The organism is Serratia sp. NPDC087055 (assembly GCF_044900985.1).
GTDB lineage: Bacteria > Pseudomonadota > Gammaproteobacteria > Enterobacterales > Enterobacteriaceae > Serratia.
Genome location: NZ_JBJDOG010000001.1, coordinates 461,374 through 518,412, shown reverse-complemented (window position 1 = coordinate 518,412; position 57,039 = coordinate 461,374). Strand labels below are relative to the sequence as shown.

Below are 57,039 nucleotides of genomic sequence, written 5' to 3'. Positions count from 1 at the left end.
TGATACGTTTTCACATAGCCGCTGGCGTATAATAAAACCCAAAAACCCCCACATTGCCTACAGCACAGGCAACGTAGTATTTTTAATATCAACATCGTTGTGATTAGTAATTACTAACACACCATCGTGTAAAATTATAACAATCAAATAAGAACATTTAATAGGATGGGCATTAAGAATTAGCAACGCTAATCAATATTATCAAGAGCGTTTTTGCATCATATGAATGCAATTATGCATTCAATTTAAAATACAATGAGTTAACTCAACATTCATGCGGAAATATAATTTCTGGTTAGCTTATAACGCCGTTTACAACAAAATCTGTTGGACAACGTTGAGGCATATCGGCCTCCCGGGGAAAACTGTGCTGTATTCGACAGTTTTCTTATCTATTTGAACCAAGTATTCGCGCTGCGCTTTACTTATGATGAAGGTTTAGCGCCGGAACATTGCCCCCAGATATTTCACATTTCGCAAGGAGAAACGCATGGCTACAGGCATTGGCGGTTGCACGCCTCAAGACGCCCTGGAACAGCTGCAACCGTTAACGGATAATCCGCCTGACATTGCCGCCAGTGAGTATCGACAGCGCATTCAGCAAGCACAGCACCTGATGCGTCAAAACGGTATCGACGCCTGCTACATCAATGCTGGCAGCAATTTGCTCTATTTTACCGGTACCCATTGGTCGCCCAGTGAACGCATGGTCGGCGCAGTGATCCCGGCCGAAGGGGATATCGCCTATATTGTGCCCTGGTTTGAAATAGGCACGTTCAAAGACGCGCAGGTTATTGAGGCCGAGATATTCAGCTGGCATGAAGAGGAAGATCCCTATCGGCTGTTCTTCACCCTTCTGGCCTCTCGTGGGTTGGCGGGCACCGGGCGCGGGCACAAAATAGCCATTTGCGAAACGGCGCCAGTGACGTTGTTCCTCGGTTTGCAGCAGCATGCGGGCGACATGACGTTGATCAGCGCACAGCCTGTCACCGGGCACTGCCGTAGCCGTAAATCAGCAACGGAAATCGCACTGATGCAGACGGCCAATAACATTACGTTGCGTGTCCAGCAGGCCGCGGCAAGTATATTGCGTCCGGGTATCACCGCCAGAGAGCTGGTCGGTTTCGTGGACAAAGCCCATCGCAAAATGGGTACATCAGGGTCTTACTTTTGTATTGCGCTATTTGGCTCGGACAGTGCATTCCCGCACGGTGTGAAAGAGCCAAAGCCATTACAACACAACGATGTCGTACTGCTGGATACCGGTTGCCGCTACAAGGATTATCTGTCTGACATTACCCGCACCTATGTGTACGGTGACGCCAGCGCACGACAACGTTTCGCCTGGCAGGCCGAACATGAAGCCCAGGCCGCGGCATTTGCGGTTATTGCACCGGGCGTGCCCTGCCATAAAGTGGATGATGCCGCGCGCGACGTGCTGGTCTCTCATGGCTTCGGGCCAGATTATCAGTTGCCAGGCTTGCCACACCGTACCGGGCACGGTATTGGGCTGGACATTCATGAGGCCCCCTATCTGATCCGTAAACAGACGCAGCCGCTCGATGTCGGCATGTGCGCCAGTATCGAACCCATGTTATGCCTGCCAGGCGAGTTCGGTATTCGCCTTGAGGACCATTTTTACGTCACTGAGGACGGGGCTCGCTGGTTTACAACGCCGGCAAAATCCATTGACGATCCTTTCGATATCGCACGTTGAACCCCCACCCGGGCGGTTATACCGCTCGGATTTACACATCGCGGCAAATAACCGGTAAACACCGGACGTGGTTCAGAAACCCCTCTTGCACCAATGGCCTCATTGCGCCACCACAGATGCCCACTGACAAACTGCGGTTAATCGGTTGGCGTTGGCGCGAAAATAGATTAGTTTTGAGTTCCGACTTTTTTATGCACCGGATGCTATGACTACCCATACGCAACAACCTCAGGCTGTTTTCAGCCCTGTTACACGCCATGCGATCTTCCTGGTCGCCACGCTGTCGACCGAACCTGCACACCTCGCGACAGTGCGTGGCTGGTGCGCCGATATCAGCGGCGTGATCCGTTCCGTCGGCAAAAGATCTCCGGCAGGAAACTTAACCTGCGTCTGCGGTTTTGGTTCCACGGCCTGGGACAGGCTATTCGGTCAGCCTCGTCCGTCACAACTTCATCCTTTTCGCGCAATAGGCTCCGGTGACCGTATTGCCGTCTCCACACCCGGCGATATTCTGTTGCATATCCGTGCCGATGAGATGGATCTGTGCTTTGAGCTCGCAACACAGCTGATGAACAAACTCGGTGGTGCCGTGACAGTCATTGAAGAAGTACACGGATTCCGCTACTTCGATCAACGGGCGATGATTGGCTTTGTCGATGGCACCGAAAACCCTGAGGGTCATGACGCTTTCGACTACACGGTGATTGGCAATGAAGACGCCGCGTTTTGCGGCGGCAGTTACGTGTTGGTGCAAAAGTATCTGCATGATATGAAAGGCTGGAATTCACTGACCGTTGAAACGCAAGAGAACATTATTGGTCGTCACAAGCAATCCAATATAGAACTGGACGAGGACGTCAAACCCTCGTCATCGCACAGTTCGTTGACGACGCTGGTGGATGAAAATGGCGATGAAGTCAAAATATTGCGTGACAATATGCCCTTCGGTAAACCCGGCATGGGCGAGTTTGGCACTTACTTTATTGGTTACGCACGTTCCCCTCAGCCCATCGAACAAATGTTGGAAAACATGTTCGTTGGCCGCCCGGCTGGCAACTATGATCGCCTGCTCGATTTCAGCCACGCGGTTACCGGCAGCCTGTTCTTTGTCCCCTCGGCGACCTTGTTAGAAGATTTGGCCGACCGCAACACCACCGAAAACGCGGCCCAGTAAATGCCCATGGCGCCACGGCCAAACCAGCGTGGCGTCTTTCTTCCTCATTTTGAGCGCCTTTAAGCGCTGAACTTGCCTAAACCCTTTCACCACGTCAATACCAGAGTGCGACCTGTGGCAAGCAAGGGTTCAGGCTAAGTATTTTGATTGTTCAACTGCGCTGAAAACAGGGTTCGGCGATGCGGACCAGGGGGTTACTTTTCCGTTATCCGCTGCCCCTGGGCATCAATGACAAGTTCGCCATCTTCTTTACTGAAGGGACCTTGTTGTGCATCCGGCAGGATATCCAATACCATTTCCGACGGGCGACACAGTCGGGTGCCGAGCGGCGTTACCACGATCGGCCGGTTGATCAATATCGGGTGCTTCAACATAACGTCGAGCAACTGATCATCGCGCCACTCCACATCCTCAAGATTCAGCGTGCCGTAGGGCTCGACATTTTTTCGCAACAAGGCACGTACAGAAATACCCATATCAGCAATCAATTCAATTAGTTGTTCGCGACTTGGCGGTGTCTCCAGATACAAAATGACAGCCGGTTCCACCCCACTGTTGCGGATCAACGCCAATGTATTGCGCGACGTGCCACAAGCCGGGTTATGGTAAATCTTGATGATACTCATGACGTTCTCTCTTGGATTAAGACTAAGGCAACAGGCGCAGCACCAGAGCGACCAACGCGACAAATAGCACCGGAAACGTCATCACGATGCCCACGCGGAAGTAATATCCCCAGGTGATAGCGATATTTTTTTGCGACAACACGTGCAACCACAGCAGCGTGGCTAAGCTGCCAATTGGGGTAATTTTCGGCCCCAGATCGCTGCCTATCACGTTGGCATAAATCATCGCCTGTTTAATCACTCCCGTAGCGCTGCTGCTGTCAATCGACAGTGCTCCCACCAACACCGTCGGCATGTTATTCATCATAGAGGACAAAAAGGCGCTCAGAACCCCCGTCCCCAGCGTTGCCGCCCATATCCCGCGTTCTGCCAGCGTATCAAGCACACTCGCCAACAGACCGGTTAATCCTGCGTTGCGCAGGCCATAAACCACCAGATACATGCCCAAAGAAAAAACCACAATCTGCCAAGGTGCACTGCGAAGAACTTTCCCGGTATCTATGACCCGCCCTCTTTTCGCGACAACCAACAGAATCAATGCGCCAATGGCAGCTACTGCGCTAACCGGCACACCGAGCGGTTCCAGTCCAAAAAAACCGACCAACAACAATACCAATACACCCCAGCCGGCTTTAAATGTCGGTAAATCGCGAATTGCCTCCCGTGGCCGCCGTAATCGCGACAGGTCATAGTTCACGGGAATATCATGACGGAAGAACAAATGCAGCATCACCAGTGTGGCAACGATAGCGACAATATTCACCGGGACCATTACGGCGGCATACTCAGTGAAACCCAGTTGGAAGTAGTCCGCGGAAACAATATTCACCAGATTGGACACCACCAGCGGTAGGCTTGCGGTATCGGCAATAAACCCCGCAGCCATCACGAAGGCCAATGTAGCTCCTGGGCTGAAACCCAATGCCAGCAACATAGCAATCACAATTGGCGTCATGATCAACGCCGCACCGTCATTGGCGAACAGTGCCGCCACCGCTGCCCCCAGCAGCACAATATAGGTGAATAACCAACGCCCTTTCCCCTTGCCCCAGCGCGCTACGTGCAGCGCCGCCCATTCGAAAAAACCAGAGGCATCCAGCAGCAAGCTGATCAAAATCACGGCGACAAACGTGGTAGTCGCATTCCAGACGATCTGCCAGACCAGAGGAATATCACTGAGATGCACCACGCCAGTCAGCAATGCCAGCCCCGCGCCAAGTGAAGCGCTCCAGCCGATGCCTAACCCTTTGGGTTGCCAGATCACCAAAATGATAGTCAGGATGAATATTACCCCGGCCAGCACCATCACAACTCCTTAGTGGCTTATGCCAAACACATATGAAATTTCATATATATAAAATTAAAAAATTTTACGTTATCAACACACCGCCTCATTCCCCGCCGCGCGTTGTGCCAGTTCAGTCACCTGCTGTTGCTGGCTAAGGTAAGCCTGTTCAATGACTGCTGCTGCCCATGCCGGCATATGCGGCGACAGCCGGTAATAGATCCATTTTCCTTCACGGCGATCAAGCAGCAAACCACTTTCACGCAACATGGCAAGATGACGGGAAATTTTGGGTTGTGATTCAGCCAGCGCCCCCGATAACTCACACACGCAGAGCTCCCCCATCTGGCGCAGTAAAAGCACCACTGTGAGACGCGTCTCTTCCGATAGATTTTTAAACAATTGCAGCGGTGTTATTGATGTCATAAATGGGGCTCCAGGGTCATTGATAGCATCATAATCCGCAGCGAAAGGATGTCAACAATACATATGAAAAATCATATGTGTTTGGCTAAAACAGGCGATTACTTCACCAGACACAAAGCCAGGTTAAGTTTTGGCTATCGATTCTATACGCCAAAGCGACTGTTCATTATGTGCTATTCCCCTACAATCAGCCTGTAACGAAAACACTTCATTCTCAACGGAGGCACGATGTACAACTTCTCTCGTTATCAGGCAAAAGAACTGGCGCTGGCGTATATGAGCGGCAAAAAACACGACTTATCGCCGCAGGAATTCCTGCAGCAACTGAAGACCAGCGAAAAATCATTTGATTATCTGCTGAAGCACGGCAGTGAGCAGCCGCGTGAAGTGCTGGTAAAAAGCTTCTGAATGCCAGGCCGTAACCCTAACAACCCGCTCCACGCCGGTGGCGAGCCATCAGGCCCGCGTATTCCCGGCTGAGCAGTGAATGGGTTATCACTGCCGTGGAACATCCCAATAGGGCTGATCTCCGCCCAGTTGTGCAAGTAAGAAGTCGACAAAAGCCGATACTTTGGCTGGCAGGTATTTACGCTGTGGATATACGGCATAGATGGCATGTGCTGGTAGCCGATAAGCAGGCATTAGCTCAATCAGCCGCCCCTGAGCAATATCATCCCCGACGATAAAGGTCGGCATCTGACAAATCCCCATGCCGGCGAGTAACGCCTCGCGCAAAGCTTCACTGTTATTTACCTGGTAATTACCGCGTGGTTGAAAGCGCACCCTTCCCGTTGGCCCCTCAAATTGCCATTCGCTGCCACCCCGGAAATAGCTGTAAAACAGGCAATTATGCCGTGACAGCTGCTCCAGATCTGTCGGTGTACCGTAGCAGGCCAGATAAGCGGGGGCGGCACATAATAGGCTGTGACAAGGGGCAATACGCCGGGCAATCAAGCTCGAATCAGCCAGTTGACCAATGCGAATAGCCAGATCAAAACCCCCATCGACCAGATCAACCACCTGATCATCCATCATCATAGTGATCTCCACGTCCGGGCAAGCCGCCAGAAAACGGGGGATCAGCGGCGCAACATGCAAACGGCCAAAAACCATAGGTACACTGATCCGCAAGCAACCCTGCGGTTGCCCTTGTAACCGGGTGACCGCATCCTCTCCCTCGCGTGCCACGGCACAGGCATTACGGGCATAGCCAAAATACTGCTCTCCCGCTTCAGTAAGGCTCAGGCTACGCGTAGTGCGTTGTAGCAATTGTACGCCAAGCGAGTTTTCCAACTGGGCGATTCGCTTGCTTACCGCTGATTTGGTGATACCCAGCCTCCGGGCAGCCGCTGAAAAACTCTCGCATTCTACTACTGCCACAAATACCGGGATCGCCGCAAAGTTATCTTGCATTCTTCGTCAACTTTTACTCAACAATGAGTTTCCATTTTAATGGATTATACCGAAAACAAAAACAATATAGCCTATCTGTCAGCCCAAAATAGGATCTGACACGATGATACGCGAGCGTTTCTCCAACCCTCTGCTAGCGCTGGCCGCTGGCGCATTACTGGCGCTGATGATAGGCATCAATAGCCTGTTGGCCAGCTTTAACTCCCCACTGTTTGCTTCATGGGTCGCGCACGGCGTTGGGGCGATCACGGCCTGGTTGCTCTTGCTCCTGCTGCGCTGGCGTACCCCGAGGTCGGCATCCTCATTGCCGCCTGCCAGTGTTCCCCGTTGGGCCTATCTGGGGGGGATTCCCGGTGCCCTGACGGTGGTGTTAGCTGCCATTACCGTCAATAGCCCTCTGGCACTTTCCGGCAGCCTTGCGCTCATGCTTACCGGCCAGGTTTTATTTGGCATGGTGTCCGACAGCTGCGGCTGGTTTGGCGTAATTAAACGCCGTCTCAGCGTCAACGACGTTATTGCCACGCTGCTGATCCTTTCCGGCTGCGCCCTCCTCATCTTCCTGAGATAATTGTCATGCTAACCTTGGTACTCCTCGCGCTCTTTAACGGCATTTGCATCAGCATCAGCCGTGCAATTAATGGCCGTCTGTCGCTAAGTCGTGGAGCTTTCCACGCCTCACTCTGCAATCACATTGTCGGCTTTGTGTTCCTCAGCCTGCTGCTGGCAGTCATCGGCGGATTCACTGCCAGCCCCTTCGGTCAGGCGCCTTGGGGAGCTTATCTGGGCGGGGTCATTGGGGCGTTGTTTGTCGCATTGAACAGCTACGTGCTACCCCGTCTGGGGACCCTTCGCGCCGCATTACTGATTATCAGCGGTCAAATGCTGACGGGGGTGGTAATAGATCGTCTGCGCGACAACGAGAGTTCAGCCAGTGTACAACTCCTTGCCATTAGCCTGATCATACTGGGTATTTATCTGGCACGAATGAAAAAACCCCTGACTACGTGGCTCTATGAACGTATGGCGTTATCCAGTAAATTTCGCATCTAAATGCGAATACCCTAAAAATTCGCATCTAAGTACGAATTATTGACATATTCGTATTTAGGTGCGAAGTTTAGTGACACCCTACCGCTTACGAGCCAATAACATGCCCGCACAAATCAGCGTGATCACTGGCGATCTGGTCAACTCCCGGCAGTTAGATACCACTCACTACATAACCGAGTTACATGCCCTGCTGACCCAGCTGCAACAGGCTAAGCTTATTCAAACGTTTGAGGTTTTCCGCGGGGATGCATTTCAAGCCGTGGCGGAACCGCAATCCGGTTTACTGCTGGCGGTTTATATCCGCATCGCACTCAAAGCAATGGATACCCGACACTGGGACGCTCGCATCGCCGTGGGTCTGGGCGCGGGGGAGGCAAAAAACGCCGGCTATGGCAGCGCTTTTGTGAATTCGGGCCAGGCGCTGGATAGCCTGACGAAAAATTGCCGGTTAGCTCTGAAAAATGATAATGACCAAACAAATGCCATTGTCAGCGATCTGTTACCAATGCTAGATCATGTGGTTAGCCGCCTTTCCCAGACCGAAGCGCGGATAGTCCGGGCGCGTATATTAGCTACAACCAATCAGGAAGTGGCAGAAAAGCTGCAAAAGGCCGCCTCGACGGTCTCCGCAACGCTTAAACGCGCGGCCTACGAGGAAATCATGCGGTTTATTCACGCGATTAACAGGATCACCTGAATATGGATTTGAGTTACGTACCTTTGCTGACCTGGTTGCTGATCGCCCACGTGCTTGCAGACTTTTCGCTGCAACCACGAAGTTGGGTTGAGGATAAAATTGTTCATCGCGGGCGTTCCCGATTCCTGCTGCTACACGCCTTACTGCACGGTGTCCTTGCCGCTTGGGTCGTGGCCGGGTTTGCGCTGCTGCACGGTGGGCTGTCCTCCCTCCAGATCCTCACCACGTTATTGGTTATCGCCATCAGTCACTGGCTCATTGATTTGCTAAAAGTCACGCTGTTGACGCCTCTCAGCCAGGCAGGTGGGTTTCTCCTCGACCAATGTCTGCATCTGGCAGTGATTGTTTTGCTGTGGCTGTTCTTGACCCCCAACGCCTCCAGTTTGTTCACCGCGCTCGGCGCGACCCTCATCAGTTGGCAGTCTGGCCTGGTTGTATTGGCGTATCTCTTAATTTATATGCCACTGGGTATTTTGATTGGCCAATTGCTGGCGCACTGGACACCACAAATGCCGCCTTCTGCCAAAGCCGATAATGACTCCCTGTTACGTGCGGGCAAACAAATCGGTTATCTGGAAAGAACGCTGATCCTGACTTTTGTTTTGATTGGGCAGATTCCGGCAATCGGCTTTTTGTTAGCGGCCAAATCCATTTTTCGCTTTGGCGATTTGCGGCAGAGTGATGACAAAATGCGCACTGAGTATGTGCTACTCGGTACGCTGTTTTCCTTTACGCTGACCATTATGCTTGGCCTGCTGGTGAAAAAGTTGTTGTAGGGGCGCAATGTTTTGCGCCCGAATGCATCGCGGCGAAAAACATCGCCGCGACAGAAACGCCCCTGAGGAATTACAACCACTCACCAAAGCGGCGAATATAGAAACGCTTCATCATCTGCGCCACCACACAGTAGCTGATCAAGGTCCCCGCCAACCACGGGAAGTATTCCCAAGGGAGTGGCTGCAACCCGAGCAATGCACCCAGTGGTGAGAATGGCAGATAGATACCCAGCGCCATCACCAAAATCGTGGTCAACAGAACGGGCAATGCTGCGGTGCTTTGAATAAAGGGTATCTTCTGGGTACGCAGCATATGCACCACCAGCGTTTGTGATAACAATCCTTCAATAAACCAGCCGGACTGGAACAGCGCCTGGTGTTCAACACTGTTGGCAGCGAAGACAAACCACATCAATGCATAAGTGGTGATGTCAAATATTGACGACGTTGGTCCAATCCACAGCATAAAGCGGCCAATGTTTTTAGCATCCCACTTGCGTGGTTTACGCAGGAACTCTTTGTCCATCTTGTCCCACGGCAGAGACAATTGAGAAATATCGTACATCAGGTTCTGGATTAACAGATGGATCGCCAGCATCGGCAGGAACGGGATAAATGCGCTGGCCACCAACACGGAAAACACGTTGCCGAAGTTGGAGCTGGCGGTCATGTTCAAGTACTTGATGATATTCCCGAAGGTTTCACGCCCCTTGATCACCCCCTCTTCCAACACCATCAGGTTTTTTTCCAGCAAAATGATGTCCGCCGACTCTTTGGCAATATCAGTACCGGTGTCTACCGAAATGCCCACGTCGGCATCACGCAATGCTGGTGCATCATTAATGCCGTCACCAAGAAAGCCGACGGTGTGGCCATTCGCCTGCAGCATCTTCAGCACCCGCGACTTCTGCAGCGGCGTCAGTTTGGTAAAGACAGTACGCTGCTCGACCTCTCGCGCTAAGGTCGCGTCATCCATTTCGGCAATTTGCGGACCGGAAAGCGGCTCACCCGGTTCCAGCCCGACATCACGACAGATTTTGCAGGTGATCACCGGGTTATCACCGGTCAGTACCTTCACGGCCACGCCGTTTTCCTGTAGTGCGGCTATCGCTTCCTGCGCACTTTCTTTTGGCGGATCGAGGAAGGTTAACAGCCCCTGGATAACCATATCGCGTTCATCGGCCACGCTCAGCGGCAAGGCGTTTTTCTGCTCACCCAGTTCCCGCGTTGCCAAGACCAGCACGCGGAACCCATCCTCGTTATATTGAGCGGCAAGCGCCTGCAATGCGTCACGTCGTGCCTGATCCAAGGGTAAAATCTGCTGCCCTTCACGCACATGGGTAGCGATTTCGAGCATCTCTTCCACTGCCCCTTTGCAAATCAGGCGCTGTTGGTGGTTTTCATCCTCGACTACAATCGACAAACGGCGACGCACGAAGTCAAACGGCAGCTCGTCAACCTTGCTAAAACGCCCCAGAGCCTCAATGCCCGGCTTGCCGCGGCCAAAACGGATCACCGCTTGATCCATCAGGTTTTTCATTCCACTCTGGTGAAAACTGTTCAGCCACGCCAGATGCAACACCTCATTGTCTCTGGCCCCGCTCACATCCAGATGATGTTCGAGGATGATGCGGTCCTGAGTCAGCGTGCCGGTTTTGTCGGTGCAGAGTACATCCATCGCGCCAAAGTTCTGAATGGCGTTCAGGCGTTTGACCACCACTTTGCGCCGTGACATCGCAATGGCACCTTTCGCCAGGTTAGAACTGACGATCATCGGCAGCATCTCAGGCGTCAGCCCAACGGCCACCGCCAGGGCAAACAGCGCCGCTTCGCTCCAGTCGCCTTTGGTGAAACCATTGATCAACAGCACAATCGGTACCATCACCAGCATAAAGCGGATCAGCAACCAACTGACGCTGTTCACCCCACGGTCAAACGCCGTTTGCGAACGGGAACCGACAATCGATTTGGCCAGTGAGCCAAAATAGGTGCGGCCGCCCGTCGCCACCACAACCGCCGTGGCCGTGCCGCTGGCGACGTTAGTGCCCATCAAGCAGATATTCGACAGTTCCAACAAGGCATGCTCACTGGAAACGTCATTCTCGCTCGATTTTTGGCTGACGTTGCCCATCGCATCGTATTTCTCGATCGGGATTGCCTCCCCGGTCAGGATCGCCTGGCTGATAAACAGATCGCGCGAGGCCAACAGGCGCACATCAGCCGGTATCATATCCCCGGCGGAAAGCGTAATAATATCGCCCGGTACCAGTTCACGGATCGGGAGTTCCAGCGTCAATGGCTGCGCGCTGTAACTGCTGCGGCGCAATACCGTTGCGGTGGTACGCACCATCGACTTCAACGTTTCCGCCGCCTTATTGGTGCGATATTCCTGCCAAAAACGTAGCAGTCCGCTAAGTGAAACCATCACCAATATGATGATCACGCCAGTGAGATCGGTTTCTTCACCGCGCCGGGCAGGCAGCCAGTAGTCGGTAAAGAAACTGATCGCAGCCAGCACCATCAGTACAAAGATAAATGGGTTATTGAACGCAGCGATGAGCTGTACCAACGCGTGCGGCGCTTTCTCGTGAGCAACCTGGTTAACACCGAACTGCTCGAGACGTTCAACCGCATCATCCTGGGTTAAGCCGTTGCGGTTGCATTTTAAATTAGCCAGCGTCTGCTCAACGCTGTTTTTCGCCTCGTGTGCGATGGCGTAAGGCGCCTTTATTTTATCGCGACGGCGAGCTGTTTCATTAATATAGGTCATAACGCTATTCTCTTATTTTACTCTGCGCACAGGAATACCCCGCCCGATTAACAGGTGAATAAACGCAGAGTGGAATTTATTTAGTTAGCGTAATTAACGCGGTTTATTACCGCGCCATAAACGCTGAGCAATTAACGTTTCGGGGTCACCGTCCATGACGCCTCCTTATCACTGTATGCAGTGAATATTTATCAATAATTAGACAGGTAATTCAGACGCGATACGCCAGCGCACGGCGCTAACACTTTTCTCGAGACTGACTCGACAGACAATGCCTTCAATTTCTTTTTGCACGGAAGGATTTGCCGTTATTTCTGCACACACCTCGAGTTGGCCAGGAATGGAAATATCGGCACTGCGCAATGATTGCAGCCTTAATGCCACGCCATTCAGCGCCTGCAATATCAAGGTGCGCACCAATATTTCATCTTGCTCGCCGCAGGTAACCTGAATGCGGTAGCACACCTCGAGATCGGTCGCCTGCTGCTGAGGCTGCAGATTAATGCGCTGGGCTGCCTCACGTAATAAGATGTTCGCGCACAGGATCACCAGCGTCGCCAACACGGCATTCCAATATTGCCCCAGGCCGCACAGCACACCAATCGCCGCTGAACACCACAGCGTCGCAGCAGTATTCAAGCCGCGGATATTCAGCCCTTCACGCATGATCACGCCCGCACCCAGGAAACCGATACCCGAGACAATCTGTGCAGCAACCCGCCCGGCACTGGACGGATCGGTGGACATGGAGCTGAGAATAAATACGGCGGCACCGGTCGCGACCAACGCATTGGTACGCAGGCCAGCCATACGCTGGCGCCATTGCCGTTCAGCGCCAATAATCGCGCCCAGGCTCATCGCCAGTAATAAATTTAAAACAAAAGGAGTCATAGCCATGACTTTCCCCTTAAATAACTGCAGGAGATAAAATCATGTGCTTTTTAGCACACACAAAATTGCGCCGATATTAAATCAGCGATTGAGCGTATCAGTGCCTGGAGGGAAAAGGCTGTGGCTGAAAGTTGCCATAATAACGTCCAAATCAATTCGCCCGATGCCAATAGGCAGCAGGAACAACTATAAGATTCGGGTTTGCACAGCTCGGAATAACGTGAGAGGGGTGCTGCCCGCCGTTTTCGGCAAGCAACAAATCAAAAGAGGATTGGTCAGCTTGCCTTGTTTATATCACTGCAACTAAAACTGTCCAATTGTGTTTCCTCATTGAAATTTTGGCTGAGTATAGTGACGCGGGGTGATGATGTAAAGACGAATTTATTAAACGAAAATTAAACTCAATAATTCTGCATATTTGATGCGTCACACAATTATAACGGATTCGCATTGGGCAAGCCGGTGATTACCGATAAACTCATCCCCTAACAGGACAATCAACCCTAAGGACATCCCGCTCGATGAGCATACTTCGACTTTCCATTAGCCTCGCCCTGCTTACCGCTTTTCCCGTTAAGGCACTCCTTTTGGAGCAAGGGGCAGTCCGGTTCGATATCGATCCGGCCACGTTAAAGATCACAGCAGACAAAACCCTGGTCAACCAGGCTCAGGCCGTGCAAACCGTGGCTGATCTGCAAAGCACCGCCACACAGGCAAGCTGGCAGTGGCCAAACAGCGCGATAAGCATCAGCGCCCGGTTGGACGGCAGCGATCTGCGGCTGAGCTTCAGCAGCAACCGAGCACAGACAATGACGTGGTTCACCCTGCCACCGCAGGCGAGCACCTTGCTGTTGCCCATTGGCGAAGGCAGCCGCATACCGCTGGACAATCCCGTTTGGCAACATTATCTGGTCAAAGAGATGACACCGCTGGATACCAACTGGGATCTTAAGCTGCCACTGTGGAGCCAACAGCAGCAGGGTAAGGTTTATAGTTGGCTATTGCTTACCCCCTTCAGCAATCAGGTCACCTTCGCCAGTACGAAAGACACCCTCACTATGCACGCCAGTCATCAGTTCAATCGGTTTAATCAACAACAAGCTTTTGACGTATTACTGCACGTGGGAGACACCCTGTTATCAGGTGCGCATCGCTACCGCGAGTATTTGCAGCAAAGCGATCAGTTCAGCACCTTGCGCGATAAAATTCGCACCGCGCCGGAAGGCGAAAAGTTGATTGGCGCGACACACATTTATTTATGGGGCGACAAACTGTTGGCGCCGGCTGACGTGAAAAACTGGCCGGGTATTTTGTCCTGGCTGGTCTCTCCAGCAGGGGAAACGCTGTGGAAAAAAATCGATGTCGATAGCCAGAAAACCGTGCGAGAACTAGCAGGAAAAACACCGGAAGGCTGGCAACAGCAAACCTTGGTTGATGCTCTAAACCAAGCGCTGCTGGCGCTGAAACCGCTAAACGCTACGCCAGACGAAACGGGGTTCCTGCAAGCACAATACCAACAAGCCGCTGACGTCAGGGCGTTGGCGCAACGTCAGCTCGGGGCCTATCTCGCACCGGCGGACAGTTGGGGCCAGGGGCTGGCGAAACCGCTGATCGACACACTGCACCAGGCCGGCCTTCCTCGACTGTGGCTGGGGACGGATAACTGGACTGCTGAATTCCTGCATCCGCAGGCGGTCGAAAGCGCAAAAAAATCGGGGTACCTGATTGCCAGTTATGACTCTTACGACACCGCCATTCCCCGCGGAGTCAACGACAGTTGGCTGACAGCTCAGCTGCCGGCAGCACTGCGTGAAGAGTGCGCCATCGTACGCGCTGACGGAAGCAAAAAACCCGGTTTCGGCAAACAGGGCTATTACCTGAATCCAGGCTGTGTGCTGCCCTACTCACAACAGCGCATGCGTGACCTGGTGCAACTGGCTGGTCTGAACAGCCTGTTTCTGGACGTTGACGGCACCGGAATGGTGTCCGACGACTATCAGCCCAATCATCCCACGGGCGCAGAACAAATGGCGCAGGCCCGCAATGCGCGGCTTGCCTGGTTCAGCAATACCCTTCGGTTGCCGCTCGGTTCCGAAGACGGTAATGCGGTAACCGCACGCCACATTATGTTTGCCCACGGCATGGAAACCTGGGGCTTTGGCTGGGGCGATAAGCAAATGAACCAGGACAAATCCTCTCCTTATTATCTCGGTGCGTGGTGGCCCAATGCCCAACCGGCCTTCTTCTTCAGCCCGGCCAAGGTGAAAGAACCCTACCGCACCGTGGAGTTCGATCCACGTTATCGCCTGCCAATGTACCAGGCCGTTTTTCACGACGCGGTGGTCAGCAGCCACCACTGGAATTATGACAATCTGAAATTCAGCGATGTTAAAACCACGCGTAGCCTGCTTAGCCAGCTGTACAACACGGCCCCGATGTTCCATCTCAGCCGCGCGACGCTGCAGACGCGCTTGCCGCAAATCAAACAAGCCGATGCCGCTTTCCGTCCGCTGCACCAAGCGTTGTGGGATAAGGCATTGACCGACTTCCGCTGGTTGGATAAAGCGGGTTGGGTGCAGCAAACCACTTTCAGCGATGGCTCAACGCTGACCGCCAACTTTGGCAAGCAGCCGTTCAACGGCATCGCCGCCCAAAGCCTGCGAGCCAAACTGGCGGACGGCCGTATCCTGGACTATACCCCGTAATTGAATGCCAGGGGCACTCGCGAGACATGACGAACTGTCCCGTTCTCACATTGAACGGGGTGTTCGACGTGTGACGCAGTCCCGGCCAGCAACCTGGAGTTGATGATGGATACCTTTACGCAAACGCTGCTCTCTGAGATCAGACAACATCTGGGGGGACACACCACCCCGGCGAGCCCGTTGACAGTCAGTGGTAAAGGCGCACTGAACAGCGCATTCCCCGTCAGCGAACTGGCAACTGCCTGCTGGAGTGCCGCGGGGTTAGCCTGTGCTGAACTGCGGCAACACAATCAGGCCGATACACCACACGTCTTTGTCGATCGTCGGTTGGCGTCATTATGGTTCGGCTGGACATTACGGCCGCTGGGGTGGGCATTGCCCGCAACCTGGGATGCTCTGGCCGGTGACTATGCCACCTGCGACGGTTGGATCCGTCTGCATACCAATGCACCGCATCACCGCCGCGCGGTAGAGCACGTGCTCGGTCCACATCAGGATAAAAATGCACTGGCACAAAAGGTGCTTACGTGGAAAAAAGGTGACCTGGAACAGGCCGTCATCGAAGCAGGCGGCTGCGCGGCAGAAATGCGTTCGGCTAAGGCCTGGCGGCAACACGTACAGGGCAAGAGCGTTGCGCTGGAGCCACTGATCCATCAAGCACAACAAGCGGAGGCCCCGCCGCCGAACTGGGGCCTCCCTACTGCCAGGCCACTGCACGGCGTACGGGTTTTGGACCTGACACGGATTATCGCCGGGCCCGTTGCCACCCGCTTTCTCGCCGGGTTGGGTGCAGACGTATTGCGTATCGATCCTTACGGGTGGGATGAACCCGGCGTGGAACATGACGTGATCCTCGGCAAGCGCTGTGCGAGGCTGAACCTGACCAATGCCCACGATCGCCACACCTTCGAGCATCTACTGAAAAACGCTGACATCATCGTACACGGCTACCGCGCCGGGGCGCTGGAAAAACTGGGTTATGGCGCTGAACAACGGCGTGCTCTGTCGCCTGGGTTGATTGACGTGTGTCTGAACGCCTATGGCTGGACGGGCCCATGGCGTGGAAGACGCGGGTTCGACAGCTTGGTACAAATGAGTTGTGGCCTGGCGGAATCAGGCATGATCTGGAAGCCTGCCGCCACGCCTGTCCCGCTGCCGGTGCAGGCGCTGGATCACGCAACAGGTTACCTGATGGCCGCAGCGGTACTGCACGGCATGCGTCAACGTCTACAACAGGGCACCGGCTATAGTGCTCGGCTGTCTCTGGCGCGGACAGCGCAACTGCTGCTCGATCATCCTTACCCACAGCCACACCCGCTGGAACCTTTGGCGCCCGTCGATACCTCGGATGAAAACCCTGAAACTGAACTCACTCACTGGGGCCCAGCGCAACGCCTCATCGCTCCGCTGCGGCTGAACGGCACAGCGCTGCGCTGGGCACTGCCCGCCACCACCTTGGGCAGTTCACAGCCGGAATGGCTACGGCGCTAATGCCCGGCTAGCTGATGCTGCAACCAGTGTAACAAGGCCTCAACCGCTGGCGTCAAGCCAGCGGTCTGCGGCCACACCAAATAGAAGTCCGTCTGATCCAGACGCTGTGCAGGTGCCAGAGCCACCAATCGGCCTTCTGCCAGCGCATCACTCACCAGCCGTTTTTTTACCAGTGCGATACCAAAGCCTTGTTCAGCTGCACGGATCAATAACCCCGCATCATTGAACAGCGCCAACGGGCGCTCGCTTGCCATTTGCTGATGCGCGACAAACCAACTGCGCCATGGAGTGACGTCATGCTCCAGCAGCGGCATACCTTGCGCTCCACTGTCGAAAGCTAGCTGCCACTGATGCGCCAGAGCGGGAGTGCCAACCGGTATCACTTCGCCCGAGGCAATGCGCTGCGCTTGCATATCTGCCCATTGGCCATTACCCAGCCGAATCGCCGCATCGAACCCTTTTCGCGACAGATCCTGCACTGCCAAGGATGCATCGATATCCAATGCAATATCGGCATAAGCCGCATGAAAAGACGGTAGACGCGGCATTAACCAGTAATGTGCAAAAGAAGGCAGCACGCTGATGCGAAGCGACTGGCTTTGCGCAAGGCGTCTGACCCGCCCTATCCCCTGTTGCAATGCCAGCAACGCCGGTTCGGCGACCGCCAGCAATTCACGGCCGGCAGCATTCAAACGCAGCCCCCTGCCTTGGCGTTCAAACAACGGGCAGCCGATCGCTTGCTCAAGCTGTTGAATCTGCTGGCTAATGGCGCCGTGGGTAAGATGCACCTGCTGGGCCGTTGCGCGCAGATTTTCTAACCGGGCGGCAATCACAAAGGTTGGCAGGAGATGCAGCGGAATACGTTCACTCAACATTGGTTAGCCCTGCTATCCAAAAAGGCTATTTTTCATCGATTTTCGCCACAACGCAAATGGTCTAGGGTAGCTTTTTAACCTCTTTATATCCGGATCTCCCCATGCACCCACGTTTACAGCAAGATCTTGACCAGTTTCCACAAATACTCGAGCACACCCGCCAGTTGGCTGACAGTTTCCTGGCGGGGATTAAACAACGCCCGGTTTGCCCTCCGTTGGCTGCACAACAATTGCAGCAAGGGGACGATCGGCTGGCAGAAAGTGGCGACGGCGCGCTGGCGGCGTTGAACGACTTCTGGCTACGTTACGCAGATGGGCTTTCGGGCAGTGCCGGGCCACGTTACTTTGGCTTTGTCACCGGTGGCGCGACCCCGGCCGCATTGGCCGCGGATTGGCTGGTTAGCGCTATCGACCAGAATAGCCAATTGAGCCACGACACCGTGGCTGCAGCGATTGAATTGGCAACCATTGTGCAGCTCAAAACGTTGCTAGGCCTGCCCGAGGCATTTAACGGCAGTTTTGTTAGCGGCGCGACCATGGCGAACTTTGTCGGAATGGCCATCGGCCGCCAGTGGTTGGGACAACAGCGTGGGATTGATATCGCCGAACAAGGGCTGGCAGCATTAGGATCCATTCAGGTGTTATCGGCAAATGCGCACTCAAGCAGCGTGAAGGCACTCAGCATGCTCGGTATCGGTCGCGACGCGCTTAATATTATCGGCAGCCAGCCCCATTCTGAGGCTATCGACCCAGAAGCGCTGGAGCGCCATCTGGTTGCCAACCGTGGTGTGCCAACCATCGTGCTGGCCAGCGCCGGAACCGTCAATACCGTGACCTTCGACGATCTACCCCGCTTGTTGGCACTGCGTGAACGCTATCCATTCTGGCTGCATGTTGATGCTGCATTTGGCGGTGTCGCGGCCTGCTCACCGCAATATGCTCCTCGGCTTGCAGGCTGGGAACAAGCAGACTCCATCACCGTCGATGCACATAAATGGTTAAATGTCCCCTACGACAGTGCGATTCAATTCAGCCGTCATTTAGCGTTACAGATGCAGGTCTTTCAAAACCATTCTGCCTACCTGGAAGCACCGACGCTGCGGCCGGACAACTATCTGCACCTGACGCCAGAAAACTCGCGACGTTTCCGCGCATTGCCGCTGTGGATGGCGCTAAAAGCCTATGGCCGCAGTGGTATGCAAGATATGGTTGAGCGTAATGTGCAACTGGCGCAGCGATTGGGTGCAGAGCTGGACGCCAGCATGGGCTTCCAGTTGCTGGCACCGGTTAATCTGAACGTCGTGTGTTTTGCACTCAAGAACGTGGAGGGGGATGCGACTGCCGCACGCGATCGTTTTATCGCGCAACTCGACCGCCACGGTATCGTACGCTGCACCCCCACCAGCTATAACGGGCAACCGGGGATCCGCGCAGCGCTGGTCAATTGGATGACGCAAGAGGCCGATATTCATCTTGCACTGGAGTCCATGGAACACTGTCGGCAAGCATTAGTCTGAAATTGAAACTCGCGGAGTGCCGATGCGCACCGCGCTATTATTACCGCCAGAACCTGCCCTTTCCTGCCCTTGATAAGCGGCTCCCAGTCGGTAACACGAAAATAGTTCAGCAAAACAAATTAATCACTCACTGACATTTTTCACATTTGCCGAAATAGCACGAATAGTCACATCAACCCTTTGTTATATCGTCAGTTTTTGTAACAAAAAAACGGATTAATGTTAACTCAATGTGATTATTGGATATCGCAAGTGATAAGAAATGAAAGAATTATCATTATCAAAAACAAAAGAATAAATGATAACATTATGATAATATTATTAAAAATAAAAACATACGTAGTCGACGAAATGTAATTCGCCCAGGAAGTAAGCGAGAAAATGTTAAAAAAACAACACATGAATTTTTTTTAAGAATTTTCCTAGCAATCTAAAATTTCGTTTCGTGACATGATGGGCAGATTCAATGATAAAGATACCAGCAGGCACGCGGCTCAAGCACCAATTGACGTCACACCCTCGTCGCGCCGATACCAGCAGATTATTCTGACTTAAGCTAAACTTATAGGTTCACAGTGTTAATTAGTTTAGAAAGAAAATATCGTTGAGTACCGTCGAATTTATTGATAGAACACTGCATATACGTGATTTTTTTGTTCCTTTTTTTTGCCATTTAGGCTTCAGGCTTTTTCTTTTTGTTACCGCGGTAAAACGGATTTAAGTGGGGGTGCGATATGCCAACGATCATTATGGATTCATGCAGCTATACCAGATTAGGTTTAACAGACTACCTGACAACACACGGAGTAAAAAAACGCCAAATTAATGCGATTAGCAATATTGACGACCTGCATGAAAAATGCAGCAAGTTGAAACCCAGTCTGGTCTTTATTAACGAAGACTGCTTCATACATGAAGCCAATGCTACCGAACGTATAAAAGGGGTGATTTCACTGCACCCTGATACTTTATTCTTCATCTTCATGGCTATCACCAACGTACATTTTGACGATTATTTATATGTTCGTAAAAATGTCATCATCTCGTCAAAATCAATCAAACCAGAGACTATGAATCAACTACTTAGTCACTATCTGGAGAGAAAAGCCCCTCGCTCGGAAAAAAGCTCATTCGACCAAACACCCGTGACGCTGAGCCAGACTGAGTCAAATATGTTACGCATGTGGATGTCAGGTCAGGGAACTATCCAGATATCCGACCAGATGCAAATTAAAGCCAAGACCGTCTCTTCCCACAAGGGAAATATCAAGAGAAAAATTAAAACGCACAACAAGCAGATTATCTACCATGTTGTTCGTTTGACCGACACACTGACCAGCGGAATATTTGTCAATAGCCGCTAGGCATAAAGCTTGTCGTATACTCTGCCAAACGTTGGTTTTAAATGTTGTTCAGGCAATTGTACTGAAAATCTCGCATTTAAATAACCTAAATACCTGCTCGCGACGACACGTTCGGCCGCGACGGGTATTCCCGCAGTAAAAATCCGTTTATTAATGCCTCCCCGGAATCATCACCCTCCGAAAACCTTGCAAATTAAATTAATTCACTAAGAAGTATCGCGTTTTGCGAAACAATCAATTGGATTCGGCCTGACGCAATTCAACGAAGGTGCCATCTCGGCTATCAATCTCGTTAAAGAACCACACACCCGCGGGGTAATCCTCCAAAGAGACCAGATACATGACACCTTCATTAAACTCTTCTACCGCCAGGATCACGCCTTCACGCCGCTGTTTACCGTCAGTCTTTACCGAGACCAGATCGTTAACTTTCATGCCTTACCCCATCATTTATTATTGATGTCAGTGTATTACAGAATGAGGTGGGAAGAATACCCGTACACCGTCAATTAATCTGCTGTTCATCTGCGTAGTGTCTTCCTAAAGCGTAGCAGGCGAGCGTGCGAGCGGCTTTTCACTTTCTTAACGTTTTGCCCGCAGAATCTTAAGCCTGCAACCGGTAGTCTGTTCCTCGGTGCTTCCCCCCAGAGAAGTACCAGCAAATGAAGAAGTAACAAGGAACTTTTGCCCGCAGACTTGCGGGCATTTTTTTGCCTGCGACAAATTACAGACACAAAAAAACCCGCCTTGGCGGGTTTTTATTAATCAGCAAGAGGCCGATTAGATAGCGGTAACGTTAGCCGCTGACGGACCTTTAGCACCGTTCTCGATAGAGAACTGTACGTTCTGGCCTTCAGCCAGGGTCTTGAAGCCTTGATCCTGGATAGCAGAGAAGTGTACGAACACGTCTTTGCTGCCGTCTGCTGGAGTGATGAAACCAAAACCTTTAGACTCGTTGAACCACTTCACTTGACCTTTGATCATGTTAGACATGTCTAATTCCTTCAATATTAAATTTACGCCACCATGGGCAAGATATAGCCGGTCATCAGTTACTTATGGAGGCACTAGAAAGGAAATTCGTCAGAGAAGAGCTATCTAGGATAACGCTTTAAATTTGAACTACTTTACTCAAAATGTCGTGCATAAATAGGTCTGTACCACAGGCCGAGAAGCATTAACTCATGATGGGACTTTAATAGCAACTCTTTTTGTTAGCCCCTTTGTGGAAACGGGGCTAAACGCACAGGATTCAGTCCATCTTGCTTAATTTATCGTCATTTCTGACGGTGTTTTCCGAATAACGGCGGCAATGCAAAGCCGCAAAACTTGCAAAATGAGGCCTCTTTCTCATGGCCACCCCGTTGACATTGTTCACAATTCCGCCTTTCACGGTTGCGTTGCAGCTCCTGTGACATGTAGGCCGTCAGAATGCCTGTCGGTACCGCGATAATCGAATACCCCAACAGGATAAGCACCGAGGTCAATATACGCCCCACCGGCGTATGGGGGACGATATCACCGTACCCTACCGTGGTTAGCGTGACGACAGCCCAATACACGGCGGCCGCCAGGCTGGTAAAACCACCGGTGCCACCCTCAACGGCATACATGAGGCCACCAAACACGCACAGCACCACGGCGACAAAACCAAAAAACATCGCCAACTTATGACGCGCCAGCTTAATGCTGCGCCAAATCATCCCCATTTCGCTCATGTAACGCAGAAGCTTCAGGACCCGCAGCACACGCAGTATCCGCATAACGCGCAACAGCATCACAAACTCGACCGTCATATGTGGGAACAGCCAAATGATGTACAACGGCAGTACCGTCAGTAAGTCAACTGCGCCAAAAAAGCTGAAGGCATAGTGTTGCTCGCGCGGTGTGCACCACAGCCGTAACAGATACTCGAGCGTAAAAATGAAGGTAAAAACCACCTCAGCCCAGAAGAAAAGATAAATGGCTTCCTGGCCAGGAAAATACAAGGCACTGCCACCCGGTTCAAGAAACAACAGAACAACGCTGAGTAATGCGGTGCAGACCCAAAACGTTTCCATTCTTCGGCCAGAACGGAAATGATTGTCGAAAAGCAGCCGATAGCTGCGTTGGCGCCAGCCGAGCGCCGGGGTGTCAATGGTCATAGCCCAATGTCTTATAAAGAGAAGTTGCTCATATACTAGACCCGAACCTGAGCACAGCCAAATCCCCAACGCCAACAGGTGTTACAAATGATAGTAATTCTCGTCTCGCTGTTTTATAGTTGCGCTGCGTAACTATAAAGGGAGATCGACCATGCTGAGATGGCCTACGCTTGCAGCCTCTTGCTGCACCGCTCTGTTGATACTGAGCGCCCCAGCCCTGGCGCTGGACCTGTCTTATACCGCTCCGGAGCCTAGCATCACACCGGCACCTGCTCCGCAAGCTGCACTTGGCCCGGCAAAAAAAACAGGTAAACCGCCTGTGGTCTGGTCAGAGTCAGAAGACAAAACCGGTTTTCGCCTTGATATGGAGTGTGACCACCCTGGCTGCAGTCGCCAACGCCCCAAGGTGTATTCAGGCATTAACGGGCCGGTGAAAAAAACCGATCGCCGCCGTCAGTCAGATCCCTACTCCACCAATCAGGATCCCGATTACAGCGTGAACATGGGTTATCAGTGGTAACTGCGCTTTAAGAGTTACCCTATATCTGCGGCAGCACAGGGTTCATACAATGCGCTTGTGTTCACCACTTCTCCTGGTGCTGAGCACAACAAGCTGTGTTGCAATTTTTTATGCGCCTCCCTATAGGCGCTTTTTTTATGCCTATATATCAGTCACCTGTAGCCTTACAGAATGGTCTCATTGCGCCATAACGTGATTACTGTCACAAATAGCCGCTCCTTAGCCACGCTATATCGGAGGTTGGCCAGATGGCGACTGAATATCTATCTTTGCTGGCAGTGTTAGCCGGCATCGCAGGGTTCGCACTGTATAAGCACTTTAAATCACAGAAGAAAAACACCCTGCTGCGTCCGCACGATCGTTGACGGACGCGCTCCTGAAGGCAGGGTCTCCCTACCCTGCCTCAGGCCACAGAATTGCACCCTGTCATTTTTTTATCACAAAATTGTCACAATATGGCCATATGATGGTTGCGATTATCCGCACTGGCTTAACACCAAGGATTTCGTTATGACCACCATCAAAGCAACAAACCACCAGGAAGCAGAAAAGCTGATCCGTTACGGCACAGCCAAAAAAATTGAACTGGCTTATGACATCGACAGTGATGATTTTTTCCAGCTCGCCAGCCTGTGGTGCGATAGAGGCGCAAAAATCTCCAAAGGGAAAGAGCATTTTATCGTGTCGTTGAAAGGTTTCCGTATCCCTCCGAACGATTAATCCCCCTGCCGCCCCTGCGGCGGCGCCCCTTTTTCCCCGTGTTAAACCGCTCAATGCGCTACATCCCCTCTTCGGCATTTCTGTAAGATAAACATGAATTACAGCAGGCGGTTACCTACACTGGTTACTGCACCTGAACGCCAACTGAGGAGAACCACCATGTCAGCCAACCCACAGCTGCCCAGCACCATGAAAGCCATCGAAATCAGCCAGCCAGGTGAACCCGAGGTTTTAGCTGTCGTCCAACGGCCACTCCCGGTCCTGCAACAGGGGGAGATCCTGGTGAAAGTCGCCGCCGCCGGGGTTAACCGTCCTGACGTCCTGCAACGCCGCGGCCAATACGCGCCACCGCCTGGCGCCTCCGATATTCCTGGTCTGGAGATCGCAGGTACTGTGGTCGCCACCGGCGTTGGAGTACAAAATTACGCCATTGGCGATAACGTTTGTGCCCTGATTGCCGGCGGTGGGTATGCAGAATATTGCAAGGTACATGAAACCAACGTGCTGCCGGTACCGCAGGGCTTCAGTTTGATAGAGGCCGCAGCCATCCCAGAAACTTTCTTTACCGTTTGGGTCAATGTGTTCCAACGTGGCCACCTGAAGGCCGGTGAGACCGTCTTGATTCATGGCGGTACGTCGGGCATTGGCACTGTCGCCACCTTGCTGGCGAAAGCTTTCTGCGCCCGAGTGATCACCACCGTCGGCTCGGAAGAAAAACGCCAGGCGAGTCTGGCATTGGGCGCAGATGTGTCGATCAACTACCGCAGCGAAGATTTTGTTGAACAAACAAGACTCGCCACAGACGGCAAGGGTGCAGACGTCATTGTCGATCTGATCGCCGGGGACTATGTGGCGAAAAACTACCAGGCGGCAGCGATGGATGGCCGCATTGTGCAAATCGGCACCCAGAATGGCGTGGTTAAGGAACTGAACCTGATGCCGTTGCTGATTAAGCGTCTGACCCACACGGGCTCGACCCTGCGCGCACGTAGCGTAGAGGACAAAGCGCAGATTGCCGCCGATTTACAGCAAAAAGTTTGGCCACTGCTGGAGCGCGGGGCGTTGAAACCGCAGATATTTAAAACCTTCCCATTGGAACAAGCGGCACAAGCCCATGCGCTGATGGAATCCAGCCAGCATATTGGGAAAATTATGCTGACGCTCTAGAGTACAACACCCCGCAGTCCGCGCTGCGGGGTAAACCTGAAACGTCAAGCGCCGGGCGTATGCACATCGTCAGGCGTAGAGCCGGTATTGGCCAACTTCTCTTGTGCCAACGCTTCATCTTCGCTGTCTTTCTCCAGGCTTTCCTGCTGCTCCCCCTGTTTTGGCGAATACACCAGTTCTACCAAAATCGGGAAATGATCCGATCCTACATGGGGTAAACGACGCAGCGCACCCAGCACAAAATCATCACTGTGGAACACGTGATCCAACGGCCAACGCAGGAACGGATAGCCTGCATGGAAGGTGCTGAACATACCTCGGCCACGGCGCGGGTCCAACAAACCGCTGACTTTGAGGAACAGCCGAGTGGTAGTCGACCACGCCACATCATTGAGATCGCCGGTCACAATGACCGGATACGTCGATTTGTCCACACTTTTGCCCACCATCACCAACTCGGCATCGCGATCTTCTGACTCTTCATTTTCTGTCGGGCTTGGTGGCATCGGATGCACACAGTGCAAGCGTACCTGCGGCCCCTGCGGCAAATGCACCATCATGTGCATCGACGGGATCTGCTCATCCACCAGGTACTGAATTTGGGCGTCGCTAAGTTTCAGCCGTGAATAGACATGCATACCGTACAGATTATCCAGCGGGCATTTCAGCGTGTACGGGTAGTCTTGTTCCAGCACCGACAGTTGTTGCTCCCACCAGTTGTCGGTTTCTACAGCGACCAGCACATCCGGTCGCTCGGTAGCCACCAACGCCAACAGTTTTTCCGCCTGGCGATTAGGGGTTAACACATTGGACACCAAAATGCGGATACGTGGCTTCTTCTGATAACCGGTAAAGTCCAGCACCTGGGGTTTGCTCAACGGGGTATAAGGGTAAATCCATGCGGCCTGATACAGGGCACAGGCCAGGTTTACCGTCATCATGCCCCACACCCAAGGTGACAAGGGCACAAACAGCAAATTAAGCAACAACACCAATAGGGAAAGCACCAGTATTTGCAGGCGGGGGAAATCCCACACCCGAATCCACCAGGCTGCCTGCTTCGACAGTGGCGCAATGGTCACCAGCGCCAGCAAAAGCGTCAGTATGGCGGTAATCCCTGTCACGTTTAATTCCTCATCATCGGCGTGGCCTGTCGAAATGACGGCCTTCTGACTGCCACATCAAGCGGCAGCCAAAGATTGCCATAAAAAACGCCTGCCCCGCCAGCCAGCTTAAGGAATAATCTTGCGACGGCGGAACTCATCAAACAGCGCAAACAGCATCGCTTCCGTCTCGATAAATGCGTGGAAGCCAAAGCGGCGTGCCTTACTGCCATCCGCGAACATGTCGTAATCCCACGAAAAAACAAAGTCGGCAAAGCGCCAGCTCGCCACCGCGCCATAGTCAGTCTCGGCCAAGTCATGCTGTTGCACAAGGCATTGCCACAACTCGCTTTTATCCGCCATCACCGAGTCCAGCACCAGGGGTAACGGCGGTGCTATCTCCATGTCAAAATAGGCGGCAATTTTTGGCCACATCTCGCTCCAGCGGAACAAATCACCATTATTGATGTTAAACGCCTGATTGGCCGCCGCCGGTTCTGTCGCCGCCCAAAGCGTAGCGCGCGCCAGTAGCCCGGCATCGGTCATTTCCAACAGGCTGTGATAAGCACCCGGTTTACCGGGAAAACGCAACGGTATCCCCAATGCCTTGCTGATAGAGGCATAAACGGCGATGGTCAGTGCCAGGTTCATCGGATTGCCCAGTGAGAAACCGCCAACAACGCTTGGACGGATTGCACTCCAATGCCAACTCTTCCCTTGCTGACGCCGTTCCAGATAACGCTGTTGCGCAAGATTAAACTCCGGCGGCATGTGTCCAGCATCACTCTCCCTCGCTGGCGTTTTAAAAGGTCCCAGATGGGCACCGTAGACTTTATAGCCCTGCATCAGGCTGATGTGTTCCAGTCCCGGTGCAAACGGCTCCAATGCCTCCACAACATGCGTTAACATCGCCACATTCGGCGCAACCAACCCCGCCCAGTCCGACGCATCCTGATAAGCCGCGTAGAAAATGTGGCTGACCCGGGTCAACGAACGCAAAGCGTTATCCGTTGCCTGCGCATCCAACAGATCGACGGCCAGATAACGCACTCGCGCCCGATCGACGCCCCCGCGCCTGGACAGGCCAATCACCTGCCAGCCTTGTTGCTCCAGCTCATCAATCAGCCTGCTGCCAATAACGCCGTTAGCGCCTACCACCAATGCCACTTTATCGTTTTGCATATATGCCCCACTCAGTATGAATTGATGTATTCACTGTGAGTGATAAGCAACGCTTGCGGTAGAAGGCCTTTCTTACTAACACTTATAAGTAAATTCTATAGGTGGAACAGCAATGGACAAACTGAGCGCAATGAAAACCTTCGTCCGCGTGGCCGAACTCGGCAATCTTTCTGCCGCTGCCCGCGACCTCGGCCTGACTCAGCCGGCTGTCAGCCAGCAAATCGCCGGTTTGGAACAGCAGCTGGGGGCGCAGTTGCTGTTTCGCAGTACCCGAGCCGTAACCTTGACCGACGCCGGTGCCGGTTATTACCAACACATCAAACCGATTCTTGCGGCGGTGAACGACGCTGAAGAAGCGTTGCAGGGATTGAACCAGAAACTGTATGGCCCGTTGCGTATTCACGCGCCAACGGGTTTCGGCCAGCAGCACCTGACACCGCTGGTCATTGCCTTTCAGCAACTCCACCCGGCACTGAATATCGAGCTGTTGTTGGATGACCGCCGCGCCGACGTGATAGGGGAAGGCGTTGACGTAGCGATTCGCTTTGGTGAACTCAATGCCCCAGGCATCGTCTCGAGACGATTGGGGGGATTGCAACGGATGCTGGTTGCATCACCGGCTTACCTGGCACGACATGGCACACCGCAAACGCTGGCAGAGCTGGCAGCACATTCGCATGTACGCTACAGCGGTCTCACCGACGGTGACTCGTTGACGTTAATCGGCCCTCAGGGTGCCGAGATGGTAAATTTGCGTCCGGTTTTTCGCGCGAACAATACCTTTTCACTGCTGGCCGCTATCGAGGCAGGGCTGGGGATTGGTGGTGCGCAGCGGCCGCTGATTGGTCGGCAACTGTCTACCGGTGCGCTCGTGCCGGTTTTGCCTGACTGGCACTACCCAGCAATGGCATTGCATGCGGTTTATCCCGGCGCGCGGTTCATTCCTCGCAAAGTACGGGCCTGGGTGGATTACCTGCAGGAAGCGTTGGGAGACATTGAGGGAATAAGCGTGAATCATGCCCCCGGCAATACGCCGAGGGCATAAGCATTATTTGAACAGTTTACCGACCATGTCGCCCAGTTCGTTGCTGTCTTGCTGCACTTCCCCATTGGGTGACGCCGCGTCAGCGACCGTTGGCAGGAACTGCGCAATCGTCGCTGATGCCTGAGCCGGGTCGATCCCCAGCTTTTCTGCCAACTGGTTAATCGCATCGCTACCCAGCGCCTGCTGCACGTGATCGCCGCTTATCTGCTGGTTTTCACCGTTGCCCAGCCATGAGCCGACCACATCGCCGAATTGCCCCTGACGGAACTTGTCCAGAATCGCCTGCAGACCACCCTGTTGCTCAACCCATTGCATGATAGCAACGTAATCCAGGCCTTTACCGTTACTGCCGCCCAGAATGTTGCCCAATACGCTATCAAACAGACCCATGGTAATCTCCTTCAGGCCGTCGGCATAAGCCGCACGCCCCTGTGACTTAACGAAAAAGGGCCGCCGTAGCGACCCTATTGATCAGCACCGAATCAGTTTCTGATCTTTCTGTAGACAAAAAGTACTACCAGAGCACCAATTACCGCGACAACAAAACTGCCCAGGTTGAAGCCGTCAACACGGCCCATACCGAAGAAGGTACTGATATAGCCGCCGACAACAGCACCGATGACCCCCAGGATGACGGTCATGATAAATCCGCCACCGTCCTTGCCCGGCATGATCCATTTAGCCAAGATACCGGCGATTAAACCAAAAATGATCCAGGAAATGATGCCCATTTTTACTCTCCCTATTACCTTTTGCCTAAAAGAAACTCTATCACCAGACCCACGACGGCGCCTGCTCCAACCCTGATCGATATTTTCGCACTGGTATTTCCCTGTGCTTGCCGTGACCGGCAGCGCGATACAGGGTGAATCGCGCTAAACACGCATCTTCACACTGTTACTATAGACAAATATCAGCAGTTTACACATTTCCGTCTGTCTGAATTTGTCTGTACATAAAACGACCACCTTCATCTAACTGTCATTTCTGCGCGCTATAACAAGGAGGAATTTCCCTGCGGGAGACAGACCATGACCAACACACCCTTTTTACTGATACTGGCCGCGTTATACGCCCTGGCTGCCGTCTGGGATGGCTCTGCCACCCTCCTGCTTATGTAATGTTACACATCCTTTGTCACTTTATTGTTGGCTTTAATTGTGTCTTGTTTTTTCAGCAAATTTAATTGGCTGAAAACCAATAATAAATTCCGCCGCGTTTAGATAAAAATCCCATAGGCCATCAGGCTTTAGGGTTCACAAAACGGCTTGATTAAGTGGCTAAACCACTCGGCAAACGCGATGAAACGTGCCGAACGCTGGCGGCGGTGCGGGTAAAGCAACGCAATGCCCATCGCTGGCGGACGAGCCTGTGGCAAGATTTCACACAGACTGCCGTTATCCAGATGATGCTGAACATCAAATCGGGGTATCTGCATCAACCCCAGTCCTGCCAAACAACACCCGATATAGCTTTCTGCATTGTTAACCGTCACCCGGCTGCGTAGCGTTTTTTCACCATAGTGCTCCCCTTGTTGCCACGACCAGGTATCTGCCCCTGCCAGCGTAGGTTGCGCATAGCCCACCACCCAATGATCGTCCAATTGAGCAGGCGTATGCGGGATACCGTAACGCTGCAGGTAGTCCGGGCTGGCGCAGTTAATCATGCTGAGTCGGCCCAGTGGCTGGCTGACCAGGCTGCTGTCGCTGAGGCTACCCACGCGTACCACGCAGTCGACCCCTTCCTGAATCAAATCGATTGAGCGGTCGCTGGCACTGAGAAATAACTGAATGTCGGGGTACTGAGAAAAGAAATCGGGCAATGCGGGTACCAGCATCCGCCGGGCTATGCGGCTGGGGACATCAACGGTCAGACGACCATCAATGGGGCCGTTTTGGCGGTGAAAAAGGTTTTCCAATTCTTCCACGTCACCCAGCAGGTTGCGTGCTTTCTCAAGTAACAGTTCACCGTCGCTGGTCAGTTGCACCCGCCGGGTGGTGCGATGAAACAGACGAGCGCCCATTTCATGTTCCAGTTGCTGTATTGCCGCCGACACCGTGGTTTTCGGCATCATCAAGATTTGCGAGGCTCGGATGAAACTGCCTACCTCGGCAACCTGGATAAAAACCCGCAATCTCCCTATTTTATCCACCGATTGTGCATCCTGATAAACAGGCTGCGGCACAGGCCGCAGCAGAATTGAGATTAACGAGTAGTATAGCCACCGTTGGCAAACAGCGTCTGACCGGTGATCCACCAGCCGTCAGTGACCAAAAATTTAACGATTGGCGCGATGTCTTCGATGTCGGTCAGACCCGTTTTCGAAAACTTGCTCAGTGCAGCAGCACTGCTGTGATAGTCCACCGCTTCCTTGCTTTCCTGGCCGTAGAAGAACGGGGTATCCATTGGCCCTGGGCCGATTGCATTCACGCTGATCCCGCGTTCGCCAAATTCTTTGGATGCAGCGCGGGTGAAGTGCTCTACCGGCGCCTTGCTGCCAGGATAGACCGCATAAAATGGCGTGTAGGCAGCCAACAATGAACTGACAATCGTCACAATGCGCCCGTTGTCGGCCAGATGTTTACCCGCCTGTTGGATAAAGAAAAACGCCGCCTTGGCGTTGATGTCAAAACTGCTGTCGTAATCTGCTTCGGTGACGTCGGCAATCGGTTTTTTGATCACCAGACCCGCTGTATTGATCGCAATATCCACTTTGCCGAACGCCGTGACCGCCTCTTCGAACAGCCGTGCCACGTTACCAGGCTGCGTCAGATCGCCCTGTACCGCTATCGCCTGTGCACCTGCTGCTTTCACTGCCTTCAGCGTGTCTTCCGCTGCCGTTCGAGTCGCATCACTGTTGTAATGCACCACCACGGCCGCCGCACCGTTAGCCGCCAGATCGCGTGCTACCAGGCCACCCAAGTTCTTCGCGCCGCCCGCGATCAAAACGACTTTTCCATTTAAAGATTGCTTGCTCATTACAGTCACTCCGTTAGTGAAGGGTGTAACGAGTATAGAAACTGTGACCGCTCAGATAATCTGTCCAAACTGGGATGAACTGTCCCGGTTTTTTGGCCAATAGCCCCCGCAATGCAAGAAATTCTTACAGCGTGATCGCCCACAAGGCATTCAGCGCTAATCGCACTACACTTGTAAGTTGCCAACGGCAATAGTCGCAAACAGAAACTATTGCTTCCCGCCCGTGGGCACTCAAAGGTTCTGACGGGCCATAACAGAGGTCAATGTCATGTTGATTCAACCCTATTTATTTTTTAGCGGTAACTGTGAGCAGGCGGTTAACTTCTACGTGGCGCAGTTGGGCGCTAAACTTGAAATGATGATGCGTTACAAAGAGATGCCGGAAGAGGCCAAGCAAGGAAACCCGCAAGATGTCGATCCAGAGGCCATCATGCATGCGCGGTTATTGATTGGTGAAACCGCGTTGATGGCCTCCGACGGCTGCCCACAAGATGGCGCCGACGCATCGCACAAAGGATTTGCGCTGTCACTCAATCCGAGCAACGTCGAACAAGGGCGTGAGCTGTTTGAAAAGCTTTCACAGGGCGGTCAAGTGACCATGCCTTTCCAGCCCACCTTCTGGGCCAAGGGTTTCGGCATGCTGACCGACAGGTTTGGTGTTAATTGGATGGTTAACGTTGAGTAACGCGTCATCTCGGTGCGGTGTCCGCCGCCGATAGCGGCCATCGTACCGCCAACGCTCAGTTGTAGTGATACCAGTCGTACGCCGCCATGGCGAACAACACAAACATGGCAGCCAACAGCACCAGCCCTAAACGCCAGTAAGGCGATTTACGCCGCCGCCAGGCAAACCCAATCAATAACGCCAGCACCCCCAAGGTTACTGGATAATAAACAACCAACGTCAATAAACTAATAATGATGTAATCAGACATGCCGGGATCCCTTATTATTCTCTAATCCGGTTTTATGGCGAATTGTATACCGATGAATTTCACCTTGTCTCTAGAGGAACACCCCGCTCATCGCCATGTTTGAATGGGACTCGCATACGACACCTACGCAATCGGGAACGAATATGTTCGCATGGCAGTTTGCTCATTTTGCGTAAGGGAGTAGTGGTCTGCCGGATTAACGAATAAGATGTAGGATTGTTCTTAACACGATTTGAAGATTGTATAGCAAGGGTGACATGACACAGCAGCAACCTCAGAATGCCGAGCAGCCGCACAACGGTAAAAATTCCCCGTTATTATTCCAGGCCGGCGTATTTGTCGTCATCGTTGCCGCCACGTTGATCCTGTTTAACGCCTGGCAGATTTGGAATGCGCACCAGCGTGACCTGCAAAGCGCCAACCATGAATCTGCTAATCTGGCACGCTCTTTGGCGCAGCATGCTGATGATACCTTTATGCAGACAGACAGCACGCTGGCTGATCTTACCGAACGGATTCAACACGATGGGTTAGGCCAACTGCAACAATTGCGGCTGCAAAGAGTCATGCAATCCCAGGTCGGTAACCTGCCTCAACTGCACGGTCTGTTTGTCTACGATGCTAAAGGAAATTGGATCGTCACTTCATCGGGAAGATTCGTACAAAACGCCAACAATGCCGATCGCGAGTATTTTAAATATCACCTCGATCACAACAGCAACACGATCTATATCGGTAAAGTCGTGCGTAGCCGTTCTACCGGCGATTTAATCATCCCGGTGTCGCGGCGTTTTAATAACCCGGACGGCAGTTTTGCCGGGGTAATCTTGGCCACACTGTACGTCGATTATTTCCGCCAGTTTTACGATACCTTTGCGTTAAACAGCGATGCATCACTCAACCTGCTATTGGCGGACGGCACCATTCTCTACCGTCGCCCTTATTCCGTTGCCTCCATCGGCAAGAACATCTCTGATGGCGTGCTGTTTCGCGAAATTCTGCCGCACTCCGAATTCGGTAATGCCACCATTATCTCGCGCTACGACAAGGTGGAACGGATTTATGGCTATTCGCGAGTGAACCGTTACCCATTGGTGATTGCGGCGGGCTTGTCGAAAGAAGATGCACTGGCCGATTGGCGCAACGACTCTGGCGTATTTGCCCTGGGGGGGGTCACCCTACTGGCTATTCTGCTGGCGTTGGGCCTCGTGCTGATGCGCCAAATCAATCACAGTGTACGAACCGAAGCTGAACTCATGCGCACCCGAGATCAGCTCACCAGCATCAATCGCACGCTGGAAGAGCTGGCACTGCTGGATGGCCTGACTGGCCTGGCCAACCGCCGTCAGTTTGATATCGCGTTAAAAAATGAGCTGATGCGCGCTTCACGCAATTATCGCAGCGTGGCGTTATTGATGCTGGATATCGACTATTTCAAGCAGTATAACGACATCTACGGCCACGTCGCCGGCGATCAGTGCCTGCAGCAGATCGGGCAAATGCTTAAAGGGTTAGCCAGCCGCAGTAACGACATTATGGCCCGTTACGGTGGTGAAGAAATGGGCATCATTCTGCCGGATACCGATGCTCAAGGCGCGTTTATCTTCGCTGAACGCGTTATCGAAGCGATGCGTGATTTGAAAATACCGCATCGGGGTAACCCGCATGGCATCGTCACCATCAGTATTGGTATCTATGCCAAGGTTCCGCATATGTATAACGACACACCTATTGGTTTTATCAACCAGGCAGACAGTGCGTTGTACCAAGCTAAAGAACAGGGTAAAAACTGCATTTATTCCGCTTAACATTCTGGGCCGCCTCCGCAGGAGGTGGCCCAACGATAAAATAACCGCCCAACACACCAAAAAAACACAATCCACTGATTAAAAACAAAAAGTATAATTAACCTTTTGATTTGTTTTTATATGGGAAGAATTAACGCTCAGCCACTCTTTTTTTACCTATTCGTGCGCTTGGCACCTTCGTTTAATGTCTGTTTACTATTTACCGCATTTTAATAGTGCTACGCTTAAAAACGCGTTCCTATTAATAATAATTAATAAAACCCAATGAAATAATCCCCCTTGGTTATAAATTCCTTTCAAAGTAAAAACAATTAAAGCATCAACCCTTCGCAAGGAGATATTATGCGTGCGGATAGCCTTACGCCTGAACAGGCAGTGATGAACTTGCCACAACGGCAGTGGGATATGGCTCCCCCATCCCTTTCCTTCTCCGCCGTAGAGGCACTGGAGCAAGGTAAGATCCTCTTTTTACCGGAGCTGGCTTTTTTATTATCGCCAGAGGAAATAACGTTACTTGACCCTACACTGGTCGATGCCAAACGTAAAAACATCAGTTATTGGCCAGAAAGGGATAAATTATCCGGCGTGGCGGTCGCGGGACAACAGCCACAAGTCCAGGCACTGTTGGCACGCTATTATCAGTCCTGCCGTCAGTTGATCTCCGGGTTATTGCCGCACTACCAGCAAACGCTGCATTCGCCCACCAACAGCTTGCGTCTGCATCCGGTTTCGGCCTGGCGTGCAACCAGTTCATGGCGTAAAGACGACAGCCGGCTGCACGTTGATGCCTTCCCTTCTCGTCCAAATCACGGGGAACGCATCCTGCGAATCTTTACCAACATCAACCCGAACGGAGAGCATCGCCAATGGCGTATTGGTGAGCCTTTTCCCGAATTAGCGCAACGTTTTATCCCGCGCCTGTCCCGCTATTCACCGTTGAGCAGTTGGTTGCAGCATAAAGTCGGTATTACCAAGCGCCGACGTAGCCATTACGACCACCTGATGCTGCAACTGCATGACGCCATGAAAGCCGACCAACACTATCAGCAGCAGGGCCCGCAACTGGCGCTGGATTTGCCAGCGGGTAGCAGTTGGATCTGTTTTTCCGATCAGACGCCGCACGCAGCAATGGCAGGCCAATTTATGTTGGAACAGACCTTCCTGCTGCCGGTCAACGCCATGAAAAACCCGCAACAATCGCCGCTAAAAGTATTGGAAACACTGCTGCACCAGCCATTGCTTTAGCCCGGTTCCATCAGCAGGGCTTCCCTGCCGTGGCATCAGTGGCTGGTGCTCCACGCCTGGCTGTAGCGACTGGCTTCAGCCACCGGGGGGGCGCCAATGCCGGCAGCAATTGCAAATGCAGGCCATTGCGTAGACCCAACCATGTTGACCAGAGTAAGGCGCTTCTTAGCCCAGGCGCCCTACCCCCGCCGCCATCAGCTTGCCGGCGCAATATCCCCTTCCTGACGCGCTACCAGCGTGAGAATACTGTATAGCGCCACCGCTTGCTGGTGCTGATTGAGTACCTGGACATCCCACACCACCACGCCATGCGGGCGATCTTCTGCCGTTTTCTGCGGCTTACGGATTTTTTTCTTGCAGGTCAGTCGCACCTGAATGGTATCGCCAATCTTCACCGGTTCGATAAAGCGCAAGTTTTCCATGCCATAGTTGGCAATCACCGGCCCTACGCCAGGGTCAACAAACAGCCCGGCCGCGGCGGAAACCACAAAATAGCCGTGTGCGACTCGCTCGCCAAACAGGGACTCGGCAGCGCCGATCTTGTCCATATGCGCATAGAAATGGTCACCGCTCAGACAGGCAAAATTAACAATATCGGCCTCGGTTAGGGTACGGCGTGCCGTCAGCAGGCTTTCGCCCAGTCGCAGTTGTTCAAAGTATTTACGGAATGGATGAACCTGATCCTCAATCACCGTGGCCCCGCGCACCCACTCACGGCCGATTGCCGCCAGCATCGCCGGGCTACCCTGGATCGCGGTGCGTTGCATATAGTGTTTCACCGCCCGCAATCCGCCCAACTCTTCGCCGCCGCCGGCGCGCCCTGGCCCACCGTGTACCAGCATCGGCAGTGGCGAACCGTGGCCGGTGGATTCCGTCGCCGCATGCCGATCCAGGATCAGCATGCGGCCATGCGCGCAGGCAGTGGCGCGAATAAACTGTGTCGCCAACGCTTCATCGGCAGTGACCAACGATCCTGCCAGGCTCCCTTGGCCCATCAAGGCCAGTTCTATCGCCTGTTCGGTGTGTTGATAGGGCATCAGCGTTGCCACTGGGCCAAATGCCTCAGTGCCGTGCACGGCCTGATGAGCAAAGGGATCGGCGCAATAAAGTAGGGTGACCGGGTAAAATGCCCCGTTTTTCGCGCCGTCCCCCATGATGTCCAGTTTATCTGCCACCGCACCGCACAACGGCTCGCACCCATTGTGCAGCAAGTAGTCGACCTTCTGCTGCACATCATCGCGCTGCTCATGGCTGACCAACGCGCCCATGCGCACCTGCTCCAATTTTGGATCGCCGATTGTCACGCCCGCTAACCGCTGCAACAGTGCCTGCTGCACGTCCGCCACCCGCTTCGCCGGTACGATAATCCGCCGGATAGCCGTACATTTTTGCCCGGCTTTGGCGGTCATCTCACGGCACACCTCTTTGATAAACAGCGCAAACTCGGGCATCTGTGGCGTGACGTCTTCCCCCAACACGCAGCAGTTGAGTGAATCCGCTTCCATGGTGAAGGCGATAGATTTCTCCAGCAGGCGCGGATGAGCACGCAGTTGCTGGCCGGTCTGCGCCGACCCCGTGAAGGTCACCGCGTCCTGGTAATCCAGATGTTCAAACATGTCACCTACGCCGCCACAGACCAATTGCAATGCGCCTTCAGGTACCAAGCCACTGTCGATAATCAGCCTGACCATCGCCTGCGTTAATTGGGCCGTCGCCGTTGCCGGCTTAATGACAGCCGGCATGCCAGCCAGCCAGGTGGGTGCCAGTTTTTCCAGCATCCCCCAACAAGGGAAGTTAAAGGCATTAATATGCAGCGCGACACCTGGCCGCGATGTCAGTACGTGGCGAGCGGCAAACTGCGACTGTTTGGACAGTGGAATCAGTTCATCCTCCGGCCACAGGGTATCGTCCGGCAGTTCACGCCCCGCCAACCCGGCATAGGCGAAAAACGTGGCAATTCCCCCCTCGATATCCACCCAACCGTCACTGCGCGTCGCGCCGGTCTGGTATGAAATTTCATACAGCGCCTCTTTATGCGCCAACAGGTTTTTCGCCACCGCTTTCATCATTTGTGCACGCTGCTGGAAGGTCATTTGTGCCAGCGCCTTGCCACCTTTATTGCGTGCGTACTCCAGGCTGGCAGCCAGTGGCAACCCGTCGGAACAAACCTGATACAAGGGTTCGCCGGTGACGGCATGATGGATTTCGCGGGCGGCGCCCTGACCGAACACCCAGCCGCCAGAAAGGTAACTGTGTAACTGCTGCATTTGATCCTCCAGAATTCATAATTTTACACAACAAGGATTAATGACGTATCACATATTGTCCAGTTCACACCAAGGTAAAATTTAACAAAATTAAAACACCAAGCCTGTCAGCATCGCAAAAAAGACGGTTTTCAGCACCGAGGTGATTTTAAATAAGTAAAAATAACAATAAGATAATTAAATCACTTGTGAGTACCATCGCAAAACCACACAAATCTCATTTGATCTTTTTGTTATCAGTTTGTAGCCTTATGGTTAGTTAACGTGATTCACATTTTTATATTTAATGTGAAAAATACGAATCACCAAGAGGCAAGCATGACAACTGACGCGCAACAACAGCAGCACTTCGACGACAAAATTGCGGCGGATACCGCCATTGAAGCCAAAGATTGGATGCCGGATGCCTACCGCCAAAACCTGATCCGCCAGATTGGCCAGCATGCCCATTCCGAAGTGGTCGGCATGCTGCCTGAAGCCAACTGGTTAACCCGAGCGCCTACCCTGCGTCGCAAAGCGGTATTGCTGGCAAAAGTCCAGGACGAAGCCGGTCACGGCCTGTACCTCTACAGCGCAGCCGAAACCCTGGGTTGCTCGCGTCAGAACATCTACCAAAAGATGCTCGACGGCAAAATGAAATACTCCTCCATCTTCAATTACCCGACACTTAACTGGGCGGACATCGGGGTGATTGGCTGGCTGGTGGACGGCGCGGCTATCGTCAATCAGGTAGCCCTGTGCCGCGCGTCTTACGGTCCTTACGCACGCGCAATGGTGAAAATCTGCAAAGAAGAAAGCTTCCACCAGCGTCAGGGGTACGAAGCAGTAATGGCAATGGCTAACGGTAATGAACAGCAGAAAGCGATGCTGCAGGACGCGATTAATCGTTTCTGGTGGCCCGTACTGATGATGTTCGGTCCCAGTGATACCGACTCGCCCCACAGCGCACAAAGCATGGCCTGGAAGATCAAACGCCACAGCAACGATGAACTGCGGCAGAAATTTGTCGACAACACCGTGCCGCAATTGGAAGCACTGGGGATGAGCGCACCGGACGCTGACCTGGCGTGGGACGCCGCTGCCGGCCACTACCGTTTCGGCAACATTGACTGGCGTGAACTGCACGAGGTGATCAAAGGGCGTGGGCAATGCAATCACGAACGACTGCAGGCCAAACGTCGCGCCTGGGAAGACGGTGCCTGGGTGCGTGAAGGCGCCCTGACCCACGCGTCGAAAAACACCTCAACCGCTGCATAAAAGGAATCGATGATGACACACGTTGAATGGCCGCTGTATGAAGTGTTTATCCGCAGCAAACAAGGGTTGGCACACCGCCATGTCGGCAGCCTGCATGCCGCTGATGATCAAATGGCGCTGGAAAATGCACGCGATGCCTATACCCGCCGTAATGAAGGCTGCTCAATCTGGGTGGTGCAGTCCAGTCACCTGATCGCCTCACAGCCTGAGGATCGCGAAGCTTTCTTCGATCCGTCCGATGACAAAATTTACCGTCATCCGACGTTCTATACCATTCCCGACGGCATCAAGAACATGTAGAGGCGGTTATGACCCTTAACGATCCGCGAATCACTTATATCCTGCGTCAGGGCGACACGCCACTGATCCTCGCCCAACGGTTGTGCGCCTGGTGTGGACACGCACCGGAGCTGGAAATCGACCTGGCGCTGGCGAACATTGGCCTGGACCTGCTTGGCCAGGCGCGCAACTTTCTCGGCTATGCCGCCGAGCTGGCGGGGCCGCAATACAGCGAAGACCGTTTGGCTTTCGGTCGTGACGAACGCGAGTTTCACAACCTGCTGCTGGCAGAGCAACCCAACGGCGGTTTCAACGACACTCTGGTACGCCAGTTCCTGATCGATGCCTATCACGTACAACTGCATCAGGCCCTGAGCAACAGCCGCGATGCTCAAATAGCCGCTATCGCCGCCAAGTCGCTAAAAGAAGCGCATTACCACCTACGTTTCAGCCGCGGCTGGATGATCCGCTTGGGTGACGGTAGCCCACTCAGCCATCAAAAAATCCAGCAGTCGCTGGACAACCTGTGGCGATTTACCGCCGAACTGTTCCACGCCGATGACCTGGAGCAGCAATTAGCAGAACAGGGTATCGCCGCCGATCCACGTCAGCTTGAAGCACCGTGGCTCGCGCTAGTCAATGACACGTTACAAGAAGCCACCCTGACGTTGCCCGCAGAGCAGGCGTTCCGCCATGGCGGCAAACAAGGGCAGCATAGCGAGCACCTCGGTCCACTGCTGGCAGAGATGCAATTTCTGCAACGCGCCTATCCGAACGCGAACTGGTAGGAGGCCGTTATGAACATAACCCGGCTACAGGCCCCTGAGATCCCGCAAATTTGGCACTGCCTGCAACAGATCAGCGATCCGGAATTGCCGGTGCTGTCGATTACCGATCTGGGCATGGTGCGCGACGTTGAGGCTGAAGGTACCGGCTGGCGCATTACCTTTACGCCGACCTACTCCGGTTGCCCCGCCACCGAGTTCCTGCTTGAGGCAATAGAACAGCGCCTTGCAGAGGCAGGATTCAGCCCAGTGAAAGTGACGATCCAACTCAGCCCAGCCTGGACCACCGACTGGATGAACGCCGCTGCACGCGCACGGCTGCGCGAATATGGCGTTGCGCCGCCACAGGGGCAAACCTGTGACAAACCGCAGTTGCACGGCCCGGTACCTTGCCCGCGTTGTGGCAGCACTCACAGCGAGAAAATCAGCGAATTTGGTTCCACTGCTTGCAAGGCGTTGTACCGCTGCTGCGATTGCCGTGAACCCTTCGATTACTTCAAATGTATTTAGGAAACGCCATGACGGTCTTCCATCGCCTGAACGTCGCCGCCATCGAGCGCGAAACGCCGGACGCCGTAGCCATCACACTGCGGGTGCCCGAAGAACTCAAAGGTCACTATCGCTACACGCCGGGTCAACATCTGACGCTCAAGGCGCAGATTGACGGTGAAGAGTTACGTCGCTGCTATTCCATATGCAGTTCGCCGCAGGAGGGGCTGTTGCAGATTGGCGTTAAAGCCATTCACCAGGGGCGATTCTCCTCGTTCGTTAACCGCATGCTGAAGGTCGGTGACGCGCTGGAGGTCATGGTGCCACAAGGGCGTTTCGGCTATCAGCCACAGGCAGAAAATAGCGGTAACTATCTGGCCATTGCCGCCGGTTCCGGTATTACGCCAATGCTGTCGATCATCAAAGCCACGCTACAACTCGAACCACGCAGCAGCTTCACGTTAATTTACGGCAATCGCAGCAGCCGTTCGATGATGTTCAAAGAAGCACTGTCCGATCTGAAAAACCGCTACCCGCAGCGCTTTCAGCCACTCTATATGTTCAGCCAGGAAAACCTGGACAGCCCTTTGCTGAGTGGTCGTATTGACCGCGAGCACCTGCTGGCTATCGGCAAGACCCTGCTGGATTACCCTGACTATGACCACGCCTTTATCTGCGGGCCTGAAGCCATGATGGACGATGCCCAAAGCGTGCTGGAACAGGCCGGCGTGCCCACTGGGCACATTCATAGTGAACGTTTTAACACCAGCGGCATTGCCGCTCGGCCGGTCAATGATGGCAATCGTAACGCCACCCAGGTGGAAATCTTGCTTGATGGTCGTCGCGTGAATATCGAGGTTGGCGCACAGGACGACAGCATTCTTGATGCAGCGCTGCGTCAAGGCGCCGATTTGCCCTATGCGTGCAAAGGTGGGGTATGCGCCACCTGCAAATGCCGTTTAAAGGCCGGCCAGGTGGATATGGCCGTCAACTACAGCCTGGAGCCGGATCAGTTGGCGGCAGGTTACGTATTGAGCTGCCAGTCGTGGCCTCGCGGCGACGGTGTGGTCTTGGACTTTGACGTATAGGAGCCACCAATGGAAACCCCTTTGATCCTGCGACAGCAACACCAGCGCGTGGTGACACTGACGCTCCACCGCCCAGAGGCCCGCAACGCCCTGAACACCCCGTGCCTGGAACAGCTGGTTTATTTGCTGGAACACGCCGACGCCGACACCGGCGTTGGCGCCGTGGTCATTACCGGTGCCGCCCGTTTCTTTGCAGCCGGTGCCGATCTGCATGAGCTGCAGCAACAAGATCTGCCCGCAGCGCTGACAGATCGTCGCCCGTTGCTGTGGCAACGGCTGGCACAATTTAGCAAACCCCTGCTAGCGGCAGTGAACGGTTATGCGCTGGGTGCAGGCTGCGAACTGGCCCTGGCCTGCGACATCGTTATCTGCGGTGAAAGCGCCCGCTTTGGCCTACCGGAAATTACCCTCGGCTTGATGCCGGGTGCCGGTGGCACACAGCGATTAATCCGCTGCGTCGGTAAGTCTCGAGCCAGCCAAATGGTGCTGACAGGAGAAGCCATTACCGCCGCAAGTGCATTGCAAGCCGGATTGGTCAGTGAGGTATGCGTAGATGCACTCACGCTGGAACGCACACAGCAGATAGCTGAACGCATCAGCCTACAAGCACCGCTGGCACTCCGTGCCGCCAAACAGGCTCTGAAACAGGCTGAAGAAACCGGCCTTAGCCAGGGGCTGGCCATTGAACGTCAGCAATTCGTCACTCTGGCGGCCACCGACGATCGCCGTGAAGGCATCGCCGCCTTCTTCGAAAAACGTACGCCAAACTATCAGGGGCGCTGATTTATGGATAATGCATTGATTCTCACCCACCTCGAAGCCGGGGTGCTGACCCTGACCCTCAACCGTCCGGACCGGCTCAACAGCTTTAACGATGAGATGCACCGCCAGTTAAGTGAAGCGCTCACTCTCGCTGAAAGGGACGACAAGGTACGCTGCCTGCTGATCACCGGAGCCGGGCGTGGTTTTTGCGCCGGACAAGATCTCAATGATCGCAATGTCAGCGTTGAGCAACAGGCACCCGACCTCGGTCTGTCAGTGGAACGTTTCTATAACCCGCTGATCCGCCGCCTGACCGCCTTGCCAAAACCGGTGGTATGCGCCGTCAATGGCGTAGCGGCAGGCGCTGGTGCTGCTCTGGCGCTCGCCTGCGATATCGTGATTGCCGCCGATAACGCCAACTTTATTCAGTCCTTCTGTCGTTTGGGCCTGGTACCGGATTCCGGCGGCAGCTGGTTCCTGCCACGCTTGGCAGGCCACGCCCGCGCCATGGGCATGGCCATGCTGGGTGACAAAATCAGCGCACAACAGGCGCTGGCCTGGGGCATGATCTGGCAAGTTGTGGCTGCGGATGAATTGGCGTCAACCAGCCAAACATTGGCACAGCACCTGGCCACTCAACCGACCTATGGGCTGGGGCTGATTAAAAAAGCCCTCTACAGTTCGGCGAACAACACCCTCGATCAGCAGCTTGATTTGGAGCGCGATCTACAGCGCCTCGGCGGCCGCAGCGACGACTACCGTGAAGGGGTCAGTGCCTTCTTCGCCAAACGCCCTCCTTCTTTCAGCGGGAAATGATCATGAACCTGCCGAACGTCAACGCAAGGGTCGCGGTGATCGGTGCCGGAACCATGGGGATAGGTATCGCCCAAGTGGCGGCTCGCGCCGGGCATCAGGTACTGCTATTTGATATCGCCGCCACCGCCGCCCAACGGGCACTCGACGCGCTCGGACAGCGGCTGCGCCTACGGGTTGCGTCTGGTAAGGCTGATGCTGCCAGCACCGAAGCGTTGCTGGCACGCATTCATCCGGTAGATGCATTGAGTCAACTGGCCGACAGCGAACTGGTGATTGAAGCGGTAGCAGAAAAACTGCCGATCAAACAGAGCCTGTTCCGCGAGCTGGAGGCCCTGTGCTCCCCTGCCACTCTGTTTGCCAGCAACACGTCATCATTGTCCATCACCGCCATTGCGGGAGCCTTACAGCACCCACAACGCCTGGCTGGTTTGCACTTCTTCAACCCAGCACCGCTGATGAAGCTGGTCGAGATCGTCAGCGGCCTGGACACCAGCGCCGAAACCGTGGCGACGCTGCAAGCGCTCACCCAACAATGGGATAAACAAAGCGTCCTGTGCCGTTCCACACCCGGTTTTATTGTGAACCGCGTAGCACGGCCTTTTTATGCCGAAACCCTCCGCGCGTTGGAAGAACAGGTCGCCGATGCCACGACGCTCGATGCCGTGATGCGTGACGCGGGTGGCTTCGCCATGGGGCCACTGCAATTGACCGATATGATTGGTCAGGACGTCAACTACGCCGTGACCGAGTCCGTATTTCACGCCTTCTTCCAGGATCCCCGTTTTACACCCTCTCTGGTACAGCAAGAACTGGTCGCCGCCGGCCGCCTGGGGCGGAAAAGCGGTCAGGGGTTTTACCGTTATGGCGATCATCCTCAACCGGCTGCCACCTGCTTACCCGCCTCGACCGCCGCGTTACCACGCAGTATCACGCTGCACGGCGATCCTGCGGGCATGACTCTGTTGGCCACTTTGCTGACGGAAAATGCGGTCACGATCAAACAACCTGGCCAGACCAGCGCATTTGCCCGGATAGATGAAGTTACATTTATGTTAACAAATGGTAAAACAGCTAGCCAAATCGCCGAGGAAACCGGGACCCCCGTGGTGCTGTTTGATCTGTCCGCCCACTATTCGCAGGCGTCCACCGTCGCCATAAGCTGCGCGGCGCAAAACGACGCCCGGCACAACGCCACGGTAGTGCGCCTGCTGCAATCCCTTGGCAAAAAAGTGATTCAGTTACCGGACTATCCCGGCCTGTTGGTCATGCGCACCCTCGCCATGCTGGCGAATGAAGCACTCGACGTGGTGAACAAGGGCGTTGCCAGTGCTGCCGATACCGATCGCGCCATGTGCTGCGGGGTCAATTACCCTCGTGGCCCGCTGGAATGGGCAGCCGCTCTGGGTTGGCAACAGATCCTGACCACGCTGGAAAACCTGCAACACTATTACGGTGAACCTCGCTACCGTCCCATGCCGCTGCTGCGCCACTACGCATCCCTCTCTTCAGGAGCCCAATGATGAACGCCAATACGCCCCATGCGCTGGCGCAACGCTGCGCCGAACAGATGTTTCAACAAGATACCTGCGCGCAGGCAATGGGCATGCGTGTGGATGCCGTAGACGCCGGTTTCGCCCGTGTCAGCATGACCGTCGGCCCGCAGATGCTCAATGGGCACCAGACGTGCCATGGCGGTCAACTGTTTAGCCTGGCGGATACCGCCTTCGCTTACGCCTGCAACAGCCAAGGGTTAGCCGCTGTCGCATCCGGCTGCAGCATCGATTTCATCCGCCCTGCGCTGGCAGGCGATCGCCTGACCGCCAGCGCCGAAGTACGCCATCAGGGCAAAACAACGGGGTTATATGACGTGGAAATCGTCAACCAACTGGGCAAAACCGTCGCCTGGTTCCGCGGCCGTGCACATCGCCTGGGCCACCACATTTTAGGGGAACAACCATGAAACAGGCGTTTATCTGCGACGGCGTCCGCACGCCAATAGGCCGTTACGGTGGTGCACTCGCCAACGTGCGTGCTGATGATTTAGCCGCGCTGCCGTTGCGTACTCTGCTGGCCCGCCATCCCCAGGTGGACTGGTCGTTGGTTGATGACGTGATCCTGGGTTGTGCCAATCAGGCCGGGGAAGATAACCGCAATTTGGCACGCATGGCGGCGCTACTGGCCGGTCTGCCGATCAATGTGTCCGGTACCACCGTCAACCGCTTGTGTGGCTCAGGGTTGGACGCCCTGGCAATGGCGGCGCGCAGCATCAAAGCCGGTGACGCTGAGCTGGTATTGGCTGGCGGTGCGGAATCGATGACGCGGGCACCGCTGGTGATGGGCAAGGCCGACAGTGCCTTCAGCCGCCAGGCACAACTGTATGACACCACCCTGGGCTGGCGTTTTATTAATCCGCTGATGCAGGCACAGTTCGGCACCGACTCGATGCCAGAAACAGCCGAAAACGTGGCGGCACAGTTCAACATCAGCCGTGCCGATCAAGATGCTTTCGCGCTGCGTAGCCAGCAACGTACTGCTCAGGCACAAGAGCGCGGATGGCTGGCGCAGGAAATTGAGCCGGTCAGCCTCAGCGGCAAAAAAGGCGTCGTCACGCTGTTCAGCCGGGACGAACATCCACGCGCAGACACTCAGTTGGCGCAATTGCAGGCGCTGAAAACTCCGTTCCGCCAACCCGGCACGGTAACCGCTGGCAACGCATCCGGCTTGAATGACGGGGCAGCTGCGCTGATCGTCTCCTCTGAGAAAATGGCCCTAAGCCAGGGTTTAACGCCGCGGGCGCGTATCGTCGCCACCGCCACCTGCGGTGTCGAACCCCGCCTGATGGGCATGGGACCGCTGCCCGCGACCCGCAAGGTGCTGGAGATAGCCGGACTGAGTCTGGCGCAAATGGACGTGATTGAACTCAATGAGGCGTTTGCCGCCCAGGCGCTGGCCGTGCTGCGCCAGCTTGGCCTGCCTGACGACGCACCACAGGTAAACCCCAACGGCGGTGCGATCGCCCTGGGCCACCCGCTGGGTATGAGCGGTGCGCGTTTGGCGCTGGCCGCCCTGTTTGAACTGGAACGGCGTTCCGGTCGCTACGCACTGTGCACCATGTGCATCGGCGTCGGCCAAGGCATCGCCATGATTATTGAGCGAGTTTGATCCCCGAGGCTAACTATGACAACTAATCCACAGCCACTCGATGCCATTGAGTTCGCCTCGCGCGATGAGATTGAAGCGTTGCAATTGGAACGTCTGAAATGGACGCTTCACCACGCTTACAACAATGTGCCGATGTATAAACGCAAGTTCGATCAGGCGGGTGTCCACCCCGACGATCTCAAACAGCTGAGCGACCTGACCCGCTTCCCCTACACCACCAAGCAAGACCTGCGTGACAACTATCCCTTCGACACCTTCGCCGTGCCGATGGAGCAAGTGGTCCGTATTCATGCCTCGTCAGGGACCACGGGGCGGCCAACCGTCGTCGGCTACACCCAGCGGGACATCGATAATTGGGCGGATATTGTTGCCCGCAGCCTACGAGCCGCCGGTGCCACCGCCAAAGACAAGGTGCATGTGGCCTACGGCTATGGGTTGTTTACCGGCGGGCTGGGGGCGCATTACGGTGCGGAGCGGCTTGGGGCAACGGTGATCCCGATGTCCGGTGGGCAAACGGAACGACAGGCCCAGTTAATCCTGGACTTCAAACCCGACGTGATCATGGTGACGCCATCCTACTGTTTGACATTGATCGACGAGCTGGAACGCAAAATGGGCGGCGACGCTCGCGGCTGTTCACTGCGTCTTGGGATCTTCGGTGCCGAGCCCTGGACCGAAGCGCTGCGGCACGAGATCGAAAGCCGCATGGGCATCAAGGCACTGGATATTTATGGTTTGTCCGAAGTGATGGGCCCAGGGGTCGCCATGGAGTGCGCAGAGAGCGGCGGTGGCCCAACGATCTGGGAAGACCACTTCCTGCCGGAGATCATCTGCCCGGAGACCGGCATCGCACTGCCAGACGGACAGCACGGTGAACTGGTGTTCACCACCCTGACCAAAGAGGCGCTGCCGGTGATTCGCTATCGCACCCGCGATCTCACCCGCCTGCTGCCGGGCGACGCACGCCAAATGCGCCGAATGGGGAAAATTACCGGTCGCTCCGACGACATGCTGATCATCCGCGGCGTCAATGTCTTCCCGTCGCAGGTTGAAGAACAAATTATGCAGTTCGAACAGCTGTCACCGCATTATCAACTGCAAGTCAGCCGCAGCGGGCACCTGGATACGCTGGCGGTGCGCGTTGAATTGAAAGAAGCGGCGCTCAGCCTCAGCCACCAGCAACGCTGTGAGATCTGCCACCAGTTACGCCACCATATCAAGTCGATTATCGGCGTCAGCACCGACGTCAGCATCGCCAACTGTGGCGACATTCCGCGTTCGGAAGGCAAGGCCCAGCGCGTGGTTGACTTAAGACCGCGCTGATTCAACGGGCGTCACGGATGACGCCTTAATGAATTGTGGTAATGTTATGCTTCATCGACGGCTAACCCATGGAAAAATATGGAACATAAACTGGATGAGTTTATCCGCCATGCCATAGACGCTCAGCCGATCAGCGGCACCTCACTGATTATCTCCTTATACGGCGATGCGCTCAGCCATCGCGGTGGCGAGGTGTGGCTCGGTAGCCTGAGCGCGTTGCTGGAAGCGTTGGGCTTCGGCGATCGCTTTGTGCGCACTTCGGTATTTCGCCTGCAAAAAGAGGGCTGGCTGGACGTCGAAAAAATCGGCCGCCGCAGCTTTTATCGGGTGACCGAACAGGGCATGCGCCAATTCCGCCACGCCGAGTCGAAAATCTATCTCAGCGAACCACCCGCCTGGGATGGCAAATGGGATTTGCTGTTGCTGGAAGGGGCAGAAAAGAACGATCGCGCACGGCTAAAAAAAGAGCTGGGCTGGTTGGGGTTCGGTCAAATAGCCAATAACCTGATGGCCGCCCCGACGCACGTGCAAACCGACGTGACGGCGCTGCTCGGCGAACTTAACGCCAGCGAACAGGTGATCTATTTCCGTGCAGACTACCCCTATAATCGCTCAGAACAAACCTTGCAACAGATCGTGGCGAGCTGCTGGGCGCTGGCGGATGTTGCTGCCGATTATCACGAATTTATCGTTTCTTTCCGCCCGCTTATGGCGCTGCTGCGCGAAACCGATGACGTGCTGCTGACACCCCAGCGCTGTTTCCAGATTAAGCTATTATTGATCCACTTCTTCCGGCGCGTGGTGCTAAAAGATCCTTTACTGCCGGATGCCTTGCTGCCCACGCAGTGGGAGGGGCAAATCGCCCGTAATCTGTGCATCAATATTTATCAACGCGTGGATCGTGCCGCTACCGAGTATGTCAGCACGCTGGCAGAAACCACTATCGGTGCCCTGCCCGCCCCGGCAGCAGGCTATTACCGACGCTTTGGCGGCCTGCCACGAGATCCTTCACTATAGGGAGCATTAGCTATGCCCGTGTATCAGATTGACGGCCTAACCCCAGTCGTAGACCCCAGCAGCTATGTACACCCGACGGCGGTGTTGATTGGCGATGTGATCGTCGGCAAACACGTTTATATCGGCCCAAACGCCAGCCTGCGCGGTGACTTTGGCCGATTGGTTATCTGCGACGGTGCCAATATTCAAGACAACTGCGTCATGCACGGTTTCCCGCAGCAAGACACCGTTGTGGAGCAAGATGGTCATATTGGCCATGGCGCGATCCTGCACGGCTGCCGCATCCGGCGCAACGCCATGGTCGGCATGAACGCCGTGATCATGGATGGCGCAGAGATCGGTGAGAATACCATCGTGGGGGCGATGGCATTCGTCAAGGCGGCCGCAGTGATCGACGCCAATAAATTGGTGGTCGGCAGCCCGGCGCGAGTCTTGCGCGATTTAACCGAACAGGAGCTGGCGTGGAAAGTGGCTGGCACACGCGAATACCAGGATCTGGTATCGCGCTGTAAGTCTTCACTGCATGAGGTCGCGCCGCTAACTGCCATTGAACCTGACCGACAGCGCCTGTGCTTTGGCGACCACCTGATTCCGAAAAGTCAGCTTTAATTGCTGCCCCAACAGGCTATTGAGGGACAAAGTGGTTTAAAGTAATGCTCTTACTTACCCCATTTACCTGGACCGGAATAGATGCCCAGAACGGCCAAAACGGTTGACGTTCCTGCGATCGGCGAGCTTGACCGCCACGCAGGGCAACTCAGCCTGCAGCTTGCCCGAGCGTTACGGGCTGCCATCAATAAGGGCGAACTGAAAGCGGGCGATCTGTTGCCCTCCACACGCGTGCTGGCAAGTGCATTGCAGCTTGCCAGAGGCACCGTACTGGCGGCCTTCGAACAACTGACCGCAGAGGGCTTCCTGGAGGCACAACCCGGTTCGGGTACCCGCGTAGCCCTGTCACTCACACGCCAGCCCCCTGTTCCCGCTCCGCATTCCGAAGCCTGCGACATGCCGCTTTCCAGTCAGGCACAGGCGCTGGCAAGCTTTGCAGCCCAGTTGCGGCCGCTGCCGCCAGTGCCCTTCACCGTGTCCGTACCGATCAACGATACCGCGCCCGACGATGTCTGGCGCCGGCTCGGTAACCGAATTCGCGCACGGGGACCCGGTGCCCCCGCCGGTTATGGCGAACCGCTCGGCGCATTGGCATTGCGCAAGGCCGTCTGTGAATACGTCCGTAAATCCCGCTCGGTGCTCTGTACACCCGAACAGGTCATTATCACCGCCGGTACTCAACAGGGTCTCTATCTCGCCACGCAAATTTTGCTGGATGCCGGTGACACGGCCTGGGTGGAAAACCCCGCCTATCACGGTATTACTGCCATCTTTAACAGCGTATTCAGGGATCGAATCATGGCCAGGGTCCCGGTAGATGAGGAAGGCATAGACATCGCGGCGGGTAAAAAGATCGCGCCACGGGCCAGAGCCGCCTTTGTCACCCCCTCTCATCAATACCCGTTATGCATGCCGATGAGTATGACCCGCCGACTCGAGCTGTTGGCATGGGCCAAGGAAAGCCGCGCCTGGATTGTTGAAGATGACTACGACAGCGAAATGCGCTATTCCGGTCATCCTTTCCCTTCATTACAGGGGGTGGATCCATCCAGAGTGATCTACCTGGGGACCTTCAGCAAGATCCTGTTTCCGTCGTTGCGGCTGGGTTATGCCATCGTGCCCACACCGTTAGTCGATGCCTTCTGTGGTGCCCGCGTGTTGATGGATCGCCACCCGCCCAGCGCCGACCAACACGTACTGGCCAGTTTTATGGCGCAAGGGCATCTGGATCGCCATATACGCAGGATGCGTGGCGTGTATGCGGAAAAACGGCGTGTGCTCACCGGCGCCATTAACGCCCATATTTCTCCCGAACTGGCGGCCTTGCACCCCAGCGATCAAGGCATGCATATGCTGCTATGGTTAAAGGCCGGGTTGGACGATCTGCAGGTTGTGCGCCAGGCAGCCAAAGCAGGTGTGGCGGTAAGCTCACTCTCACCCATGTATGCCAGCGGCAGCGAGAAAAGCGGGTTAATACTCGGGTTGGGCGGCTACGATGAAGCACAGATCCACCGTGCCGCCCAAACGCTCAATCAGGTACTGGTGTCGTTAGCCCACCCAGGGTAAGCCGAAACCTGCCCTCGCAGATTATCGCGAGAAACGCTTCGCGCCGTACACGCAAACCAACACCCCAACCATTACCGCAATCATGGATGGCTGGACAGTTTCATGCAGTATCAGTCCGGCAAGCGCCAGGCCGAAAAACGGTTGCAGCAGTTGCAGTTGCCCAACGGCGGCGATGCCGCCCAGCGCCAAACCACGATACCAAAAAATAAAACCTATCCACATGCTGAACAGCGAAATGTAGCCCAGAGAAAGCCAGGCACCAAGACTGACCTGCGGCCATACCGCAGGGGCAGACCCCATGGCAACCGCTGCCGTTAGCGGTAACGCCACCACCAGCGCCCAGGAGATCACCTGCCACCCACCGAGTTTGCGCGTCAGTACCGCGCCTTCTGCATAACCCAGCCCGCAGAGCAGAACCGCAGCCACCATAAACACATCACCGATCCAGGAACCGCCGCTCCCCTGGCTCAGCGCGAAAGCGGCAACTAACATGCCGCCCAACATCGAAAACAGCCAGAACGCGGCCTTCGGTCGTTCCCCACCCCGCAGCACGCCGAAACACGCAGTTGCCAACGGCAGCAGCCCGATGTACACCAGCGCATGAGCCGACGTGGTGTGCTGTAAAGCTAACGCCGTGAGCAAAGGAAAGCCAATGACCACCCCAACCGCCACCATCACCAGCGGCATGATGTCATGACGCTGCGGCCGGCGTTGGCGCATAACGCCCAGTGCAGCGATGGCCAGCAAAGCGGCAAGCACCGCCCGCATCGCGGTCAGGAACAGCGGATCAAACTCCAGCACCGCCAGTCGCGTCGCGGGCAAAGAACCGCTAAAAATCAACATCCCCAAAAAGCCGCTGGTCCACCCCTGGGCCGAGCGGCGTGCTTCCGCATCGCTAACCCGGACGATAACGCTATTTCTTTCTGTTTCACTGCGCATTGCAATACGACTCCACAATCCCGAAAGACCCTTTATTCTCCGGTTAAAGTGGTTTATTTACAGAGCCACATAATCACATTTTTTACTGAGCCAGTTTATTCCACACTCGGTGTTTCCATCGCAGCGGGCACCGGCTGATGACGACTATAGAAGTAATAGACTGCCACCAGCAGCAGGGTAAACGGGATGCCAAACCACAGGGTCATCTTGAAAAACTCGGTGAATGCCGTCGAAATCAACAGCGCGGTCATCAGTCCTGCCCCGGCCAGCGTGGTGTATGGAAAACCCCACATGCGGAATTTCAGGTGAGTGTGGCGATGCTGACGACGGAAAAACAGGTGGGTGACGAAAATCATCAACCAGGTAAAGCAGGCACCGTATACCGAAATGGACATCATGGCGGCGAACGATTTTTGCGGATACACCAGGCTCAGCACGATCGACACCACAATGCCGATACAGGACATCGCCAGTGCGCTTACCGGTATACCGCGTTGACTGACTCGCCCGAGCGCGGCCGGTGCTTGCCCGGCGCGTGACAACGAGAACATCATGCGCGTGGTGATATACAGCTGGCTGTTCATCGCCGAGAGCGCGGCCACCAGCACGATAAAATTGAAGATGCCGGCGGCGGCTGGCAAGTGGATCACGTTCATCGCCACCAGAAACGGACTTTCGCCGGTACCGGATTGCCGCCAGGGAACAATTGCCAGCATCAGCGCAATCGACAGCATATAAAAAATAAACAGCCGCAAAATCGTGCCTTTGAACGCCGTTTTCACCGCGATCACCGGGTTTTTGGCTTCGCCGGCAGCCACCGCGATCATCTCAATGCTCAGATAGCTGAAAATGGACACGATCACCGCAAACCACATTCCCTTGACGCCAAACGGGAAGAAGCCGCCGTTTGCGGTAAAGTTTTGGATGCCAAAAGACGGGTTGCCGGAGAACACCAAAATACCGATACCAATAGCGATAAACGCCGCGATAGCGACCACCTTAATGGTCGACAGCGCATACTCGACCTGGCCGAATGACTTGACGCCAATAATGTTAATGACGATGACCGCCGCTGAGAACAACAGCACCCAAGGCCAGATTGGCGTGGTCGGGAACCAGAACTGCATATACATGCCAATGGCGGTGACCTCCGTCCCCACCGCAAGCACCACGCAGGACCAATAGGAATAACGCACCAGAAAACCAAACAGTGGGCTGATGTAAAACTCGGCGTAGTCACCGAATGAACCCGGTGTCGGGTGTTCGGAGGTCATTTCCGCCAAACACCCCATCAGCAGCAGCGCAACAACGCCGCCAATAAAATAGCTCAACAATACGCTGGGACCCGCCATCTGGATGGCATAGGCACTGCCGAGAAACAGCCCGGTACCGATCGCGCCACCTATCGCCAGCATCGACATCTGCCCAGCGGTGAGCTGTTTCTGCAAACCGCCCTGCCGCCGCGCTATTTCGTCAAAACCTTTCATCTGTTTCATAGCAGTGTCCTACCTTATTCACGCAGTACGGGTGACATCCAGAATGGCGGCAGTAACGTAGTCGACATTATTTTGATTCAGGCCAGGCAGGCACATACGACCAGGCGCCACCAGATAAATGGCATAGTGTTGCCGTAACCGCTCTAGTTGCGCTTGGTTCAGGCCGGTGTAGCTGAACATGCCTTTCTGATCGCGGATACGGCGGTAGTCCAACTGCGAACCGCCCTGTTCCAGCCCCGTAGACAGGATTTGCCGCATCTGTTTGATACGCTGCCGCATGCCGGCCAGTTCGTCTTCCCACTGTTGCCGCAAGGTTTCGTCCGCCAGCAGCGTTTCCACAATCTGGCTACCGTGAATCGGGGGACACGAGTAACTGCGGCGGATCAGCGTTTTCAGCGCGCCTTTAACGTTCGCCGCACTCTCTGGGCTGGCACAACGTACTGAAAGCCCACCCAGTCGCTGGCCATATAACGCGACATTCTTTGAAAACGAGTTGGCAACCAAGAATGCCAGATCGGTTTTCAGTGCTTCGCGCAAGGCAAAACAGTCTTCTTCCAGGCCGTCACCAAAGCCCTGATAGGCAATATCAAAAAACGGCAACAGGCGACGACGCTGTAACACCTCAAGGGTGGCACGCCACTGCGCCTGGCTAAGATCGGTACCGGTTGGGTTATGACAACACGGGTGTAAAAGCACCACGCTGCCTTCTGGCAGGCTATTGAGCGTGTCCAGCATGGCGTCAAAGCGCAGACCGCCGTTCACCTCATCAAAGTACGGATAGGTATGTACCTTCAGCCCAGCGCCTTCAAAAATAGCCCAATGGTTCGCCCAGGTTGGATCAGACACCCAAATATCGTGGCGGGACAGGTAGTGATGAATAAAATCTGCCGCCAGCTTCAGAGCGCCAGAACCGCCAACACTCTGCACCGTGGTGATTGACGATGATGCCTGCTCACCAAATAACAATGCCTGAACCTGCTGGGCAAACAGCGCCGAGCCTTCGATCGGCGGATAACCGTGTGGGCGGCGCTGGTCGAGTAAGCGCCGTTCGGCCGCCTCAACCGCCTGCATCAGCGGGATTTTGCCCTGCCGATCGTAATAAAGGCCAATACCCAAATTCACTTTCTGTGTATTTTCGTCCTGCAAATAAGCTTCCATCAACGACATAATAGGATCGGGCGCAGAGCGGCCAATGTGATTAAACATAGCGATTCCTTAACTCATTATTTAATGAATTCTCAGGTGAACTTACTCAAGAATATATCTCATGCATTTAACGGTGCGACTCACTGAACCGCACCGTCAAATGTTATTGCGATAGGTTATTCGTCGACGGCACTCACCGTTATTTCTATTTTCATTCCTGGCACCACCAATTTATCTACAATCACCGTTGAGCGATTGGGATAAGGGTAATTAAAATAGTTCTTATAGATTTCATCGAGTAATTTAACGTCATTCACATCGGTGAGATAAACAATAACCTGCAAGACATTGTCGCTGTGGCTATTTGCCGCCTTCAGCGTCTGTGCAAGATTATCGAATGTCAGGGTAATCTGTTTTTCCGGCGCGCCTGTTTCTATCGTGCCGTCGGACCTCACCGGGCCATGGGCGGTGAACAACATGCCGCCACCTTTGGTCGCCCAGGAAAAAGGTTGGCCAATCTCCGGCAGGCCCGTGTCGATGATAGTGCGCATGGTTTATTTCCCCGTGGTGATTAACTGGCGGATCAGTGCCCCATCCCTGGCGAACAACGAATCCAGCACGTTGTAATGGTTCGCACCGGCAACCGGAACCAGGCTGACGGGCAGGTGTTTTTCATGCAGTGCCGTGTAATAGTGCTGCGACTGGCCAATCAGTTCCGGCAACTCTGCGTCGCCATAAAATAACGTCATGGGCTTTATACATTCAGGAATATGACGCGCCGGGCTCAGCCGGGCAATTTGCTGTGGGGTCAGCTGCAATTGCCGGTTAACATAAGTGTTTAACAAAGGCGCCAGTTCGAAAATACCGCTGATGGGCAACACCACATCGACGACCTCATGATGCTGCCAAAAGCTTGCCAGATGCCCGCCCGCAGAATGCCCACACAGATAAACCGGCGCTGAATTATCCTGCCCCAGCCGTTGTTGAACGGCACTCAGTGCGGCCCCCGTTTGCCGGCAAATATCGTCTAACGTGGCGTAAGGTGCCAGTGTATATTCCAGCAGCACAACATCAAAACCCAACGACAGCGGCACGTCGGCAATAAAAGCAAAATCATCTTTATTACAAAATTGCCAATAGCCGCCATGAATAAATATTAATGTGCCTTTATGCGCTTTGTCGGAATATAACCAATCGAAAACGTCCCGTGGAGAATTGCCGTAGGCAATATTACGCTCACTACGTACTTGGCGATAAACTTCCTGACTTCGTGTTTGAAACGACGTCAGGATCTCATCTTCATTGTCCACCGAAGCGCCGTTGTCGTAATCCCCTGGAACAAGTTTCATATATTAAACTTCGTTTATTATTTAAGATATGCGTTAACTATTAGCACCGGGAATAATATTGTCAAGAAGGGAACAACAGCAATGCGGGTCGGGTAATATAAATCTTTTTGCCCGCCCAATAAGTTTCACTGGTTAAACTTATTGGGTCGTGGCCTTTATTATTCTACCGGTTGAATGTGCGCTAATTGGCTGAGTTCTTGCCAGGCATAATCCCAAAATGTGCGTACCTTTAGCGGCATTCTCTGTACGTTCTGAGCCACCAATTGCACCGGCATTGGCAAGGGTTCATAGGCCGGCAATAGACGCACCAGCGTACCCGCCGCCAAATCGTCCGCAACCTGGTACGACAACAGCCGAGCGATGCCTTTGCCTGCGCGCACCGCCAATAACTGCGTTTCAACCTCGTTAAGCAGCAAGCGCGGCGTCAAGCGCACCCGCTCGCCATTTTCCTGTGGGCCAAAGCGCCATTCACGCAGCGACGCCCGTTGGGTACCGACGATGGTGTCATGATCCGCCAGTTGCGCCGGTTCTTGAGGTTCCCCGCGCCGTGCCAAATAAGCCGGGCTGGCGACCGTAACCCTGGAGACCTGCCCCAGCCGCCGCGCCACCCGTGAGGAATCTTGCAGATGCCCGATGCGTATTGCCACATCCAGCCCTTCATCGATCAAGTCCAGATTGCGATCGTTGAGCACCAGCTCAATCTGCATCTGCGGATAGCGGTCGAGAAAGGCCATCACCACCGGTGCCACATGCTTGCGCCCAAACTGCACCGGCGATGTGATCCGCAACAGGCCCGTGAGCTGAGTATCCGCCGTGTCCAACACGGCAGCCTGATATTCATGCAGCAATACCTGTGCGCGTTCCATCAGGCGTAACCCCGCCTCGGTTGGTGCCAGCCGCCGGGTGGTGCGCTCAACCAACCGGGCACCCAAGCGCTGCTCCAGTGAGGCAATGGCCCGGGTGATCGCCGGTGCGGAACGCCGTAGCTTGCGCCCGGCAGCGGCGAGGCTACCCTGCTGGATCACCGCAACAAAGATCGCCAGTTCGTCCAACCGATCCATAGA

General features: G+C 54.4%; 57 protein-coding genes. 33 read left to right on the top strand and 24 right to left on the bottom strand.

Going from position 1 to position 57,039, the window contains the following annotated elements; genetic code table 11:
* The first annotated feature begins 490 nt into the window (after positions 1-490).
* Together ACI2J2_RS02405 and ACI2J2_RS02400 are read left to right on the top strand one after the other, a co-directional pair.
* On the top strand, positions 491-1,717 hold the full coding sequence (locus ACI2J2_RS02405; protein WP_265553932.1) for a Xaa-Pro peptidase family protein: 1,227 nt from the start codon (positions 491-493) through the stop codon (positions 1,715-1,717).
* Between the two features lie 205 nt (positions 1,718-1,922).
* Complete coding sequence (locus ACI2J2_RS02400) at positions 1,923-2,891, top strand: Dyp-type peroxidase (RefSeq protein ID WP_265553934.1); 969 nt, start codon at positions 1,923-1,925, stop codon at positions 2,889-2,891.
* 194 nt (positions 2,892-3,085) lie between these two features.
* On the opposite strand, the gene arsC is transcribed toward ACI2J2_RS02400, so the two are convergent.
* The 3 genes from arsC to ACI2J2_RS02385 all read right to left on the bottom strand — a co-directional run bounded on the left by arsC (position 3,086) and on the right by ACI2J2_RS02385 (position 5,228).
* Positions 3,086-3,517, bottom strand: coding sequence for a glutaredoxin-dependent arsenate reductase (arsC, locus tag ACI2J2_RS02395; RefSeq protein ID WP_404759346.1), 432 nt, complete (start codon positions 3,515-3,517; stop codon positions 3,086-3,088).
* 22 nt (positions 3,518-3,539) lie between these two features.
* Positions 3,540-4,823: an arsenic transporter gene (locus ACI2J2_RS02390; protein ID WP_404759345.1), complete on the bottom strand. Its 1,284-nt coding sequence runs from the start codon at positions 4,821-4,823 to the stop codon at positions 3,540-3,542.
* Positions 4,824-4,895: 72 nt separating this feature from the next.
* Complete coding sequence (locus tag ACI2J2_RS02385) at positions 4,896-5,228, bottom strand: metalloregulator ArsR/SmtB family transcription factor (RefSeq protein ID WP_209635644.1); 333 nt, start codon at positions 5,226-5,228, stop codon at positions 4,896-4,898.
* 228 nt (positions 5,229-5,456) lie between these two features.
* On the opposite strand from ACI2J2_RS02385, the gene ACI2J2_RS02380 reads away from it, so the two are divergent.
* A complete protein-coding gene (locus ACI2J2_RS02380; protein WP_209635647.1) occupies positions 5,457-5,636 on the top strand; it encodes a hypothetical protein in 180 nt (59 codons plus the stop codon).
* 87 nt (positions 5,637-5,723) lie between these two features.
* Here ACI2J2_RS02380 and ACI2J2_RS02375 read toward each other — a convergent pair whose 3' ends face one another.
* Complete coding sequence (locus ACI2J2_RS02375; protein ID WP_404759344.1) at positions 5,724-6,641, bottom strand: LysR family transcriptional regulator; 918 nt, start codon at positions 6,639-6,641, stop codon at positions 5,724-5,726.
* Between the two features lie 103 nt (positions 6,642-6,744).
* Here ACI2J2_RS02375 and ACI2J2_RS02370 point away from each other — a divergent pair, with 103 nt between their 5' ends.
* The 4 genes from ACI2J2_RS02370 (at position 6,745) to ACI2J2_RS02355 (ending at position 9,164) form a co-directional block, all read left to right on the top strand.
* Positions 6,745-7,209 carry a DMT family transporter gene (locus ACI2J2_RS02370; RefSeq protein WP_404759343.1) on the top strand — a complete coding sequence of 155 codons (465 nt, stop codon included), beginning with the start codon at positions 6,745-6,747 and terminating at the stop codon, positions 7,207-7,209.
* Between the two features lie 5 nt (positions 7,210-7,214).
* Positions 7,215-7,691 (top strand): DMT family transporter, encoded by a 477-nt coding sequence (locus ACI2J2_RS02365; protein WP_404759342.1) that lies wholly within the window; start codon positions 7,215-7,217, stop codon positions 7,689-7,691.
* A gap of 100 nt (positions 7,692-7,791) precedes the next feature.
* Positions 7,792-8,388, top strand: coding sequence for a SatD family protein (locus ACI2J2_RS02360; RefSeq protein WP_404759341.1), 597 nt, complete (start codon positions 7,792-7,794; stop codon positions 8,386-8,388).
* 2 nt (positions 8,389-8,390) lie between these two features.
* Positions 8,391-9,164: a DUF3307 domain-containing protein gene (locus tag ACI2J2_RS02355; RefSeq protein WP_209635658.1), complete on the top strand. Its 774-nt coding sequence runs from the start codon at positions 8,391-8,393 to the stop codon at positions 9,162-9,164.
* A gap of 70 nt (positions 9,165-9,234) precedes the next feature.
* Here the strand turns inward: ACI2J2_RS02355 and mgtA are convergent, their stop codons facing one another.
* Both mgtA and ACI2J2_RS02345 read right to left on the bottom strand, forming a co-directional pair.
* On the bottom strand, positions 9,235-11,934 hold the full coding sequence (gene mgtA, locus ACI2J2_RS02350) for a magnesium-translocating P-type ATPase (RefSeq protein WP_404759340.1): 2,700 nt from the start codon (positions 11,932-11,934) through the stop codon (positions 9,235-9,237).
* Positions 11,935-12,132: 198 nt separating this feature from the next.
* Complete coding sequence (locus tag ACI2J2_RS02345) at positions 12,133-12,831, bottom strand: MgtC family protein (RefSeq protein WP_037417310.1); 699 nt, start codon at positions 12,829-12,831, stop codon at positions 12,133-12,135.
* A 515-nt stretch (positions 12,832-13,346) separates the two neighbouring features.
* On the opposite strand from ACI2J2_RS02345, the gene ACI2J2_RS02340 reads away from it, so the two are divergent.
* A complete protein-coding gene (locus ACI2J2_RS02340) occupies positions 13,347-15,530 on the top strand; it encodes a glycoside hydrolase (RefSeq protein WP_404759339.1) in 2,184 nt (727 codons plus the stop codon).
* A 105-nt stretch (positions 15,531-15,635) separates the two neighbouring features.
* Positions 15,636-17,021, top strand: a complete 1,386-nt coding sequence (locus ACI2J2_RS02335) for a CoA transferase (RefSeq protein ID WP_404760266.1) — start codon at positions 15,636-15,638, stop codon at positions 17,019-17,021.
* On the opposite strand, the gene ACI2J2_RS02330 is transcribed toward ACI2J2_RS02335, so the two are convergent.
* Complete coding sequence (locus ACI2J2_RS02330) at positions 17,018-17,896, bottom strand: LysR substrate-binding domain-containing protein (protein ID WP_404759338.1); 879 nt, start codon at positions 17,894-17,896, stop codon at positions 17,018-17,020. The genes ACI2J2_RS02335 and ACI2J2_RS02330 overlap by 4 nt on opposite strands.
* Before the next feature lie 101 nt (positions 17,897-17,997).
* Here ACI2J2_RS02330 and ACI2J2_RS02325 point away from each other — a divergent pair, with 101 nt between their 5' ends.
* Entirely contained in the window at positions 17,998-19,413 is a 1,416-nt protein-coding gene (locus ACI2J2_RS02325; protein WP_404759337.1) for a pyridoxal phosphate-dependent decarboxylase family protein, read from the top strand.
* 734 nt (positions 19,414-20,147) lie between these two features.
* Complete coding sequence (gene rcsA, locus ACI2J2_RS02320; RefSeq protein WP_209635671.1) at positions 20,148-20,777, top strand: transcriptional regulator RcsA; 630 nt, start codon at positions 20,148-20,150, stop codon at positions 20,775-20,777.
* 234 nt (positions 20,778-21,011) lie between these two features.
* Here rcsA and dsrB read toward each other — a convergent pair whose 3' ends face one another.
* The 3 genes from dsrB to ACI2J2_RS02305 form a co-directional block, all read right to left on the bottom strand.
* Positions 21,012-21,212, bottom strand: coding sequence for a protein DsrB (gene dsrB / locus ACI2J2_RS02315; RefSeq protein ID WP_209635674.1), 201 nt, complete (start codon positions 21,210-21,212; stop codon positions 21,012-21,014).
* Positions 21,213-21,557: 345 nt separating this feature from the next.
* Entirely contained in the window at positions 21,558-21,770 is a 213-nt protein-coding gene (gene cspE / locus ACI2J2_RS02310) for a transcription antiterminator/RNA stability regulator CspE (protein WP_004946278.1), read from the bottom strand.
* Positions 21,771-22,054: 284 nt separating this feature from the next.
* Entirely contained in the window at positions 22,055-22,921 is an 867-nt protein-coding gene (locus ACI2J2_RS02305) for an ion transporter (protein WP_265553974.1), read from the bottom strand.
* 151 nt (positions 22,922-23,072) lie between these two features.
* Here ACI2J2_RS02305 and ACI2J2_RS02300 point away from each other — a divergent pair, with 151 nt between their 5' ends.
* From ACI2J2_RS02300 to ACI2J2_RS02285, 4 genes are all read left to right on the top strand, one after another.
* Positions 23,073-23,441, top strand: a complete 369-nt coding sequence (locus ACI2J2_RS02300) for a hypothetical protein (protein ID WP_404759336.1) — start codon at positions 23,073-23,075, stop codon at positions 23,439-23,441.
* A gap of 248 nt (positions 23,442-23,689) precedes the next feature.
* On the top strand, positions 23,690-23,806 hold the full coding sequence (locus tag ACI2J2_RS02295; RefSeq protein WP_209635680.1) for a FeoB-associated Cys-rich membrane protein: 117 nt from the start codon (positions 23,690-23,692) through the stop codon (positions 23,804-23,806).
* 145 nt (positions 23,807-23,951) lie between these two features.
* Positions 23,952-24,161, top strand: coding sequence for a hypothetical protein (locus ACI2J2_RS02290; protein WP_061806577.1), 210 nt, complete (start codon positions 23,952-23,954; stop codon positions 24,159-24,161).
* A gap of 159 nt (positions 24,162-24,320) precedes the next feature.
* Positions 24,321-25,328, top strand: a complete 1,008-nt coding sequence (locus ACI2J2_RS02285) for an NAD(P)H-quinone oxidoreductase (RefSeq protein ID WP_209635683.1) — start codon at positions 24,321-24,323, stop codon at positions 25,326-25,328.
* Between the two features lie 44 nt (positions 25,329-25,372).
* Here the strand turns inward: ACI2J2_RS02285 and ACI2J2_RS02280 are convergent, their stop codons facing one another.
* Together ACI2J2_RS02280 and ACI2J2_RS02275 are read right to left on the bottom strand one after the other, a co-directional pair.
* Positions 25,373-26,452 (bottom strand): endonuclease/exonuclease/phosphatase family protein, encoded by a 1,080-nt coding sequence (locus tag ACI2J2_RS02280; protein ID WP_209635685.1) that lies wholly within the window; start codon positions 26,450-26,452, stop codon positions 25,373-25,375.
* Between the two features lie 108 nt (positions 26,453-26,560).
* Complete coding sequence (locus ACI2J2_RS02275; RefSeq protein WP_404759335.1) at positions 26,561-27,613, bottom strand: SDR family oxidoreductase; 1,053 nt, start codon at positions 27,611-27,613, stop codon at positions 26,561-26,563.
* A 112-nt stretch (positions 27,614-27,725) separates the two neighbouring features.
* On the opposite strand from ACI2J2_RS02275, the gene ACI2J2_RS02270 reads away from it, so the two are divergent.
* The gene (locus tag ACI2J2_RS02270) at positions 27,726-28,658 is read left to right on the top strand and encodes a LysR family transcriptional regulator (RefSeq protein ID WP_404759334.1); all 933 of its coding nucleotides are present in this window, start codon (positions 27,726-27,728) and stop codon (positions 28,656-28,658) included.
* 3 nt (positions 28,659-28,661) lie between these two features.
* Here the strand turns inward: ACI2J2_RS02270 and ACI2J2_RS02265 are convergent, their stop codons facing one another.
* The 4 genes from ACI2J2_RS02265 to ACI2J2_RS02250 all read right to left on the bottom strand — a co-directional run bounded on the left by ACI2J2_RS02265 (position 28,662) and on the right by ACI2J2_RS02250 (position 31,637).
* Positions 28,662-29,048 (bottom strand): YidB family protein, encoded by a 387-nt coding sequence (locus tag ACI2J2_RS02265; RefSeq protein WP_265553989.1) that lies wholly within the window; start codon positions 29,046-29,048, stop codon positions 28,662-28,664.
* Between the two features lie 92 nt (positions 29,049-29,140).
* Positions 29,141-29,389, bottom strand: coding sequence for a GlsB/YeaQ/YmgE family stress response membrane protein (locus tag ACI2J2_RS02260; protein WP_135317107.1), 249 nt, complete (start codon positions 29,387-29,389; stop codon positions 29,141-29,143).
* Between the two features lie 518 nt (positions 29,390-29,907).
* Positions 29,908-30,810 (bottom strand): LysR substrate-binding domain-containing protein, encoded by a 903-nt coding sequence (locus ACI2J2_RS02255; RefSeq protein WP_209635694.1) that lies wholly within the window; start codon positions 30,808-30,810, stop codon positions 29,908-29,910.
* Positions 30,811-30,863: 53 nt separating this feature from the next.
* Positions 30,864-31,637 (bottom strand): SDR family oxidoreductase, encoded by a 774-nt coding sequence (locus tag ACI2J2_RS02250; protein WP_209635696.1) that lies wholly within the window; start codon positions 31,635-31,637, stop codon positions 30,864-30,866.
* Positions 31,638-31,905: 268 nt separating this feature from the next.
* Between ACI2J2_RS02250 and ACI2J2_RS02245 the strand changes: the two genes are divergently transcribed.
* Complete coding sequence (locus ACI2J2_RS02245) at positions 31,906-32,322, top strand: VOC family protein (protein WP_209635698.1); 417 nt, start codon at positions 31,906-31,908, stop codon at positions 32,320-32,322.
* A gap of 55 nt (positions 32,323-32,377) precedes the next feature.
* On the opposite strand, the gene ACI2J2_RS02240 is transcribed toward ACI2J2_RS02245, so the two are convergent.
* Positions 32,378-32,572 (bottom strand): hypothetical protein, encoded by a 195-nt coding sequence (locus ACI2J2_RS02240; RefSeq protein ID WP_209635700.1) that lies wholly within the window; start codon positions 32,570-32,572, stop codon positions 32,378-32,380.
* Between the two features lie 257 nt (positions 32,573-32,829).
* Between ACI2J2_RS02240 and ACI2J2_RS02235 the strand changes: the two genes are divergently transcribed.
* Positions 32,830-34,380, top strand: coding sequence for a diguanylate cyclase (locus ACI2J2_RS02235; RefSeq protein ID WP_404759333.1), 1,551 nt, complete (start codon positions 32,830-32,832; stop codon positions 34,378-34,380).
* 342 nt (positions 34,381-34,722) lie between these two features.
* On the top strand, positions 34,723-35,625 hold the full coding sequence (locus ACI2J2_RS02230) for a Kdo hydroxylase family protein (RefSeq protein WP_404759332.1): 903 nt from the start codon (positions 34,723-34,725) through the stop codon (positions 35,623-35,625).
* Positions 35,626-35,819: 194 nt separating this feature from the next.
* Here ACI2J2_RS02230 and paaZ read toward each other — a convergent pair whose 3' ends face one another.
* Complete coding sequence (paaZ, locus tag ACI2J2_RS02225; protein ID WP_404759331.1) at positions 35,820-37,892, bottom strand: phenylacetic acid degradation bifunctional protein PaaZ; 2,073 nt, start codon at positions 37,890-37,892, stop codon at positions 35,820-35,822.
* Between the two features lie 318 nt (positions 37,893-38,210).
* On the opposite strand from paaZ, the gene paaA reads away from it, so the two are divergent.
* From paaA to ACI2J2_RS02155, 14 genes are all read left to right on the top strand, one after another.
* Positions 38,211-39,149, top strand: coding sequence for a 1,2-phenylacetyl-CoA epoxidase subunit PaaA (paaA, locus tag ACI2J2_RS02220; RefSeq protein ID WP_404759330.1), 939 nt, complete (start codon positions 38,211-38,213; stop codon positions 39,147-39,149).
* Positions 39,150-39,161: 12 nt separating this feature from the next.
* Positions 39,162-39,449 (top strand): 1,2-phenylacetyl-CoA epoxidase subunit PaaB, encoded by a 288-nt coding sequence (gene paaB / locus ACI2J2_RS02215; RefSeq protein WP_017893307.1) that lies wholly within the window; start codon positions 39,162-39,164, stop codon positions 39,447-39,449.
* An 8-nt stretch (positions 39,450-39,457) separates the two neighbouring features.
* Complete coding sequence (gene paaC / locus ACI2J2_RS02210; RefSeq protein WP_404759329.1) at positions 39,458-40,216, top strand: 1,2-phenylacetyl-CoA epoxidase subunit PaaC; 759 nt, start codon at positions 39,458-39,460, stop codon at positions 40,214-40,216.
* A 9-nt stretch (positions 40,217-40,225) separates the two neighbouring features.
* Complete coding sequence (gene paaD / locus ACI2J2_RS02205) at positions 40,226-40,723, top strand: 1,2-phenylacetyl-CoA epoxidase subunit PaaD (RefSeq protein ID WP_209635712.1); 498 nt, start codon at positions 40,226-40,228, stop codon at positions 40,721-40,723.
* Positions 40,724-40,731: 8 nt separating this feature from the next.
* The gene (paaE, locus tag ACI2J2_RS02200) at positions 40,732-41,790 is read left to right on the top strand and encodes a 1,2-phenylacetyl-CoA epoxidase subunit PaaE (RefSeq protein ID WP_265554007.1); all 1,059 of its coding nucleotides are present in this window, start codon (positions 40,732-40,734) and stop codon (positions 41,788-41,790) included.
* A gap of 9 nt (positions 41,791-41,799) precedes the next feature.
* Entirely contained in the window at positions 41,800-42,573 is a 774-nt protein-coding gene (paaF, locus tag ACI2J2_RS02195) for a 2,3-dehydroadipyl-CoA hydratase PaaF (protein ID WP_265554009.1), read from the top strand.
* Positions 42,574-42,576: 3 nt separating this feature from the next.
* Positions 42,577-43,368, top strand: coding sequence for a 2-(1,2-epoxy-1,2-dihydrophenyl)acetyl-CoA isomerase PaaG (gene paaG, locus ACI2J2_RS02190; protein ID WP_265554012.1), 792 nt, complete (start codon positions 42,577-42,579; stop codon positions 43,366-43,368).
* Between the two features lie 2 nt (positions 43,369-43,370).
* Positions 43,371-44,888 (top strand): 3-hydroxyacyl-CoA dehydrogenase, encoded by a 1,518-nt coding sequence (locus tag ACI2J2_RS02185; RefSeq protein ID WP_404759328.1) that lies wholly within the window; start codon positions 43,371-43,373, stop codon positions 44,886-44,888.
* Positions 44,888-45,328, top strand: coding sequence for a hydroxyphenylacetyl-CoA thioesterase PaaI (gene paaI, locus ACI2J2_RS02180; RefSeq protein WP_209636129.1), 441 nt, complete (start codon positions 44,888-44,890; stop codon positions 45,326-45,328). The genes ACI2J2_RS02185 and paaI overlap by 1 nt, the downstream gene beginning before the upstream one ends.
* Positions 45,325-46,530: a 3-oxoadipyl-CoA thiolase gene (gene pcaF / locus ACI2J2_RS02175; protein ID WP_404759327.1), complete on the top strand. Its 1,206-nt coding sequence runs from the start codon at positions 45,325-45,327 to the stop codon at positions 46,528-46,530. Before paaI ends, pcaF begins: the two co-directional genes overlap by 4 nt.
* Before the next feature lie 15 nt (positions 46,531-46,545).
* Positions 46,546-47,853: a phenylacetate--CoA ligase PaaK gene (gene paaK / locus ACI2J2_RS02170; RefSeq protein WP_404759326.1), complete on the top strand. Its 1,308-nt coding sequence runs from the start codon at positions 46,546-46,548 to the stop codon at positions 47,851-47,853.
* A gap of 78 nt (positions 47,854-47,931) precedes the next feature.
* Positions 47,932-48,870, top strand: coding sequence for a phenylacetic acid degradation operon negative regulatory protein PaaX (gene paaX / locus ACI2J2_RS02165; protein ID WP_209635727.1), 939 nt, complete (start codon positions 47,932-47,934; stop codon positions 48,868-48,870).
* A gap of 12 nt (positions 48,871-48,882) precedes the next feature.
* Positions 48,883-49,479 carry a phenylacetic acid degradation protein PaaY gene (gene paaY / locus ACI2J2_RS02160; RefSeq protein ID WP_404759325.1) on the top strand — a complete coding sequence of 199 codons (597 nt, stop codon included), beginning with the start codon at positions 48,883-48,885 and terminating at the stop codon, positions 49,477-49,479.
* A gap of 81 nt (positions 49,480-49,560) precedes the next feature.
* Positions 49,561-51,045, top strand: a complete 1,485-nt coding sequence (locus ACI2J2_RS02155) for a PLP-dependent aminotransferase family protein (RefSeq protein WP_404759324.1) — start codon at positions 49,561-49,563, stop codon at positions 51,043-51,045.
* 21 nt (positions 51,046-51,066) lie between these two features.
* Here ACI2J2_RS02155 and ACI2J2_RS02150 read toward each other — a convergent pair whose 3' ends face one another.
* From ACI2J2_RS02150 to ACI2J2_RS02125, 6 genes are all read right to left on the bottom strand, one after another.
* On the bottom strand, positions 51,067-51,984 hold the full coding sequence (locus ACI2J2_RS02150) for a DMT family transporter (RefSeq protein WP_404759323.1): 918 nt from the start codon (positions 51,982-51,984) through the stop codon (positions 51,067-51,069).
* Positions 51,985-52,079: 95 nt separating this feature from the next.
* The gene (locus ACI2J2_RS02145; RefSeq protein ID WP_209635736.1) at positions 52,080-53,480 is read right to left on the bottom strand and encodes an amino acid permease; all 1,401 of its coding nucleotides are present in this window, start codon (positions 53,478-53,480) and stop codon (positions 52,080-52,082) included.
* An 18-nt stretch (positions 53,481-53,498) separates the two neighbouring features.
* A complete protein-coding gene (locus ACI2J2_RS02140; RefSeq protein ID WP_404759322.1) occupies positions 53,499-54,686 on the bottom strand; it encodes an amino acid aminotransferase in 1,188 nt (395 codons plus the stop codon).
* 116 nt (positions 54,687-54,802) lie between these two features.
* Complete coding sequence (locus tag ACI2J2_RS02135) at positions 54,803-55,177, bottom strand: RidA family protein (protein ID WP_209635740.1); 375 nt, start codon at positions 55,175-55,177, stop codon at positions 54,803-54,805.
* Positions 55,178-55,180: 3 nt separating this feature from the next.
* Entirely contained in the window at positions 55,181-55,975 is a 795-nt protein-coding gene (locus ACI2J2_RS02130; RefSeq protein ID WP_404759321.1) for an alpha/beta hydrolase, read from the bottom strand.
* A gap of 158 nt (positions 55,976-56,133) precedes the next feature.
* Positions 56,134-57,036 carry a LysR family transcriptional regulator gene (locus ACI2J2_RS02125; RefSeq protein ID WP_209635744.1) on the bottom strand — a complete coding sequence of 301 codons (903 nt, stop codon included), beginning with the start codon at positions 57,034-57,036 and terminating at the stop codon, positions 56,134-56,136.
* Between the last annotated feature and the right edge of the window lie 3 nt (positions 57,037-57,039).

Coding starts and splice junctions, on each gene's coding strand:
- ACI2J2_RS02405 (WP_265553932.1), top strand. CDS start 491: ATGGCTACAGGCATTGGCGGTTGCACGCCTCAAGACGCCCTGGAACAG.
- ACI2J2_RS02400 (WP_265553934.1), top strand. CDS start 1,923: ATGACTACCCATACGCAACAACCTCAGGCTGTTTTCAGCCCTGTTACA.
- arsC (WP_404759346.1), bottom strand. CDS start 3,517: ATGAGTATCATCAAGATTTACCATAACCCGGCTTGTGGCACGTCGCGC.
- ACI2J2_RS02390 (WP_404759345.1), bottom strand. CDS start 4,823: ATGGTGCTGGCCGGGGTAATATTCATCCTGACTATCATTTTGGTGATC.
- ACI2J2_RS02385 (WP_209635644.1), bottom strand. CDS start 5,228: ATGACATCAATAACACCGCTGCAATTGTTTAAAAATCTATCGGAAGAG.
- ACI2J2_RS02380 (WP_209635647.1), top strand. CDS start 5,457: ATGTACAACTTCTCTCGTTATCAGGCAAAAGAACTGGCGCTGGCGTAT.
- ACI2J2_RS02375 (WP_404759344.1), bottom strand. CDS start 6,641: ATGCAAGATAACTTTGCGGCGATCCCGGTATTTGTGGCAGTAGTAGAA.
- ACI2J2_RS02370 (WP_404759343.1), top strand. CDS start 6,745: ATGATACGCGAGCGTTTCTCCAACCCTCTGCTAGCGCTGGCCGCTGGC.
- ACI2J2_RS02365 (WP_404759342.1), top strand. CDS start 7,215: ATGCTAACCTTGGTACTCCTCGCGCTCTTTAACGGCATTTGCATCAGC.
- ACI2J2_RS02360 (WP_404759341.1), top strand. CDS start 7,792: ATGCCCGCACAAATCAGCGTGATCACTGGCGATCTGGTCAACTCCCGG.
- ACI2J2_RS02355 (WP_209635658.1), top strand. CDS start 8,391: ATGGATTTGAGTTACGTACCTTTGCTGACCTGGTTGCTGATCGCCCAC.
- mgtA (WP_404759340.1), bottom strand. CDS start 11,934: ATGACCTATATTAATGAAACAGCTCGCCGTCGCGATAAAATAAAGGCG.
- ACI2J2_RS02345 (WP_037417310.1), bottom strand. CDS start 12,831: ATGGCTATGACTCCTTTTGTTTTAAATTTATTACTGGCGATGAGCCTG.
- ACI2J2_RS02340 (WP_404759339.1), top strand. CDS start 13,347: ATGAGCATACTTCGACTTTCCATTAGCCTCGCCCTGCTTACCGCTTTT.
- ACI2J2_RS02335 (WP_404760266.1), top strand. CDS start 15,636: ATGGATACCTTTACGCAAACGCTGCTCTCTGAGATCAGACAACATCTG.
- ACI2J2_RS02330 (WP_404759338.1), bottom strand. CDS start 17,896: ATGTTGAGTGAACGTATTCCGCTGCATCTCCTGCCAACCTTTGTGATT.
- ACI2J2_RS02325 (WP_404759337.1), top strand. CDS start 17,998: ATGCACCCACGTTTACAGCAAGATCTTGACCAGTTTCCACAAATACTC.
- rcsA (WP_209635671.1), top strand. CDS start 20,148: ATGCCAACGATCATTATGGATTCATGCAGCTATACCAGATTAGGTTTA.
- dsrB (WP_209635674.1), bottom strand. CDS start 21,212: ATGAAAGTTAACGATCTGGTCTCGGTAAAGACTGACGGTAAACAGCGG.
- cspE (WP_004946278.1), bottom strand. CDS start 21,770: ATGTCTAACATGATCAAAGGTCAAGTGAAGTGGTTCAACGAGTCTAAA.
- ACI2J2_RS02305 (WP_265553974.1), bottom strand. CDS start 22,921: ATGACCATTGACACCCCGGCGCTCGGCTGGCGCCAACGCAGCTATCGG.
- ACI2J2_RS02300 (WP_404759336.1), top strand. CDS start 23,073: ATGCTGAGATGGCCTACGCTTGCAGCCTCTTGCTGCACCGCTCTGTTG.
- ACI2J2_RS02295 (WP_209635680.1), top strand. CDS start 23,690: ATGGCGACTGAATATCTATCTTTGCTGGCAGTGTTAGCCGGCATCGCA.
- ACI2J2_RS02290 (WP_061806577.1), top strand. CDS start 23,952: ATGACCACCATCAAAGCAACAAACCACCAGGAAGCAGAAAAGCTGATC.
- ACI2J2_RS02285 (WP_209635683.1), top strand. CDS start 24,321: ATGTCAGCCAACCCACAGCTGCCCAGCACCATGAAAGCCATCGAAATC.
- ACI2J2_RS02275 (WP_404759335.1), bottom strand. CDS start 27,613: ATGCAAAACGATAAAGTGGCATTGGTGGTAGGCGCTAACGGCGTTATT.
- ACI2J2_RS02270 (WP_404759334.1), top strand. CDS start 27,726: ATGGACAAACTGAGCGCAATGAAAACCTTCGTCCGCGTGGCCGAACTC.
- ACI2J2_RS02265 (WP_265553989.1), bottom strand. CDS start 29,048: ATGGGTCTGTTTGATAGCGTATTGGGCAACATTCTGGGCGGCAGTAAC.
- ACI2J2_RS02260 (WP_135317107.1), bottom strand. CDS start 29,389: ATGGGCATCATTTCCTGGATCATTTTTGGTTTAATCGCCGGTATCTTG.
- ACI2J2_RS02250 (WP_209635696.1), bottom strand. CDS start 31,637: ATGAGCAAGCAATCTTTAAATGGAAAAGTCGTTTTGATCGCGGGCGGC.
- ACI2J2_RS02245 (WP_209635698.1), top strand. CDS start 31,906: ATGTTGATTCAACCCTATTTATTTTTTAGCGGTAACTGTGAGCAGGCG.
- ACI2J2_RS02240 (WP_209635700.1), bottom strand. CDS start 32,572: ATGTCTGATTACATCATTATTAGTTTATTGACGTTGGTTGTTTATTAT.
- ACI2J2_RS02235 (WP_404759333.1), top strand. CDS start 32,830: ATGACACAGCAGCAACCTCAGAATGCCGAGCAGCCGCACAACGGTAAA.
- ACI2J2_RS02230 (WP_404759332.1), top strand. CDS start 34,723: ATGCGTGCGGATAGCCTTACGCCTGAACAGGCAGTGATGAACTTGCCA.
- paaZ (WP_404759331.1), bottom strand. CDS start 37,892: ATGCAGCAGTTACACAGTTACCTTTCTGGCGGCTGGGTGTTCGGTCAG.
- paaA (WP_404759330.1), top strand. CDS start 38,211: ATGACAACTGACGCGCAACAACAGCAGCACTTCGACGACAAAATTGCG.
- paaB (WP_017893307.1), top strand. CDS start 39,162: ATGACACACGTTGAATGGCCGCTGTATGAAGTGTTTATCCGCAGCAAA.
- paaC (WP_404759329.1), top strand. CDS start 39,458: ATGACCCTTAACGATCCGCGAATCACTTATATCCTGCGTCAGGGCGAC.
- paaD (WP_209635712.1), top strand. CDS start 40,226: ATGAACATAACCCGGCTACAGGCCCCTGAGATCCCGCAAATTTGGCAC.
- paaE (WP_265554007.1), top strand. CDS start 40,732: ATGACGGTCTTCCATCGCCTGAACGTCGCCGCCATCGAGCGCGAAACG.
- paaF (WP_265554009.1), top strand. CDS start 41,800: ATGGAAACCCCTTTGATCCTGCGACAGCAACACCAGCGCGTGGTGACA.
- paaG (WP_265554012.1), top strand. CDS start 42,577: ATGGATAATGCATTGATTCTCACCCACCTCGAAGCCGGGGTGCTGACC.
- ACI2J2_RS02185 (WP_404759328.1), top strand. CDS start 43,371: ATGAACCTGCCGAACGTCAACGCAAGGGTCGCGGTGATCGGTGCCGGA.
- paaI (WP_209636129.1), top strand. CDS start 44,888: ATGAACGCCAATACGCCCCATGCGCTGGCGCAACGCTGCGCCGAACAG.
- pcaF (WP_404759327.1), top strand. CDS start 45,325: ATGAAACAGGCGTTTATCTGCGACGGCGTCCGCACGCCAATAGGCCGT.
- paaK (WP_404759326.1), top strand. CDS start 46,546: ATGACAACTAATCCACAGCCACTCGATGCCATTGAGTTCGCCTCGCGC.
- paaX (WP_209635727.1), top strand. CDS start 47,932: ATGGAACATAAACTGGATGAGTTTATCCGCCATGCCATAGACGCTCAG.
- paaY (WP_404759325.1), top strand. CDS start 48,883: ATGCCCGTGTATCAGATTGACGGCCTAACCCCAGTCGTAGACCCCAGC.
- ACI2J2_RS02155 (WP_404759324.1), top strand. CDS start 49,561: ATGCCCAGAACGGCCAAAACGGTTGACGTTCCTGCGATCGGCGAGCTT.
- ACI2J2_RS02150 (WP_404759323.1), bottom strand. CDS start 51,984: ATGCGCAGTGAAACAGAAAGAAATAGCGTTATCGTCCGGGTTAGCGAT.
- ACI2J2_RS02145 (WP_209635736.1), bottom strand. CDS start 53,480: ATGAAACAGATGAAAGGTTTTGACGAAATAGCGCGGCGGCAGGGCGGT.
- ACI2J2_RS02140 (WP_404759322.1), bottom strand. CDS start 54,686: ATGTTTAATCACATTGGCCGCTCTGCGCCCGATCCTATTATGTCGTTG.
- ACI2J2_RS02135 (WP_209635740.1), bottom strand. CDS start 55,177: ATGCGCACTATCATCGACACGGGCCTGCCGGAGATTGGCCAACCTTTT.
- ACI2J2_RS02130 (WP_404759321.1), bottom strand. CDS start 55,975: ATGAAACTTGTTCCAGGGGATTACGACAACGGCGCTTCGGTGGACAAT.
- ACI2J2_RS02125 (WP_209635744.1), bottom strand. CDS start 57,036: ATGGATCGGTTGGACGAACTGGCGATCTTTGTTGCGGTGATCCAGCAG.